The 56,132-nt window shown below is 71.8% G+C and carries 51 protein-coding genes (2 of these 51 running past the window's edge); 31 read left to right on the forward strand and 20 right to left on the reverse strand.

All coding sequences use genetic code 11. From position 1 onward, the window contains the following. Positions 1-620 carry the 3' portion of an FtsX-like permease family protein gene (locus tag ACIRB1_RS01520; protein WP_403464148.1) on the forward strand. Its footprint begins 691 nt before the window's first position, so only the last 620 of its 1,311 coding nucleotides appear in the window; its start codon lies off the left edge, out of view; the stop codon is at positions 618-620. Between the two features lie 139 nt (positions 621-759). On the opposite strand, the gene ACIRB1_RS01525 is transcribed toward ACIRB1_RS01520, so the two are convergent. After that, on the reverse strand, positions 760-1,329 hold the full coding sequence (locus tag ACIRB1_RS01525) for a TetR/AcrR family transcriptional regulator (protein ID WP_403464149.1): 570 nt from the start codon (positions 1,327-1,329) through the stop codon (positions 760-762). A gap of 148 nt (positions 1,330-1,477) precedes the next feature. On the opposite strand from ACIRB1_RS01525, the gene ACIRB1_RS01530 reads away from it, so the two are divergent. Together ACIRB1_RS01530 and ACIRB1_RS01535 are read left to right on the forward strand one after the other, a co-directional pair. After that, the gene (locus tag ACIRB1_RS01530) at positions 1,478-2,335 is read left to right on the forward strand and encodes an AAA family ATPase (protein ID WP_403464150.1); all 858 of its coding nucleotides are present in this window, start codon (positions 1,478-1,480) and stop codon (positions 2,333-2,335) included. Continuing rightward, positions 2,332-3,690: a VWA domain-containing protein gene (locus ACIRB1_RS01535; RefSeq protein WP_403464152.1), complete on the forward strand. Its 1,359-nt coding sequence runs from the start codon at positions 2,332-2,334 to the stop codon at positions 3,688-3,690. The genes ACIRB1_RS01530 and ACIRB1_RS01535 overlap by 4 nt, the downstream gene beginning before the upstream one ends. Positions 3,691-3,707: 17 nt before the next feature. Here ACIRB1_RS01535 and ACIRB1_RS01540 read toward each other — a convergent pair whose 3' ends face one another. Continuing rightward, a complete protein-coding gene (locus tag ACIRB1_RS01540; protein WP_352184659.1) occupies positions 3,708-4,409 on the reverse strand; it encodes an SDR family oxidoreductase in 702 nt (233 codons plus the stop codon). Between the two features lie 155 nt (positions 4,410-4,564). On the opposite strand from ACIRB1_RS01540, the gene ACIRB1_RS01545 reads away from it, so the two are divergent. Then, positions 4,565-5,548: a D-cysteine desulfhydrase family protein gene (locus ACIRB1_RS01545; RefSeq protein ID WP_403464876.1), complete on the forward strand. Its 984-nt coding sequence runs from the start codon at positions 4,565-4,567 to the stop codon at positions 5,546-5,548. 46 nt (positions 5,549-5,594) lie between these two features. On the opposite strand, the gene ACIRB1_RS01550 is transcribed toward ACIRB1_RS01545, so the two are convergent. The 3 genes from ACIRB1_RS01550 to ACIRB1_RS01560 all read right to left on the reverse strand — a co-directional run bounded on the left by ACIRB1_RS01550 (position 5,595) and on the right by ACIRB1_RS01560 (position 7,889). Next, on the reverse strand, positions 5,595-5,954 hold the full coding sequence (locus ACIRB1_RS01550) for a cupin domain-containing protein (RefSeq protein WP_352184658.1): 360 nt from the start codon (positions 5,952-5,954) through the stop codon (positions 5,595-5,597). 229 nt (positions 5,955-6,183) lie between these two features. After that, the gene (locus ACIRB1_RS01555) at positions 6,184-7,164 is read right to left on the reverse strand and encodes a pyridoxal-phosphate dependent enzyme (protein WP_403464154.1); all 981 of its coding nucleotides are present in this window, start codon (positions 7,162-7,164) and stop codon (positions 6,184-6,186) included. Then, a complete protein-coding gene (locus ACIRB1_RS01560; protein WP_403464155.1) occupies positions 7,161-7,889 on the reverse strand; it encodes a transcriptional regulator in 729 nt (242 codons plus the stop codon). The genes ACIRB1_RS01555 and ACIRB1_RS01560 overlap by 4 nt, the downstream gene beginning before the upstream one ends. Positions 7,890-7,986: 97 nt before the next feature. Between ACIRB1_RS01560 and ACIRB1_RS01565 the strand changes: the two genes are divergently transcribed. After that, complete coding sequence (locus ACIRB1_RS01565; RefSeq protein WP_403464157.1) at positions 7,987-9,969, forward strand: SMI1/KNR4 family protein; 1,983 nt, start codon at positions 7,987-7,989, stop codon at positions 9,967-9,969. 84 nt (positions 9,970-10,053) lie between these two features. Here the strand turns inward: ACIRB1_RS01565 and ACIRB1_RS01570 are convergent, their stop codons facing one another. After that, positions 10,054-11,019 (reverse strand): pirin family protein, encoded by a 966-nt coding sequence (locus ACIRB1_RS01570; RefSeq protein WP_403464159.1) that lies wholly within the window; start codon positions 11,017-11,019, stop codon positions 10,054-10,056. Positions 11,020-11,155: 136 nt separating this feature from the next. On the opposite strand from ACIRB1_RS01570, the gene ACIRB1_RS01575 reads away from it, so the two are divergent. The 3 genes from ACIRB1_RS01575 to ACIRB1_RS01585 all read left to right on the forward strand — a co-directional run bounded on the left by ACIRB1_RS01575 (position 11,156) and on the right by ACIRB1_RS01585 (position 12,497). Next, positions 11,156-11,638: a MarR family winged helix-turn-helix transcriptional regulator gene (locus ACIRB1_RS01575; protein ID WP_403464160.1), complete on the forward strand. Its 483-nt coding sequence runs from the start codon at positions 11,156-11,158 to the stop codon at positions 11,636-11,638. After that, a complete protein-coding gene (locus ACIRB1_RS01580) occupies positions 11,635-12,081 on the forward strand; it encodes a MarR family winged helix-turn-helix transcriptional regulator (RefSeq protein ID WP_403464161.1) in 447 nt (148 codons plus the stop codon). The genes ACIRB1_RS01575 and ACIRB1_RS01580 overlap by 4 nt, the downstream gene beginning before the upstream one ends. A gap of 68 nt (positions 12,082-12,149) precedes the next feature. Continuing rightward, complete coding sequence (locus tag ACIRB1_RS01585) at positions 12,150-12,497, forward strand: tetratricopeptide repeat protein (RefSeq protein WP_352181334.1); 348 nt, start codon at positions 12,150-12,152, stop codon at positions 12,495-12,497. Positions 12,498-12,563: 66 nt separating this feature from the next. On the opposite strand, the gene ACIRB1_RS01590 is transcribed toward ACIRB1_RS01585, so the two are convergent. Further along, entirely contained in the window at positions 12,564-13,955 is a 1,392-nt protein-coding gene (locus tag ACIRB1_RS01590) for a PepSY-associated TM helix domain-containing protein (protein WP_403464162.1), read from the reverse strand. Positions 13,956-14,119: 164 nt separating this feature from the next. Between ACIRB1_RS01590 and ACIRB1_RS01595 the strand changes: the two genes are divergently transcribed. Then, complete coding sequence (locus ACIRB1_RS01595; protein ID WP_403464164.1) at positions 14,120-14,764, forward strand: peptide deformylase; 645 nt, start codon at positions 14,120-14,122, stop codon at positions 14,762-14,764. 66 nt (positions 14,765-14,830) lie between these two features. On the opposite strand, the gene ACIRB1_RS01600 is transcribed toward ACIRB1_RS01595, so the two are convergent. After that, positions 14,831-16,261, reverse strand: a complete 1,431-nt coding sequence (locus ACIRB1_RS01600) for a dihydrolipoyl dehydrogenase family protein (RefSeq protein WP_403464165.1) — start codon at positions 16,259-16,261, stop codon at positions 14,831-14,833. A gap of 122 nt (positions 16,262-16,383) precedes the next feature. Here ACIRB1_RS01600 and trxA point away from each other — a divergent pair, with 122 nt between their 5' ends. After that, the gene (trxA, locus tag ACIRB1_RS01605; RefSeq protein ID WP_352181330.1) at positions 16,384-16,770 is read left to right on the forward strand and encodes a thioredoxin; all 387 of its coding nucleotides are present in this window, start codon (positions 16,384-16,386) and stop codon (positions 16,768-16,770) included. A gap of 39 nt (positions 16,771-16,809) precedes the next feature. Here trxA and ACIRB1_RS01610 read toward each other — a convergent pair whose 3' ends face one another. Both ACIRB1_RS01610 and ACIRB1_RS01615 read right to left on the reverse strand, forming a co-directional pair. After that, the gene (locus tag ACIRB1_RS01610; protein ID WP_403464167.1) at positions 16,810-18,246 is read right to left on the reverse strand and encodes a benzaldehyde dehydrogenase; all 1,437 of its coding nucleotides are present in this window, start codon (positions 18,244-18,246) and stop codon (positions 16,810-16,812) included. Between the two features lie 347 nt (positions 18,247-18,593). Continuing rightward, positions 18,594-19,640 (reverse strand): LacI family DNA-binding transcriptional regulator, encoded by a 1,047-nt coding sequence (locus ACIRB1_RS01615; RefSeq protein ID WP_403464877.1) that lies wholly within the window; start codon positions 19,638-19,640, stop codon positions 18,594-18,596. A gap of 128 nt (positions 19,641-19,768) precedes the next feature. Here ACIRB1_RS01615 and ACIRB1_RS01620 point away from each other — a divergent pair, with 128 nt between their 5' ends. Beyond that, positions 19,769-20,443 carry a TetR/AcrR family transcriptional regulator gene (locus ACIRB1_RS01620; protein ID WP_403464168.1) on the forward strand — a complete coding sequence of 225 codons (675 nt, stop codon included), beginning with the start codon at positions 19,769-19,771 and terminating at the stop codon, positions 20,441-20,443. Between the two features lie 46 nt (positions 20,444-20,489). Next, positions 20,490-21,647, forward strand: coding sequence for an FAD-dependent oxidoreductase (locus tag ACIRB1_RS01625; RefSeq protein WP_403464169.1), 1,158 nt, complete (start codon positions 20,490-20,492; stop codon positions 21,645-21,647). A 436-nt stretch (positions 21,648-22,083) separates the two neighbouring features. Here the strand turns inward: ACIRB1_RS01625 and ACIRB1_RS01630 are convergent, their stop codons facing one another. After that, on the reverse strand, positions 22,084-22,764 hold the full coding sequence (locus tag ACIRB1_RS01630; protein ID WP_403464170.1) for a TetR/AcrR family transcriptional regulator: 681 nt from the start codon (positions 22,762-22,764) through the stop codon (positions 22,084-22,086). Between the two features lie 103 nt (positions 22,765-22,867). On the opposite strand from ACIRB1_RS01630, the gene ACIRB1_RS01635 reads away from it, so the two are divergent. Further along, positions 22,868-23,431, forward strand: coding sequence for an NADPH-dependent FMN reductase (locus ACIRB1_RS01635; protein WP_329551484.1), 564 nt, complete (start codon positions 22,868-22,870; stop codon positions 23,429-23,431). A gap of 72 nt (positions 23,432-23,503) precedes the next feature. Here the strand turns inward: ACIRB1_RS01635 and ACIRB1_RS01640 are convergent, their stop codons facing one another. Together ACIRB1_RS01640 and ACIRB1_RS01645 are read right to left on the reverse strand one after the other, a co-directional pair. Then, positions 23,504-24,385 (reverse strand): LLM class F420-dependent oxidoreductase, encoded by an 882-nt coding sequence (locus ACIRB1_RS01640; RefSeq protein WP_352181325.1) that lies wholly within the window; start codon positions 24,383-24,385, stop codon positions 23,504-23,506. A 92-nt stretch (positions 24,386-24,477) separates the two neighbouring features. Continuing rightward, a complete protein-coding gene (locus tag ACIRB1_RS01645) occupies positions 24,478-25,449 on the reverse strand; it encodes a TerC family protein (RefSeq protein ID WP_352181324.1) in 972 nt (323 codons plus the stop codon). 243 nt (positions 25,450-25,692) lie between these two features. On the opposite strand from ACIRB1_RS01645, the gene ACIRB1_RS01650 reads away from it, so the two are divergent. The 3 genes from ACIRB1_RS01650 (at position 25,693) to ACIRB1_RS01660 (ending at position 29,587) form a co-directional block, all read left to right on the forward strand. Continuing rightward, the gene (locus ACIRB1_RS01650; RefSeq protein ID WP_403464171.1) at positions 25,693-26,676 is read left to right on the forward strand and encodes an alpha/beta hydrolase; all 984 of its coding nucleotides are present in this window, start codon (positions 25,693-25,695) and stop codon (positions 26,674-26,676) included. Between the two features lie 275 nt (positions 26,677-26,951). Continuing rightward, positions 26,952-28,043: a helix-turn-helix domain-containing protein gene (locus ACIRB1_RS01655; RefSeq protein WP_403464172.1), complete on the forward strand. Its 1,092-nt coding sequence runs from the start codon at positions 26,952-26,954 to the stop codon at positions 28,041-28,043. A gap of 203 nt (positions 28,044-28,246) precedes the next feature. Further along, positions 28,247-29,587 (forward strand): jacalin-like lectin, encoded by a 1,341-nt coding sequence (locus ACIRB1_RS01660; protein WP_403464173.1) that lies wholly within the window; start codon positions 28,247-28,249, stop codon positions 29,585-29,587. 90 nt (positions 29,588-29,677) lie between these two features. On the opposite strand, the gene ACIRB1_RS01665 is transcribed toward ACIRB1_RS01660, so the two are convergent. After that, entirely contained in the window at positions 29,678-30,673 is a 996-nt protein-coding gene (locus tag ACIRB1_RS01665; protein ID WP_403464174.1) for an Lrp/AsnC family transcriptional regulator, read from the reverse strand. Positions 30,674-30,821: 148 nt separating this feature from the next. Here ACIRB1_RS01665 and ACIRB1_RS01670 point away from each other — a divergent pair, with 148 nt between their 5' ends. From ACIRB1_RS01670 to ACIRB1_RS01680, 3 genes are all read left to right on the forward strand, one after another. Continuing rightward, positions 30,822-32,447 (forward strand): MFS transporter, encoded by a 1,626-nt coding sequence (locus ACIRB1_RS01670; RefSeq protein ID WP_403464175.1) that lies wholly within the window; start codon positions 30,822-30,824, stop codon positions 32,445-32,447. Between the two features lie 1,022 nt (positions 32,448-33,469). After that, positions 33,470-34,771, forward strand: a complete 1,302-nt coding sequence (locus tag ACIRB1_RS01675) for an MFS transporter (RefSeq protein ID WP_403464176.1) — start codon at positions 33,470-33,472, stop codon at positions 34,769-34,771. Positions 34,772-34,823: 52 nt separating this feature from the next. Then, positions 34,824-36,200, forward strand: coding sequence for a Fic family protein (locus ACIRB1_RS01680; protein ID WP_403464177.1), 1,377 nt, complete (start codon positions 34,824-34,826; stop codon positions 36,198-36,200). 35 nt (positions 36,201-36,235) lie between these two features. Here the strand turns inward: ACIRB1_RS01680 and ACIRB1_RS01685 are convergent, their stop codons facing one another. Beyond that, positions 36,236-37,624: a glycoside hydrolase family 43 protein gene (locus ACIRB1_RS01685; RefSeq protein WP_403464178.1), complete on the reverse strand. Its 1,389-nt coding sequence runs from the start codon at positions 37,622-37,624 to the stop codon at positions 36,236-36,238. Between the two features lie 241 nt (positions 37,625-37,865). On the opposite strand from ACIRB1_RS01685, the gene ACIRB1_RS01690 reads away from it, so the two are divergent. The 4 genes from ACIRB1_RS01690 (at position 37,866) to ACIRB1_RS01705 (ending at position 41,718) form a co-directional block, all read left to right on the forward strand. Then, entirely contained in the window at positions 37,866-39,311 is a 1,446-nt protein-coding gene (locus ACIRB1_RS01690; RefSeq protein ID WP_403464179.1) for an amidase, read from the forward strand. A 2-nt stretch (positions 39,312-39,313) separates the two neighbouring features. Next, the gene (locus ACIRB1_RS01695) at positions 39,314-39,532 is read left to right on the forward strand and encodes a hypothetical protein (protein ID WP_352181315.1); all 219 of its coding nucleotides are present in this window, start codon (positions 39,314-39,316) and stop codon (positions 39,530-39,532) included. Positions 39,533-39,675: 143 nt separating this feature from the next. Beyond that, the gene (locus ACIRB1_RS01700) at positions 39,676-41,172 is read left to right on the forward strand and encodes a flotillin family protein (protein ID WP_403464181.1); all 1,497 of its coding nucleotides are present in this window, start codon (positions 39,676-39,678) and stop codon (positions 41,170-41,172) included. Between the two features lie 99 nt (positions 41,173-41,271). Next, complete coding sequence (locus ACIRB1_RS01705; protein WP_352181313.1) at positions 41,272-41,718, forward strand: type II toxin-antitoxin system PemK/MazF family toxin; 447 nt, start codon at positions 41,272-41,274, stop codon at positions 41,716-41,718. An 18-nt stretch (positions 41,719-41,736) separates the two neighbouring features. Here the strand turns inward: ACIRB1_RS01705 and ACIRB1_RS01710 are convergent, their stop codons facing one another. After that, positions 41,737-42,561, reverse strand: coding sequence for a TIGR02452 family protein (locus tag ACIRB1_RS01710; RefSeq protein ID WP_403464182.1), 825 nt, complete (start codon positions 42,559-42,561; stop codon positions 41,737-41,739). Between the two features lie 280 nt (positions 42,562-42,841). On the opposite strand from ACIRB1_RS01710, the gene egtA reads away from it, so the two are divergent. The 5 genes from egtA (at position 42,842) to ACIRB1_RS01735 (ending at position 47,554) form a co-directional block, all read left to right on the forward strand. Continuing rightward, positions 42,842-44,152, forward strand: coding sequence for an ergothioneine biosynthesis glutamate--cysteine ligase EgtA (gene egtA, locus ACIRB1_RS01715; RefSeq protein ID WP_403464183.1), 1,311 nt, complete (start codon positions 42,842-42,844; stop codon positions 44,150-44,152). Next, on the forward strand, positions 44,149-45,513 hold the full coding sequence (gene egtB, locus ACIRB1_RS01720) for an ergothioneine biosynthesis protein EgtB (protein WP_403464185.1): 1,365 nt from the start codon (positions 44,149-44,151) through the stop codon (positions 45,511-45,513). The genes egtA and egtB overlap by 4 nt, the downstream gene beginning before the upstream one ends. Then, complete coding sequence (gene egtC / locus ACIRB1_RS01725; RefSeq protein WP_403464187.1) at positions 45,513-46,286, forward strand: ergothioneine biosynthesis protein EgtC; 774 nt, start codon at positions 45,513-45,515, stop codon at positions 46,284-46,286. The genes egtB and egtC overlap by 1 nt, the downstream gene beginning before the upstream one ends. Next, positions 46,283-47,245, forward strand: a complete 963-nt coding sequence (gene egtD / locus ACIRB1_RS01730; protein WP_403464188.1) for an L-histidine N(alpha)-methyltransferase — start codon at positions 46,283-46,285, stop codon at positions 47,243-47,245. Before egtC ends, egtD begins: the two co-directional genes overlap by 4 nt. A 93-nt stretch (positions 47,246-47,338) precedes the next feature. After that, positions 47,339-47,554, forward strand: a complete 216-nt coding sequence (locus ACIRB1_RS01735; protein WP_403464189.1) for a dodecin — start codon at positions 47,339-47,341, stop codon at positions 47,552-47,554. A gap of 74 nt (positions 47,555-47,628) precedes the next feature. Here ACIRB1_RS01735 and ACIRB1_RS01740 read toward each other — a convergent pair whose 3' ends face one another. Continuing rightward, positions 47,629-48,120 carry an HAD family acid phosphatase gene (locus tag ACIRB1_RS01740; protein WP_403464191.1) on the reverse strand — a complete coding sequence of 164 codons (492 nt, stop codon included), beginning with the start codon at positions 48,118-48,120 and terminating at the stop codon, positions 47,629-47,631. Positions 48,121-48,192: 72 nt separating this feature from the next. On the opposite strand from ACIRB1_RS01740, the gene ACIRB1_RS01745 reads away from it, so the two are divergent. Together ACIRB1_RS01745 and ACIRB1_RS01750 are read left to right on the forward strand one after the other, a co-directional pair. Next, positions 48,193-48,618 (forward strand): (2Fe-2S) ferredoxin domain-containing protein, encoded by a 426-nt coding sequence (locus ACIRB1_RS01745; protein WP_403464192.1) that lies wholly within the window; start codon positions 48,193-48,195, stop codon positions 48,616-48,618. A 128-nt stretch (positions 48,619-48,746) separates the two neighbouring features. After that, positions 48,747-49,742, forward strand: a complete 996-nt coding sequence (locus ACIRB1_RS01750) for an LLM class flavin-dependent oxidoreductase (RefSeq protein WP_403464194.1) — start codon at positions 48,747-48,749, stop codon at positions 49,740-49,742. Here ACIRB1_RS01750 and ACIRB1_RS01755 read toward each other — a convergent pair. Beyond that, a complete protein-coding gene (locus ACIRB1_RS01755; protein WP_403464196.1) occupies positions 49,732-50,754 on the reverse strand; it encodes an alcohol dehydrogenase in 1,023 nt (340 codons plus the stop codon). The genes ACIRB1_RS01750 and ACIRB1_RS01755 overlap by 11 nt on opposite strands. Positions 50,755-50,788: 34 nt before the next feature. Next, a complete protein-coding gene (locus ACIRB1_RS01760) occupies positions 50,789-53,260 on the reverse strand; it encodes an ATP-dependent Clp protease ATP-binding subunit (RefSeq protein ID WP_403464197.1) in 2,472 nt (823 codons plus the stop codon). Between the two features lie 134 nt (positions 53,261-53,394). Here ACIRB1_RS01760 and ACIRB1_RS01765 point away from each other — a divergent pair, with 134 nt between their 5' ends. After that, complete coding sequence (locus ACIRB1_RS01765; protein WP_403464198.1) at positions 53,395-55,725, forward strand: ATP-binding cassette domain-containing protein; 2,331 nt, start codon at positions 53,395-53,397, stop codon at positions 55,723-55,725. A gap of 66 nt (positions 55,726-55,791) precedes the next feature. On the opposite strand, the gene ACIRB1_RS01770 is transcribed toward ACIRB1_RS01765, so the two are convergent. Next, positions 55,792-56,132, reverse strand: partial view of an alanine--tRNA ligase-related protein gene (locus tag ACIRB1_RS01770; RefSeq protein WP_403464200.1) — the 3' end only. The gene runs 790 nt beyond the window's last position; the window shows 341 of its 1,131 coding nt (coding positions 791-1,131); its start codon lies beyond the right edge, outside the window; it ends in the stop codon at positions 55,792-55,794.

A 56,132-nucleotide genomic window follows, 5' to 3' on the forward strand; every position in this document is an offset into this window, starting at 1 on the left:
TCCTCGCACCACGTCTACTGAGGTCCCTGCTCGACCACCTTCAACTGACCGGCTCCAGCGGCTGGTTGGCCATCCGCAACCTCCGCGAGCGGACCGACGGGCTGGCCGGAATCCTGATGTCCCTGATCCTCTTCACGGCGGTGGCCACGGCGACGCTCTACATGCAGGCGGTGGAGAGCGACGCGGTGAAGGCCTCGGGCCTGGCGAAGTCGGTCGACTCCAAAAACCTGGAGACCCTCAACTTCACGGTGGTCGGCATCATCGTCGTCTTCGTCTGCGTGATGCTGGTCAACTCCCTCTACGCGGCGACGACTTACCGCGCCCGTGAGTTCGGCGGCCAACGCCTGGCGGGCGCGACACCGGGCCAGGTCCTGCGCACGGTGGGCACGGAGACGGCGATCCTCACGATCACCGGCATCCTGGCGGGCACGTTGGCGGCCCTGGCGGGAATCATCCCCTTCACGATGGTCCGCACGGACGGGGTGCTCCCCCACCAGGGTCTCGGAATCTGGCTGACGGTGACCGCGGTGGCGACGACGGTGACCCTGGGAACGAGCCTGCTGACAGCCCGCCGAGTCCTGCGCACCCCGGCGGTGGAGGCGGTGACCCTGGCCGCATGAGCCCGGCCGACCGTGGGGTGAGGGGCAGCCGCTACCCGGGCTGCCCCTCACCCCACGGTCCGCGTCCCCCTCAGGAGCGCGGGGAACCACGCGACCAGCCACCACGGCACCGCAGCCGAACAACGGCATGCCCCACCGCTCAGGCAACCCCCGCCGCGTCCAGCAACACCCGCACGGTCTCGACGGCCACCCCGTCCAACGTCTCCAGCCCCACCCCGGCCCGAGCACTCGCCCCGTCGAAGACAATCATCAACTGCCGGGCCAACGACTCCGGTTCACGCGCCCCGCCCAGCTCCGCCTGCACCCGGAACCCTTCCTTCATCCGCTCCTTGGCCGTCCGGGCCACCACACTCGCCGGATGCCCGGGGTCCTTCAGCTCGACCAGCGCGGCGAGATAGGGACAGCCCATGAAGTCCGGCGCGGCCGACGCCCGCTCCGCCTGCTCGAACACGTAGAGGATGCGCTCACGCGGCGTACCGGGGTCGTCCGGCCCGGCGAGCAGCCGCGCCGCGTAGCCAGGGGCCCTGCGCTCCAGACTCGCGGCAAGCACCTCGTCCTTGCTCTCGAAGAGCTGGTACATCGACCGCTTGGAGACCCCGGCAGACTTGCACAGCGCCTCCACGCCAATGGAAACGCCGTCGCGATAGAACAACTCGGTCGCGGCGTCGAGCAGCCGCTCGCGGGGGGACGCCTTGTCAGTCGTAGCCATACTGCGAGGCTACCGCGCCGGGGACCAAGAGGAAACCGATCGGTGTACACGCTTGCGCGGGTGCCCGATCCCGGGTGACAGTGAAGGTGAACAAGCGCTTGGAAAGTGCCGCGCACCGACGCACCACCCGCGATCCGCCGGAGGCCCCGTGTTCCGTTCCGTCGACGAAGTCGCCGACCGCCTCGCCGAGACCGGCTATCTGGCCTCGCCGGCGGTCGCCACGACCGTGTTCCTCGCCGACCGCCTCGGCAAGCCGCTCCTCGTCGAGGGCCCGGCGGGCGTCGGCAAGACGGAACTGGCCAAGGCCGTCGCCGAGGTCGCGGGCGCCCAGCTGGTCCGGCTTCAGTGCTACGAGGGCGTCGACGAGTCACGCGCGCTGTACGAGTGGAACCACGCCAAGCAGCTGCTCCGCATCAGCGCGGGCCGCGACGAGAGCTGGGACGAGACCCGCACCGACATCTTCAGCGAGGAGTTCCTGCTCCCCCGCCCGCTGCTCACGGCGATCCGCGGCGACGACCCCAAGGTCCTGCTGATCGACGAGACCGACAAGGCCGACGTCGAGGTGGAGGGCCTGCTGCTGGAGATCCTCAGCGACTTCCAGGTCACCGTCCCGGAACTGGGCACGATCACCGCGACCCGCCGCCCCTTCGTGGTCCTCACCTCGAACGCCAGCCGCGAACTCTCCGAGGCCCTGCGCCGCCGCTGCCTGTTCCTCCATATCGGCTTCCCGGACGAGGAGTTGGAGCGTCGGATCGTACGGCTGAAGGTGCCCGGCCTCGGAGCGGCGCTGGCCGAATCGGTGGTCCGGGTGGTCGGGGCGCTGCGCGAGATGGAGCTGCGCAAGGTGCCGTCGGTGGCCGAGACCATCGACTGGGCCCGCACCCTCCTCGCGCTCGGCGCCGACACCCTCGACGAGACGGTCGTACGGGACACCCTCGGCGTCCTCCTCAAGCATCAGGACGACATCCTGCGGGCCGCCGCGAAGCTCGACCTGGACGCCGTGTGAGTGCCGCCGGTGTCACCGAGCGGCTGACGAGCCTGGTCGGGGCGCTGCGCGCGCACGGTCTGCGCATCGGCACCGGCGAGACCGTGGACGCGGCGCTGGCCATGGAAGCCCTCGGATTCGGCGACCGCGAGCTGCTGCGCGAGGGGCTGGCCGCGACCCTGCTGCACGGCTCCGCCCAACGCCCGGTGTTCGACCCGGTCTTCGACCTCTACTTCCCGCACGGCGTCGGCGCACCGCAGGGCGGGCCCGCCGCCGACCGCGAGGATCTCCGCGACCGGCTCGCGGCAGCCCTCGCCGCCAACGACCAGGCGATGATGGGGCAGTTGGCGGCCGAGGCCGTCGACGGTTTCGGCGGCTACGGCAACTCGCCCTCGTCGGACGGCTGGTCGTCATACCAGACGCTGGACCGGCTGCGGCCGCAGACGCTGCTCGCACGGGTGCGGGCGAGCGTCCGGGAGCAGGGCGGCCGGTCCGGGTTCGCCGACCGGCTGCTCGACGACGAGATCCGGCAGCGTATCGAGGGGTTCCGGCGGCAGGTCGCCGTGGAGGCGCGGCGCCGGGTGGCCGAACGGCGCGGGCGGGACGAGATCGCCCGACGGGCCATCGCGCCCACGGCCGACCGCGTCGACTTCCTCTTCGCCGGCCGGGCCCAACTGGCCGAGTTGCGCAGGGCTGTTCAGCCGCTGGCCCGGAAGCTCGCCACCCGGCTCGCCGCGCGCCGCCGCCGCGCCTCCCGGGGCACGATCGACCTGCGCCGCACCCTGCGCGGCTCGCTGTCCACGGGCGGGGTGCCGATGCGGCCGGTACTGCGCAGGCGTCGCCCGGTCCGGCCCGAACTGGTGCTGCTGTGCGATGTGTCGGGCTCGGTGTCGGGCTTCTCCGACTTCACGATGCTGCTGGTGCAGGCGCTGCACGACCAGTTCAGCAAGGTGCGCGTGTTCGCCTTCGTCAACCGGCTCGACGAGGTGACACCGCTGCTCGCGCACGGCACGGCCGACCCCGGGGGACTCGGCACCCGCATCCGCGACGAGGCCACCCTGACCGGCTGGCACGGAAGCAGCGACTACGGCGTCGCCCTGGGCGAGTTCGCCGAGCGCTACGGCGACGCGGTGGGCCCGCGTACGACCGTGTTCGTCCTCGGTGACGCCCGTACCAACATGAGCGACCCGAATCTCCCGGCCGTCCGGGAGATCACCCAACGGGCCCGCCGGGTCTACTGGTTGAACCCCGAGCAGCGTTCCCAGTGGGGCACCGGCGACTCGGCCGCGCCGGAGTACGCGGAGCTGGTCGAGATGCACGAGTGCCGGAACGTGCAGCAACTGAGCGCGCTGGTCGGCAGGTTGCTGCCGATCTGAGCGGTGTCAGACAGGCTCTAGGCCGCCAACTGCGGGTACAGGGCGGCCCCTTCGGCGGAGAGCCCGGCCTTGACCTGGCGGGTCAGGTCGTCGGCGAGCACCTCGAAGGCGCCGGACTCGATGCCGTCGAGGGCCTGCGCGGCCACGCTCTCGGGACTGGTCTTGGGCCCGTCGACGTGTGCGGCCATGTCGGTGTCGACGTAGCCGACATGCAGTCCGGTGACGTCGATGCCGCGCGGCTTCAGGTCCAGGCGCAGGGAGTTGGTCTGCGACCAGAAAGCCGCCTTGGACGCGCTGTAGGAGCCCAGCAGGCCAACCCACGACAGCACCGAGTGGACGTTGAGGATGTGGCCGCCGCCGTTGCGCTCGATGATCGGCACGAAGGCGCGGGTGACGAGGAGGGGGCCGTAGAAGTTGGTCTCGAACTCGCGGCGGATGTCCTCGATGGGCGAGTCCAGGAAGTTCGCGTTCACGGACGCGCCCGCGTTGTTGATCACGATCGTGACGTCCTGCGCCTGCTCGGCCGCCGCCGCGACGGACGCCGGGTCACTGACCTCCAGCGCCAGCGGCACCGCGTCCGGGTGCGTGACGGTCTTCGGGTCGCGGGCGGTGGCGTACACCTTCTTGGCGCCGCGCTCGTACAGGGCCGAGACCAGCGCCCGGCCGATGCCGCGGCTGCCGCCGGTGACCAGGACTACGGCGCCTTCGATGTTCGTCATGGGGAACTCCCGAGGTGAGGCAGAGGGGCGGGAAACCAATCGGTTTCCGCATGTCGACCACAGTAAACCGATCGGTTTCCATCGGCAAGTCCGGGACCGGCCCGGAAAGGCCGCCGTACGTCGAGCGGGACGCGGGCCGGCCACCGAAGCGCGCGATGATGTACCTCATGAGCGACCCGCACAGCGACCCGCACGTGGCACTGGCCACCTTCCCCACCCCCGTCGAACCGGCGCCCGCACTCGCCACCGCGATCGGGCTCGGCGCGGACGACCTGTGGATCAAGCGCGACGACCTGACCGGCCTCGGAGGCGGCGGCAACAAGATCCGCAAGCTGGAGTGGACCGTGGGCGCGGCACTCGCCGAGGGCGCGGACACCCTGGTCACCACCGGCGCCCCGCAGAGCAACCACGCCCGTCTGACGGCGGCGGCCGGAGCGCGGCTGGGCCTGGACGTGGTGCTGGTGCTGCGCGGCTCGCCGGGCGCGTCGCGCTCCGGGAACCTCGCCCTCGACGGCCTGTTCGGCGCGCGGATCGCCTGGGCGGGCGAGGTCGACCAGGCCGGGCTGGACCGGGCCGCGGGTGAGGTGTGCGAGGAGCTGCGGGCGGTGGGCGCGCGGCCCGCGCTCATCCCGTTCGGCGGTTCCAGCACGCTCGGCGCACGCGGCTACGTCCGCTGCGGCGAGGAGTTGCGACGGCAGCTCCCCGATCTCCGTACCGCCGTCGTCGCGCTCGGCTCGGGCGGCACGATGGCCGGGCTGGTGGCCTCGCTCGGGCCGGACGCGGTCCTCGGGGTCGACGTGGGCGCACTGCCCGAACCGGCCCTGGCGGTAAGGGAGTTCGCGGGCCTGCCCTCATCGGAGGTACTGCGGGTCCGGCGCGACCAGGTCGGCGAGGGCTACGGCACCCTCACCGCCGCCACCGCCGAGGCCCTCACCCTCGCCGCCCGCACCGCCGGGCTCGTCCTCGACCCGACGTACACGGGACGCGCGATGGCGGGCCTGATCGCGGCCGTCCGGGACGGCGACATCCGGCCCGGCGAACGGACCGTGTTCGTGCACACGGGCGGGCTGCCCGGGTTGTTCGGTCACGTGGACGCGGTCGCGTACGCCGAGGGGCAGGTCGTCCCGTACGAGGCATGACCGGGCGCCCGGCGGGTGCGGTGCCGCCGGGCGCGTACGGGTCGGATCACTGGGACTTCGCGTAGTCCGTGGCCATGGCACCGGCGAAGTCGTACACGATAACCTGCTCGTCGCCGACAACCCACGCGTCGTGTCCGGGCGGGCACACGAAGACGTCGCCGGGGCCGACCTCGCCCTCGCCGCCGTCGTCCATGCGGAGATGCATGCGCCCCTGGACCACGTAACCGTTGTGATGGATCTGGCAACTCTCGGTGCCGGCGATAGGAGCCACCGACTCGGACCAACGCCAGCCCGGTTCGAAGGTGCCCACGGCGAAGTCGAGCCCGCTGAGGTGGACCGCTTCGAGGTGGCCGCGGGGGAAGTCCCGTCGCTCGTCCGGCTTGTCGACCGTCTTCACTTCCAGCATGACGGCTGCCTCCGTTCCTGCCGCGCACAGCACGGCCGGGGCCGGTCTCCGTCTCCCGGCGACCACGGGCGGCACCGATGCTCCGGCGGGGGCCGTGCCCCACCACTCCATCGTCGTCCTGTCCACCCGGGAGCGCCATTCGGGGGAACCCGTCAGATACGCGCCGTCCCCGGCGTTCGCGCACCGGCAGCACGGCTGCGCGGGGACGCGCACACCCCCTCGGGCACGTTCAGGACGGGCCGCCCGCGCACAGCGCGGCGAACCGCCCGCTGTCGATGTTGCCGCCCGAGACGATCATCCCCACCCGGGGTGGGAGTTGGCCCGCTCGCCCGGCGAGGAGCGCGGCCAGTGGGGTGGCGCCGCTGGGTTCGATGACGATCTTCAGCCGCTCGAAGGCGAACCGCATCGCGTCCTTGATCTCCTCGTCGCTGACCAACGCGATGTCGTCGACCAGCCGTTGGTTGACGGAGAAGGTCAACTCCCCCGGGATGTCGGCCGCTTGTCCGTCGGCGATGGTGCGCGGCACCGGGATGGACACGCGGTGGCCGGCCTCCAGGGACCGCTTGGTGTCGTCCCCGGCCTCAGGTTCGACGCCGAGCACGCGGGTGCGCGGGTGCAGTCCCTTGACGGCGGTGGCCGTGCCGGCGATCAGTCCGCCGCCACCCACGGGCACCAGGATGGCGTCCAACTCCCCCACTTCCTCGACGAGTTCGAGCGCGGCCGTGCCCTGCCCCGCCATGACGTGCGGGTGTTCGTAGGGCGGGATGAGGGCGAGCCCCCGCTCGGCGGCCAGGGCCTCGCCGATGGCGACCCGGTCGCCGTTGTAGCGGTCGTAGGTGACGACCTCGGCGCCGTATCCCTCGGTGGCGGCCCGCTTCGAGGCCGGGACGTCCTCCGGCATGAGGATCACCGCGGTGGTGCCGAGTTCGCGGGCGGCGAGGGCGACGGCCTGGGCGTGGTTGCCGGACGAGTAGGCGGCGATGCCGCGCGCGAGCTGCCCGGGGGTGAGCCGGGAGGCCGCGTTGTAGGCGCCGCGGAACTTGAAGGCGCCGATCCGCTGGAAGTTCTCGCACTTCAACAGCACCTCGGCGCCGACGAGTCGGTCCAGGGTGCGCGAGCGCAGCACCGGGGTGCGGTGGGCGACGCCCTTGATCTGCGCGGCGGCGTCGCGGACGTCGTCGAGGGTGAGGGGCGGGGTGCCGGTCGTCACGCGTGTCCTCCAGTGGAAGCGGATTCAGAAGCAGCGTCGGCTGCGGGTCCGGGGGATGCGCCCGTCGCCGCGCGGGCCTGCGAGAGGTAGCTGTAGGCGGAGGCCCGGGAGATCCCGAGCCGGGCGGCGACCTGTTCGATCGCCCGGCGCACGGCGAAGACCCCGTGCTCGTCGAGGCCGCGGAACAGCTCCAGCCGCTGCGCGCGGTCGAGTTGGACCCAGGTCAGACTCCGGTGCAGCAGATGGGCGTCGACGATGGCCTCGACGACGGAGTCGATGTCGTTGCCGAAGGTGGTGGTGGCGGCGGACGTCTGGGCCGCGGCGCTCCCGGCGATCCCGGCCAACAGGGCCTGCGCCTGGTGTACGGCGGTCACGTCGACGTTGACGCAGAGCGCGCCGAACACCGCGCCCGTGGAGTCCCGTAGGACCATCGTGGACGACTTGAGCTGCCGGCCGTTCCTGGTGCGGGTGAGGTAGTTCAGCTCGTCGGCGGCCTCGTCGCCGCGCGCCAGCATCCGTAGCCCGATCTCGCTCATCGCCCCGCCCACGGACCGCCCGGTGAGGGCTCCGGCGACGGCGACGACGGAGTGCTCCGGGCGCCGGTAGTCGTGCAGCACCACCTCGCACACCGGGCCGAAGGTCGCCGCGATCCCGTCGGCCACCGGCGTCAACGCACCGATGATCGCGTCCCGTTCGGCGTCCAGGGCAGGACTGCCGTCCGCCATTCCGCACCCCCAGCTTCAGACTGTACGTCCAAACACTATACATTCAGTCCAATCCTGCTCACGGGCGTTGTCAGTGGTGGGTGGCAGCATCGGGCGTATGACGGATTCCACGGCATTCGACTGGCGGTCCTTCCTGCTCAAGTGGAGCGGGGAGTGGGCGGATTCCCTGCCGGAGAGCGAGACGCGGGACGCGGACGACGAGGCCGCGCGCCAGGCACGCTGGCTCGGGTTCCCGCCCGCCTCGGAGGAGCGGATAGCGGCCATGGAGGAGCGCCTCGGACGTCAACTCCCTCCGTCGTACCGGGAGTTCCTCAAGGTCAGCGACGGATGGCGGAACGCGGGCGGGTTCGTGTGGCTGCTGGCGGGCACCGGGGACGCGCGCTGGCACAACAACGAGTCGGGGCTCGCTGACATGTACGCCGAGCACCTCGACGAGGACTCCGGTCCCGAGGAGCGGCGTGAGGCGGACCTGTGGCGGCGCGGGCTCCAGCTCGACGTCGAGTCCGATGTCACCTACGTCCTCATGGACCCCGAGGACGTGGACGACGACGGCGAGTGGGCCGTGTACACCTGGTCGAGCTGGCGGGCCGAGCCGCCCGAGCGGCACGCGAACTTCCTCGCGTTCATGCGGGACATGCACCGGGAGTTCCACAGCCTGGGCGCCCGACAGGGCGACACGGGGCCGGTGTTCGCCAACGACACGACCCGCGAGCTGGACGCCCGGGTGGAGGAGGCCCGGCTCGCGGCGCTGGGCGGCGGCTGGGAGCAGGCGGAGAAGGCGCTGGACGAGGCCAAGGGATACAGCAGACCACGAGCGGCCGGGCTGGGTGACCAGATACGCCGGCTGCTCGGGAAGACGTACATGGTCTACTTCGAGGATCTCGTGACGGACCCGCGGTACACGCCCGAGCTGCTGCCCCCGCTGGTCGCCGAGCACGCGCGGCACACGAACTGGGACGACGCGACCCTGAGGTTCCAGCTACGCGGAGCCGACGACGAGTTGATGTCCTTGGCCTTCGAGACGCTGGACCAGGTGCGGAACGGCACGTACCGGTACACGCCGGCCGGACCGTTCGGTGAAGCGGTCGACCGGGCACGGGAGTTGGCGCGGTGGGGCGGCTCCGACGCGGCATGGCGGACGCTGATGGACGCGCTGCCCCTGTGGGAGCCACTCGGTCCGGACCACCTGGCACCGCTGGCGTGGGTGGCCGACCCCGTGCTGGGTCAACTGCTGACCCCGGAGCGGGGCCGCGAGCTGCTCTCCACACCGAGGGCCGGCCGGACAGGCACCCCGCCGAGTCCGGCGGCCAACCTCGACCCGGGCGGCCTGGCATGGCTCGCGGAACCGGACCGGGGCAACAACCGCACGTCGTACCGGTTCGTCCTGGTGGAGGGCGTGCACCCGGAGGAGCTCCCCGGCCGCCTCACGGACGCGGGCGGGGACGGGGGCGGGGGCATGAACGGGGACGCTGATGTCCACGGGGCCGACACCGTGCTGAACGCCCCCATGACCCTCTGGGACGCACGGCACACGTCAACGGCCGACCAACGGGAGTTCTCGTCCTACGACGACAGGGCTCTCGTGGCCGTCGGCAGGGCCGGCACCGACTGGAGTTTCGCCTTCGACGACCGTCCCGCCCCCTTCCACCGACCACGCTTCGTCTCCCCGGCCGCGGCGGCCGGCGTCGGCACCCGCGCGATGGTGGTGTGGAGCGGCCTGAGGCCGGGGCACCGGAAGCCGTTCTTCCACCTCTCGATGGCCGAGGACGGCGCAGAGCGGTACGCGTTCACGTACGAGGGCGGAGAGATCCGGCGGAGCGGGGAGATACCGGAGGCCCTGGAACCCACCCGGTTCTTTGGTGACCTGGCGGAAGGAGCCGCCGCCGAAGCGGAACGACCGCTGCTGGAGGCGGTCACCAGGGAGTTCGGCGCGTCCCTGCCACGTCATGCCCTCACGAGCGGACGGCTGCACACCTTCACGACCCGCTCCTGGACGCGCCCGCCGGGGCAAGGCGAAACGTATACGGTGGTCCGCCGGGACCCGCCCCCCGCACAATGGACGACCGGCGGACATCCATGAGCCAGCGGCCTGGAGAGCAGCCAGGGACCGCCCCGCCCGTCGCGGAACGCCCATGGCCGCACTCCGCGGCGGCGGGCACGGAGGTCAGCGCACGCGCCCCCGCGGCTTCAGTCCGACCGGCGGAAGTTCCGGTGCCGGGAGCGGATCGCCGTCGTAGCCCTTCACCTCGCCGAAGCGGGTGCCGGTCATCCAGTCGGTGCGGGCCTGTTGGATCTCCTCCTGGGTGCGTCCGATCCAGTTCCAGAACATGATGAGTTCCTCGTCGAACGGCTCGCCGCCCAGCAGCATCAGACCCGCGTCCGACGTGGCGCGCAGCGGGAGTTCGGTGCGGCCGCAGCCGAGGTAGAGCATCGAGCCGGGAAGGACGGGGACGCCGTCGACGTGGGCTTCGCCGGACATGGCGAGGACGGCGTACTCGAAGTCCGGTTCCAGCGGCAGGCGTACGTCCGCTCCGGCGGCGAGGGCCAGGTCGGCGCCGACGATCGGGGTGTACGTCGTGCCGGGCGAGACCGCGCCGTCGACGTCGCCGAGGACGATCGTGGCCCGCAGGCCCGGTGCGGTGACGACCGGCAGTTCGGCATGGTGCTCGAAGTGCGGGTCGACGTGCCGGTCGCTGTCGGGGAGGGCGACCCACAGCTGCGCGCCGTGCAGGAAGCGGGCGTGGGTCTTCGGGCTCTGCTCGGAGTGGCTGATCGCGCGGCCTGAGGTCATCAGGCCCAGTTCGCGGGGGCGGATCGTGGCGACGCTGCCGGTCGAGTCGTGGTGCAGCACCTCGCCCTCGTGCAGCCAGCTCACCGTCTGGAGGCCCATGTGGGGGTGCGGGGGCACCTGCATGCCGGGCTCGTCGGCGATGTCGTCGGGGCCGTAGTGATCGACGAAGCACCAGGCGCCGACCATCCGGCGGCCCAGGTTGGGCAGCAGGCGGCGGACTTCGGTGGACTCGCCGAGCTGTACCCGGCGCGGGCTGAGGAGTTCACGGACGGGCTCCGCCACCACGAAACCGCGGCCGCCGCACAGGGCCGGAACCGCTTCGCGATCAAGATTGCTCATGGCGACAACCTAGTCCCGCCGAGGCCGTTCCGTCAGTCCGTGAGTCCTTCGCCGGCTGCCGTGCGCCGTGCTCGCACACACCTTCGGCCGGTCAAAATAGTAGCCACGGATATAGTAGCCATGTACTGTATCGAGCATGAGTACGACATCCGAGGGCGCGACGCCCGGCTTCCTGGTCTGGCGCCTTTCGATGAAGTGGCGCGTGGCGGTCGACCGCGCGGTGGCACCCCTGGGACTGACCCATGCGCAGTACTCCCTGGTGGCGTCGCTGTACGGCATGCAGCGCTCCGGACTGCGCCCCAGCCAGCGGCACCTCGCCGACCACACCGGCCTCGAAGCGCTCTACGTCTCGAAGCTGGCCCGCGCCCTGGAGACGGCCGGCCTCGTCGAGCGCGCCCGGGACCCCCGCGATCCCCGCGCGATCCAACTGGCCCTCACCGAGCAGGGCCGCGAGGTGACCCGGCGGGCGATCAAGGTCGTCCACGGACTCCTGGAGCAGTTGCTCGAACCGCTCGGCGGGCTCGGCAGCACACGGGCCCGGGAGTTCAGCCGGGACCTGACGACCCTGCTCGACACACCTCTTGACCACACGAGTGAGCACGAGAAGGAGCAGCCATGACCACAACCACCACGACCCCCGCGGACGCCCGCGCACTCGGTCTGGCCCACTACGCCGCCCGCGCCGTCCTGGAGAGCGTCCTCGCCCGCCACGGCCTCGGCTTCCAGCAGCAGATCGTGCTGCGGCCGGCCGTTCTCGCGGCCGGGCCCGTCGACCGCGCCCGGCTCGCCGCGGACACCGTCGCGGCCCTGAAGGTTGACGAGGACTCCGTGCAGGGCACCATCGACGAACTGATCGCGGACGGGCTCGTCGCGGCCGACGCGTCCGACGTGCGGGTCACGGACGCGGGCCGGGCCCTGTACGAACGGGTCACCCGGGAGACCAGCGGGGCGAGCGCCAGGATCTGGGGCGACATCCCCGAGGCGGACCTCCTCGCGGCCGGCCGCGTGCTGACCCTGGTCACCGAGCGGGCGAACGCTGAACTGGCCGCCGCCGCGGGATGATCCGGCGGCCTCACAGGTAGTGGAATATTCAACCAACCCGGTCCGTTGTGCAGGTCGAAGGAGGTCAAGTGGACATGACGTACTACGACCACGGAACACCGGCGGAGCGTTGGGAGCGTGCGCAGATGTTCTTCGACGCGAAGGACTACGCCGCGGCGGCGCGGGTGCTGGACGGGCTGGTCGAGGAGGTGCCCGAGCAGACCGGGCCGCGCCTGCTGCTGGCGCGTTCCTACTACCACTCGGCCCAACTGCGGCGCGCCGAGGCCGAGTTGCGCGTCCTCGTCGAGCGTGACCCGGTGGAGCACTACGCCCGGCTGATGCTCGGCCGCACACTGGAGCGGCAGGGACGGCACGACGAGGCGGGTTCGCATCTGCGGATCGCCTCGGCGCTCGCGGGTGACTTCGAGCAGGTCTGAGGCACCGCGGCACACAGCGGCAGGGGCCCGGTTCCGGTCAGGAACCGGGCCCCTTCACGTGCCCCGCTACGTCGCGTACGTCCGGCTCCCCCGGCGGTGCGCGATCTCGCCCAGCACCACGTCCACGGCGATGAACACGGCCAGCGGAATCCCCAACAGCGGTACGAAATAGCCGAGTACGGCGATCGCCGCCAGGCACGGGACGAGCAGCAGCGGAGACATCCGGGCCCACGCGCCGCGCGGTACCGGGCGGCCGAAGGACGCACCCCGGCCGCGCTGCCACCACATGCGGTAGCCCCACACGATCAGCAGGATCAGGGAACCGGCGAGCAGCATCAGGGCCAGCTGGTTGACGAGGCCGAAGAGGACACCGGTGTGCAGGTCGATGCCCCAGCGGGTCAGTTTGGCGAGCAACGGGTAGTCGGCGAAGCGGAGTTCGTCGGTGACCTTGCCGGTGGCGGGGTCGACGGCGACCGCGTCCTGCTTCTCCGGCCAGCTGCGCTGCACCTGCCGGACCACGTACGCGGAGTTCGCGTCGGCGGGCGGGACGATCTCGACGGGGTTGCCGAGCCCCTCGGCGCGCGCGGCGGCGAGGATCTTGTCGAGTCCTACGCCGTGCTGGGCGTCACCGGTCGCGGTGGAACCGCCGTGGCCCGCGTGCTCGCCGCCCGCCGCCGCCGACACCGAGGGGGTGGACTGGCCCAGGGAGGTGCGGAGTTGGTCGATGTTGGCGCCCGCGTAGGTCGACCAGGTCAGTCCGGTCGCCGACAGGAAGATGAAGCCCACGGCGGCCCAGACGCCCACCGTGCCGTGCAGGCCGAGGGTGCGGCGGCGGCCGCTCGTGCCGCGCACCGTGCGCAGGGCGCGGCGCCGGGAGAACCACAGCACCAGCCCGCCGCCCGCGATGACCCACAGCCAGCTCGCGGCCAACTCGCTGTAGAGACGGCCGGTTTGGCCGAGGTGGAGATCGCGGTGGAGTTCGTCGATCCAGGTGCGCAGCGGGAGCGCTCCGGTCGAGCCGTACTGTTCGAGCGCGCCGCGGACCGTGCCGGTGTACGGGTCGACGAACACCGCGAGGGTGTGGTCCGCGGCTGTGCCCTTGACGCCGGAGAGCAGCACGCGGGTGGTGGCACCGGCCTCGGGGGACGGCCGCACCGCCGAGACCGTGCCCTCGGGGTGCGCCGTGCGGGCGGCGGTGACCTGCTGCGAGATCGGCAGCTCGCGGTCGCCGACGGGAACGGTCAACTCATGGGCGTACACGAGCCGTTCGGCCTGGAAGGCACCGGCGTACAGGAAGCCGGTGGCCGCGGCGACGAGCAGGAAGGGCGCGACCAGAACTCCGGCGTAGAAGTGCAGCCGCAGGACCAGGGGGCGCAGCGGGGCCCAGCGGCTGGGGGACGGTGCCGGGGTGGGCTCTTGCGGGGCCTCGGCCGTGGTGGTCGAGGGAGCGGTGGACATGGGCAGGTTTCTCCGGGGGCGAGGAGGAGGGGACGGGAATCGGGCGGGTGACGTGTGGTGGCCGTAGTGGTCCAGTAGTCGGGGCGTGACGGCCGCGAGTTCCCGTGACATCGCGTGGCGTGGGTCACATCAGGGTGGGTCGGCGGCCATGGCATCCTGGCGCGATGGCATTCCCCAGTGATCGCGCACCCCTGGCCGAACGGGTCGAGGAACTCCTCGCCGCCGGCGGCCCGTTGCCCATCGTCTCGGCCGGAGATCCGGTGCTCAGGAGCGTCACCGAGCCGTTCGACGGCCAGTTGGAGCCGGCGCTGCTGGCCCGGTTCGTCGAGGCGCTGCGCGTGACCATGCATGCCGCGCCGGGGGTGGGCGTTGCGGCCCCGCAGGTCGGGGTGGGGCTGCGGATCGCGGTGATCGAGGACCCGGCGCCGGTGCCGGACGAGGTGCGGGTGGCGCGCGGGCGGGTGCCGCAGCCGTTCCGGGTGCTGGTCAATCCGAGGTACGAGGCCGTCGGTGAGGAACGGGCGGCGTTCTTCGAGGGGTGCCTGAGCGTCCCGGGCTGGCAGGCGGTGGTCGCACGGCACGCGTCGGTGCGGCTGACCGGGCTCGACGAGCACGGGCGGACGGTGGACGAGGTGTTCACCGGGTGGCCCGCGCGGATCGTCCAGCACGAGACGGACCACCTCGACGGGATGCTCTACCTGGACCGGGCCGAGCTGCGGTCGCTGTCCTCGAACGAGGCGATGGCGGAGCGCTGGGCGCAGCCGACACCGGATGCGGCGTCGGCCGCGCTCGGCTTCGAGCTGCCGTAGACAATCGGTCGGCTGTCGAGCGGCCCGGGGATCGGGCGTGTTCCGTCCCCGGGCGGCCGGGTGGGTTCAGCCCCGGTAGGCCTCCAGCAGGCGCAGCCACACCTCGCTGATCGTCGGGTAGGACGGGACCGCGTGCCACAGGCGGTTGACCGGGACCTGGCCGGCGACGGCGATCGTGGCCGAGTGGATCAGTTCGCCCACGCCGGGGCCCACGAAGGTGACGCCTCGGAGGATCTCCTCGTCCAGGTCGACGATCATGCGGGCGCGGCCTCGGTAGCCGTCGGCGTAGAGCCCTGCGCCCGCCACCGAGGAGAACTCGACGTCGACGGCGCGGACACGGTGGCCGGCCGCTTCCGCCTCGGCGAGGGAGAGGCCTACGGACGAGGCCTCCGGGTCGGTGAAGACGACCTGGGGTACCGCGTCGTGGTCGGCGGTGGCCGCGTGGGCGCCCCACGGGTCGGTCTCCAGGAGCGGGACGCCCTCGGCGCGGGCGGCGATCGCGGCGCCCGCGATACGGGCCTGGTACTTGCCCTGGTGGGTGAGGAGGGCGCGGTGGTTGACGTCGCCGACCGCGTACAGCCAGTCGCTGTCCTGGACGCGCAGGGTGTCGTCCACCGTGAGCCAGGAGCCCGGTGCCAGGCCGATCGTGTCGAGGCCGATGTCGTCGGTCTGCGGGGCGCGTCCGGTGGCGAAGAGGATCTCGTCGGCCTCGATGCGGTCGCCGCTGTCGGTGACGGCGACGACGGTGCCGTTCTCGCGGGTCACCGCGGTGACGGACGTGCCCGTGCGCAGGTCGACGCCGGCCTCGGTGAGCGCGTCGGCGACCAGTTCGCCGGCGAAGGGCTCCATGCGGGGCAGCAGGCCCTTGCCGCGGACGAGGAGGGTGACCTGGGAGCCCAGTGCCTGCCAGGCGGTGGCCATCTCCACGGCGACGACTCCGCCGCCGACCACGATCAGCCGGCCGGGCGCCGCCTTGGCGCTGGTGGCCTCGCGGCTGGTCCACGGCTTGACGTCGGCGAGTGCGGGCAGGTCGGGGAGGAGGGCGCGGGTGCCGGTGCAGACCGCGACGGCGTGCCGTGCGGTGAGGATGTGCCGTACGCCGTCGGGGCCCGTGACCGTGACCCTGCGGGGGCCGTCGAGGCGGCCGTGGCCGCGGTAGAGGTCGGCGCCGATGCCGTCGAGCCACTGGACCTGGCCGTCGTCCTTCCAGCCCGAGGTCTCGTAGTCGCGGTGGGCGAGGACCGCGGCGGTGTCGAGGGGTCCTTGGACGAGGTGGCCGAGGCCGGGTACGCGGCGGGCGTCGGCGCGGGCGATGACCGAGCGCAGCAGGGCCTTGCTGGGCATGCACGCCCAGTAGGAGCACTCGCCGCCGACCAGTTCGCTCTCCACGACCGCGGTGGAGAGGCCTGCCGCACGGGTGCGGTCGGCGACGTTCTCCCCCACGGGCCCGGCCCCGAGCACCACGACGTCGTACGCGATGGTTTCCGTTTCCGTCATGGGGTCAGTCTGCTGGGTGGTGTGCGCTGAGGCCACACGGGTAGGGGCGCGGAATACGGGACCGGACGACCGTGTTGTCCGGGACGGCTTCGCCCCCACATCGAGGAAGAGGGATTTACGTCATGAGCAGCACCGTGGAGCTCACCAAGGACAACTTCGATCAGACGGTCACGGACAACGACTTCGTCCTGATCGACTTCTGGGCGTCCTGGTGCGGGCCGTGCCGTCAGTTCGCCCCGGTCTACGAGAAGGCGGCCGAGGAGAACCCGGACCTCGTCTTCGGCAAGATCGACACGGAGGCCCAGCCCGAGCTGGCGCAGGCCTTCGGCATCCAGTCGATCCCGACCCTGATGATCGTCCGTGACCGCGTGGCCGTGTTCGCCCAGCCCGGCGCCCTGCCGGAGGCGGCCCTGACCGACGTCATCGGCCAGGCCCGCAAGCTCGACATGGACGAGGTGCACAAGTCGGTCGCCGAGCAGCAGGCGCAGGCCGAGCAGAACGGGCAGTAAGCCCCCGGGGATCTTCCCCTGGGTCTCAAACCCTCGTTCTCAGAACGGGTACGACGCCACGTCCCCGCGCACCGTCGTCCAGCGCACGTCGGTGAAGGCCTCCAGGTTGGCCTCACCGCCGAAGCGGGCGCCGGTGCCGGACGCGGCGACCCCGCCGAAGGGTGCCACGGCCTCGTCGTTCACGGTCTGGTCGTTGATGTGGACGATCCCGGTGGGGATGCGTTCCGCCAGGTCCAGGCCGCGGGCGCTGTCGCGCGTGACAATGCCGAGCGACAGTCCGTACGGTCCCGCCGCGGCCAGCGCCGCCGCCTCGTCGGCGGTCGCGAAGGACCGTACCGGCGCCACCGGGCCGAAGACCTCCTCCGTGTAGACGGGGGTGTCGTCGTCCACGCCCGCGAGGACGGTCGGCCGGTAGAAGAGGTCTTCGTGGGTACCACCGGCCGCGAGCCTGGCTCCCCCTGCCGTGCTGGCCTCGACGAGGCCGTGGATCTTGGTCAGCTGGGCGTCGTCGATGATCGGGCCGAGGTGGACCTGCGATCGGTGCGGGTCGCCGACGGCCAGGGAGTCGGCCTTGGCGGCGAGGCGTTCGACGTACTCCTCGTACAGGGACTCGTGGACGAGATGGCGGCCGGTCGTCATGCAGATCTGGCCCTGATGGAAGAACGAACCCCAGGCGGCCGTCGAGATCACCGCGTCCAGGTCCGCGTCCGCCAGCACGATCAGGGCCGAGTTCCCGCCCAACTCCAGGTGTGCGCGCTTGAGATGACGCCCCGCCGCCTCACCGACCGCGCGCCCGGCGGCAGTTGAGCCGGTGAAGGAGATCACGGGGACCTGCGGGTCGGCGACGAGGGCCGCGCCCACCTCAGCGCCACCGGGCAGGACCTGGAACAACTCCTCGGGCAGGCCCGCCTCCGCGAAGACCGCCGCGAGCGACAGTCCTCCGCAGACCGCCGTGCGCGGGTCCGGCTTGAGGACGACCCCGTTGCCGAGCGCGAGCGCCGGGGCGACCGAGCGGATGGAGAGGATCAGCGGGGCGTTGAAGGGCGCGATCACGCCGACGACCCCGACCGGGATGCGCCGGGTGTACGACAGCCGGGGCGCCTCCGTGGGCAGGACCTGGCCGGCGGGGCGGGAGGCCAGGGCGGCGGCCTCGTAGCACTCCTGCGCCGCCACGTGCAGTTCGAAGTCCGCCTTGCCGGGGATCGAGCCGGACTCCCGCACGATCCACTCGCGCAGTTCCTCGGCGTGCGCGGCGAAGAGGTCACCGGCCCTGCGCAGCACCCCGGCCCGGACGAAGTGCGGGACGCGCGCCCACTCGGCCTGGGCGGTGCGGGACGCCGCCACGGCGGGGCGTATGTCCTCGGCGGCGGCGAGCGTGACGGTACCGAGCGTGTCGCCGGTGGCGGGCTCGGTGACCGGGTACTCGGGGCCCGACAAGGGGCGGGACTGCCAGGTCTTGGGGTCGAGCAGCGTCATGGCGGTTCTCCGATCCGTCACTGGCGGGACCCACCCGGGCAGTGCAAGTCCCGTGTCCACGCGGCCAGTTGGGCGACCGCGCCCAGGGATACGCTGCTCCGGCACGGCAGCGAGAGCCGCGTCCGGTGCCGCACGCATCCCCGTCTGGTTGAGCGTGCAACATCCTAGTCGGGTACGGCCGATTCGCTCCGGGCGCGGTCGTCGCGGTCGGGGTGGGCGCGGCCGGGGTGGGCACGGCCGAGGTGGGCACGGCCGAGGTGGGCACGGCCACCGAACCCGGGACGGGCACAGCCGCCGGACCCCGGACGCGCGTGGCCCCACGACCCGGGACCGCTCACCGGCCCCGGTCAGCTGGACTCGCGGTGCACCACCGACGCGCCGAGCAGCTCATGCGTGCCCGGTGTCCCGCCCGGGTCGCGCACCGCGTTGTCGACGAGCTCGGCGAGGTCGCGGCCGGAGGGGAGCTGGAGGCGGACGGTGCTCAGGCGGGGGCGCAGCAGGCGGCCGATCATGAGGTCGTCGGCGCCGATCACTGCCGTCTCGTCGGGGATGCGGACGCCCTCGTCCTGGAGGGCGCGCATCAGGAGCATTCCGTACTCGTCGTTGTACGTGAACACCGCGTCGAGGCCGAGGTCGCGCCAGCGCAGGGCGATCCGGGCGGCGCTCTCCTCCTTGTAGGCGAGCGGGAGTTCGGTGGTCGTCGCGTCCGTGCCGAGCAGCGCGCGCCGCACCCCTTCGAGGCGCGGGCGGGAGAACACCTCCAGGCCGGGTTCCTCCGGGACGACCACGCCGATCCGGCGCCGGCCGCGGCCGTACAGGTGCACGCCCGCCTGGTGGCCGACGGCCTCGTGGTCGAGGAGGAGGGCATGGGCGCCCTCGACCTTCTCGGGGCCGAGGGTGAGGACGGCCCGCGCGCCGGCGCGCTTGAGGACGGCGACGCTCTCCGGGCCGAGACCGGCGCCGGGCACCAGGACGGCCACCGGGCGGAGTTCGGCCCAGGCGCGGGCGGCCTGGTCACCGTGCAGTCCGACCGAGCCGTGCTGGACGACCGTGTAGTCGAGGCGGCCGAGCGCCCACTGGAGTTCGCTGATGAACTGGCTGTAGAGCACACCCACCGGGACGGTCGGCGCCGGCATCAGCACCATGCGGCTGTGTCCCGCGCGCAGACTGCGGGCCGCCGCGTGCGGGACGTAGCCGAGTTCCTTGGCGGCCTCGCGGACACGGTGGCGGGTGGGTTCGCTGATCCGTACGGCGCTGGTGTTGTTGAGGACGTAGGAGACGGTCGCGCGTGAGACGCCGGCCAGGCGGGCCACATCGGCACTCGTGGGCACGGAGCGCGGTGCGGGCGACGGGGCTGCGGGCGTTTTCGGTATCTGCACCATGACGTACGGCATCTTGGCAGAAGTCGGGGCCCGGGAGTGCGGCGGGGGAACGGTCGTCACGAGGACAACATGGTCCGCGTTTTTACGAACATGTTCGTCACGAACTTGTTCGGAGCGAACATGTTCGTTACAGTCGAGGCATGACAGCTCGACCCGACACCCCGCGCAGCCGCCGTGAACGGCCGGCGAAACCCGCCCTGAGCAGGGAGGCCATCGTCACCGCCGCGGTGGCGGTGCTCCGCGCCGACGGTCTCCGGAAGGTGACCATGCGGCGCCTGGCCCAGGAGCTCGACACCGGTCCGGCCTCGTTGTACGTGTACGTCCGCAACACGGCGGAGCTGCACGCGGCGGTGCTGGACGAACTGCTCGGCACGATCGGGCCCGTCCCGGCGGAGGGTTCCTGGCGGGAGCGGCTGGAGCAGGTGCTCCTGGCGTACACCGGGATGCTGTTCGAGCACCCGAGCCTCGCCCGTTCGGCACTGACCTCCTGGCCCAGCGGCCCGCACTACCTGAACCTGATCGAGACCCTGCTGGCCCTGCTCGACGAGGGAGGCGTCCCGCCCGCGCAGGCCGCGTGGGGCGTGGACCTGCTGCTCCAGCAGGCCACGGCGACGGCCGCCGAGCACGCGGGCGAGGAACCGGCCCAGGACGACTGGGACGCCCTGACCGGCGCCCTGAACCGGGTGTCCGACCGGACCCACCCGCACATCGCCGCACTCGCCGGCGACCTGCTGTCCGGGGCGCACGAGGCCCGCCTCTCCTGGCGTATCCAGGCACTGATCACCGGCATCGAGCGGACCGCCGTACCGGACTGACATCCATCCTTCCCCTCAAGTCACGCCCCTCTCAAGGAGGTTCACCATGACTACCCCCCACCACCCCATCGCGATCGTCGGCGGCGGACTCGGCGGGCTCACGCTCGCCCGGGTCCTGCACGTCAACGGCATCGAGTCCGCCGTCTTCGAACGGGACGACTCCCCCGCCGTGCGCACCCAGGGCGGCATGCTCGACATCCACGAGGACTCGGGCCAGCTCGCGCTGCACGCCGCGGAACTGTACGAGGAGTTCCGCGCGCTGGTGCACCCGGGCGGCGAGGCCACGCGCGTCCTCGACCGGGCGGCCACGGTTCTGCTGGACAACCCCGACGACGGCACCGGCGGGCGCCCCGAGGTCGACCGCGGTCAGCTACGCGATCTGCTGCTCGGCGCGCTGCCCGAGAACACGGTCCGCTGGGGCGCGAAGGTCACCGGCGTCCGCCCGCTCGACGGCGGCCGGCACGAGGTGACGCTCTCCGACGGCGCCTCGTTCACGACCGGTCTGCTGATCGGCGCGGACGGCGCCTGGTCCAGGGTGCGGCCCCTGCTCTCGGACGCGAAGCCCGCGTACGTCGGCATCTCGTTCGTCGAGGTGGACCTGGCGGACGCCGACGTACGGCATCCCGTGAGCGCCGAGGTCGTCGGCGGCGGCATGATGATGGCCCTCGGCGCGGGCAAGGGCTTCCTCGCCCACCGGGAGACCGACGGGAGCCTGCACATCTACGTGGCGCTCGGCGTCCCCGAGGACGCGTTCGCCGGCGTCGACTTCACGGACACCGAGGCGGCCAAGGCGTACACCCTCGGGCACTTCTCCGACTGGGACAAGAGCCTGCGGGCGCTGCTCGCCGACGCCGAGGGCCCGCTGACCCCGCGCCAGATCCACGCCCTCCCGATCGGACACCGCTGGGAGCGACTGCCCGGCGTCACCCTGCTCGGCGACGCGGCCCATCTGATGTCACCGTTCGCGGGCGACGGCGCCAACCTCGCCATGCTCGACGGCGCCGAACTGGGCCAGTCCCTCGCCGCCCACCCCGACGACACCGAGGCAGCGCTGACCGCCTACGAGGCGAAGCTGTTCCCGCGCAGCGAGCAGTCGGCAGCGGGCTCCGCGGCGAACGGCACCCTGATGTTCCGCGAGGACGCCCCGCAGGGCATGCTCGACTTCTTCGCGAGCGTTGGCGCTGAGCGGGGTGTGACGGGTTGAGTCGGGCGGGGCGGTCGGGATTGCCGGGTTGTGCGCGGCGCGGCGGTTGAGCCGAGCGCAATACAACTGGGCGACTCAGCAGGGTGGTTGACCCGAGCGCAGCCCGACTAAGGCACTCAGCCGGGTGACGAGCCGAGCACCGCCCAACCGGCCAACTCAGCCAGGTGATTGGGCCGAGAGCACGGCGATTGAGCTGGGCGCGGCAGCCGACCCGGACACGGCCGTTGAGCCGGACGCACCCCAACAGGCGCACCCACACAGGCGGTTGAGCCGGAGGTGTCTCGATTGAGCCAATCCCGCCGGCCCATCCGGGCAGGTCCTCTTGAGCCCAACCAGCCGCATAAGCCGCATAAGCCCAGCCTGCTCAACGAGCCCAGCCAACTCAATCAGCCCACCCAGCCGGACGGTTGAGCCCGGCCCAGCCCAACCGACCTCCTCAGCCAGCCGCCTGAGTCCCCGTCACCCGGTCCACCAGGTCGATCCAGCCGACCTCCAGCCGCTCCATAGGCATCCCGCACTGCCGTGTCAGATGGTTGATCAGGGCAGGGTCCAGATACGCCATGAGCGTGTGGGACAGCAGCTCGCAGTCGGCGTCCGGGACGATCTGCCGGAGGAGCACCGTGACGTGTGTGCCCAGTGCGCGGAGCGCGGAGTGGGCGAACCGGCGGGTGGGTTCCGGCTGGGCGGCCAGTTGCAGGTCCAGCTGCTCGGCATGGCGGTACAGCACGGCAACCCCGAACGCCCGCAGCCGCTCGACCGGCGGCGCTCCGGGGCCCAGCGGGGGCGGGCCGCCGAGGAAGTCGGCCTGGAGGGTCTGCGCGGAGTGGTCGAGCAGCGCCATGAGCAGACCGGTGCGGTCGCCGAAGCGGCGGAACACCGTGCCCTTGCCGACCTCGGCGGCGGCGGCCACGGCCTCCATGGTCACGCCGGCCACCCCGTGCTCGGCGATCAGCCGGGCCGCCGCCTCCAGCAGCTTGGCGCGGTTGCGGGCCGCGTCGGCGCGCAGGCAGGGCTCGTCGGCGAAGGAGCGGACCTCCAGCAACTGGGGCTCGCTTATGGACTCCTCGGGCTTCGGGAAGGGCGGCAGGGCGCTGGACATGAAGACAGCGTAAAGCACTGGGAACAAAACTGGACCGCGGTCCGCTTAGCCTGATACAAATCTAAACGGACCTCGGTCCGGATCGTAACGGCAGTATTTCAGCCCCCCTCTTGGAGTCCCCATGTCTGTTCGTATCCTCGCGCTCGTCGGCAGCCTGCGCGCCGGCTCGCACAACCGCCAGCTCGCCGAGGCCGCGGTGAAGTTCGCGCCCGAGGGCGCCGACATCGAGATCTTCGAGGGTCTCGCCGACATCCCGTTCTACAACGAGGACATCGACGTCGAGGGCAACGTTCCGGCCGCCGCCGCCAAGCTGCGCGAGGCCGCGGGTGCCGCCGACGCGTTCCTCTTCTTCTCCCCCGAGTACAACGGCACCATCCCGGCCGTCCTGAAGAACGCCATCGACTGGCTGTCCCGCCCCTACGGCGCCAGCGGCTTCGGCGGCAAGCCGGTCGTCGTGGTCGGCACCGCGTACGGCCAGTTCGGCGGCGTGTGGGCGCAGGACGAGGCCCGCAAGGCTGTCGGCATCGCCGGCGGCAAGGTGATCGAGGAGATCAAGCTCTCGATCCCCGGTTCCGTGACCCGCTTCGCCGAGACCCACCCGTCCGAGGACGCCGAGGTCGTCGCCCAGCTGACCGAGGTCCTCGCCCAGCTCAAGGGCCACGCGGGCGAGGCCGTCGCCGCCTGATCCGCGCACCCCACCGCACGTCGAAGGGGCCGGAGTCCACCTGGACTCCGGCCCCTTTCCCGTCGGTCGGCGTCAGTCCAGTTCGGCCAGCCGCGGCACCGCGGGCGCCACGAACCGCTCGATCCACTCGGCCGGTTCGCCCGTGCGCGGGCCCAGGATCACCGTGTCGACGCCGAGCTTCGTGAAGCCGTCGATCTCCCGCAGGAACGCGTCCAGGTCACCCGTGGTCACCGACTCGCCCGTGTGGACGATCGTCTTGCGGATACGGTCGTAGTCGCGCCCCAGGCTGTCGCAGTGCCCGCGCAGCACGCCGAGCTTGTGGCGCAGCTCGTCCGGCGTGGACACGATCAGGTTGCAGGCGTCGGCGTACTGGGCGACCAGCCGCAGGGTCTTCTTCTCCCCGCCGCCGCCGATCATGATCTCGGGGTGCGGGCTGCTGACCGGCGCGGGCACGCAGAGGGTCTCGGCAAGGCGGTAGTGCTTGCCCTCGAAGGGGCCGTTCGCCTCCGGGTCCCACATCTGCAAACAGATCTGAAGGGTCTCCTCCAGCCGCTCGAAACGCTCCGCGAGCGGCGGGTAGTGCACGCCGAGTCCATGGTGCTCACGGTCGTACCAGGCCGCCCCGATGCCGAGCGTGGCCCGGCCGCCGGACAGCACGTCGAGCGTGGTGGCGATCTTCGCGAGGAGCCCCGGATTGCGGTACGTCACACCGGTCACCAGCGCGCCGAGGCGGACCGTGGAGGTGTTCCCGGCCAGGAAGCCGAGCGTCGTGTAGGCCTCCAGCATGGCGTCCTCGGCGCCGCCGTTGAACTCCATCTGGAAGTAGTGGTCCATCACCGAGAGCCAGCTGACGCCCGCCGCCTCCGCCGCGACCGCCGACGCGGCCAGCTCGGGCCCGATCGACGTCGGCCCTCCGGGATGGTTGAACCGGTTGATGTGTACGCCGACCCGCATGCCCGACTCCCTTTCACGTCCGCCGCGCGGTCCTCCCGGACCTTCACCGTCCCTCGTGACGGTAGGCCTTCGAGCGCTCTCGAAGTCAACCTCTACGGCTGTGACGTGACGGCGGGTTCCGTCTCCTGGTCCCTCGTGGCGCGCAGGCTGGTGAACGTCGTCACCGCGAGGACGAGCACGATGAAGCCGAGCGAGAAGGGGATCGAGATCTCCGGGACGTGCACGCCGGACTCGTGCAGGGCGTGCAGCACCAGCTTGACGCCGATGAAGCCCAGGATGATCGACAGGCCGTAGCTGAGGTGCACGAGTTTCTTGAGCAGGCCGCCGATGAGGAAGTACAGCTGGCGCAGGCCCATCAGGGCGAAGGCGTTGGCCGTGAAGACGATGTACGGGTCCTGGGTGAGGCCGTAGATCGCGGGGATGGAGTCGAGCGCGAAGAGCACGTCGGTGGAGCCGATGGCGAGCATCACGACCAGCATCGGGGTCATCACGCGCTTGCCGTTCTCCGTGATGAACAGCTTGGTGCCGTGGTAGCGGTCGGCGACACCGAAGCGGCGTTCGGCGATCTTGAGGAGCTTGTTCTCCTCGTACTCCTCGTTCTCGTGGCCCTTGCGGGCGTCCTGGACGAGCTTCCAGGCGGTCCAGATCAGGAACGCGCCGAAGAGGTAGAAGACCCAGGAGAAGGTGGAGATGATCGCGGCACCGGCCGCGATGAACCCGGCGCGCAGCACGAGGGCGACGAGCACGCCGACCATCAGCACCCGCTGCTGGTACTGCGAGGGCACCGCGAACTTGCCCATGATCAGGACGAAGACGAAGAGGTTGTCCACGCTCAGCGACTTCTCGGTGATGTACCCGGCGAAGAACTCCCCGGTGGGTCCGCTGCCGCCGTAGAGGAGCAGTCCCAGGCCGAACAGGCAGGCCAGGACGACCCAGACGACGGTCCAGATGCCGGCCTCCTTGACGGACACGTCGTGGGGGGTGCGGCCGATGAGGAAGTCGACGCCGACGAGGGCGCACAGGGCGGCGATCGTCAGCAGCCAGACGGTCAGGGAGATGTTCACGGGTGGTGCTCCTGATGCGGAAATGGCGTGTGGGGCGCCACGTGGTGTGGTCCGTGGGGGTCGGGACATCGTGGTGGGGCGTGGAGCATCCCTTCCACGCCCCGACGGTGAACATCAGGTCACATCACGACAAGGCACCCGCCGGACGGCGGGGAGGTTCCGCCGTCCGGCGGTGGGCGGACCGGGGGCGGGCGAGCGGACCATGGCTCTACGAGCCGCCGCGTCCAGCGTCAGGAGAAGCCCATGACTTCCGTCCCGCCCCCGCCCCCGTTCGACCCGGAACTCGCCGCGGCACTGGAACTGATCAAGGAGTTCATCTCGCCCGGGATGTCGCTGGAGGACATCGACGAGATCCGTCGCGGCCCGGCGATCACCCAGTCGCTGGAGCTGGACCTGACCCTGGACGGCGCCTTCGCCATCGAGGACCGGGAGGTGCCGGGCCCGGTCGGCGAACCGGCCGTCACCCTGCTGATCTGCCGCCCGACCGCGCCCTCCACGGCGGGCGCGCTGCCGGTCATCTACCACGTGCACGGCGGCGGGATGGTCCTCGGCGACCGGCGGGTCGGGGTGACCGGGGCGCTGGAGTACGCGCGGGAGCTGGACGCGGTGGTGGTGTCGGTGGAGTACCGGCTCGCGCCCGAGCACCCGCATCCGGCACCGATCGAGGACGTGTACGCCGGTCTGCTCTGGACGGCGGAGCACGCCAAGGAGATCGGCGGCGACCCCGAGCGGATCGTCGTCATGGGCGCGAGCGCGGGCGGCGGCCTGTCGGCGGCGCTGGCCCTGCTGACCCGGGACAGGGGCGGCCCGCGCCCGATCGGCCAGCTCCTCCTGTGCCCGATGCTCGACGACCGCAACGACACCCCCTCCACCTACCAGATGGCCGGCGTCGGCGTCTGGGACCGCACGGCCAACGAGACCGGCTGGACCGCCCTCCTCGGCGACCGCCGCGGCGGCCCCGACGTCTCCCCGTACGCGGCCCCGGCCCGGGCGGAGGACCTCACGAACCTCCCGCCGGCCTTCCTCGACGTCGGCTCGGCGGAAACCTTCCGTGACGAGGTCGTCGCCTACGCGTCCCGCCTCTGGCAAGCGGGCGGAGTGGCCGAACTCCACGTCTGGCCGGGCGGTTTCCACGGCTTCGACGGCTTCGCCCCGCAGGCGGCGGTCTCCCAGGCGGCGAAGGCGGCCCACGTGAGCTGGCTGCGGAGGCTGCTCGCCACGGCGTGAGAGGGGCGAGGCGGTGGGCTCGCTTCCGTGGGGCGCGGACGACGGCTCAGGTGGCACGTGCGGTGCCCGAGTGGGGGCGGCGGCCTGCGGGACGAGGCGCCAGGGAGATCGGCCCGCGGCGGCGTGCCCGCCGTAAGGCCTACGGCTGTGATCGCACCCCCGCGCCCCGCGCCGGCCGCACGCCGTGGAAGCTCGTCGCTCGCGCGGGCCGATTCGTTCGCGTTACCCCTGGCCCGTCCCTCCTCTCCGCCCCTTCCATGGCGCACCATGGACCTATGAAAGAGCTGGCCGGGCGCCTGACCGCGCTGGATCCGGACGCCGGTGCCGCCGTGCGGGTCATCGGGTACTTCGATCGGCTCGCCGAGTCGCGGGCCGGTCTTGAGGCGCTGGTGCGCGGGGCGGCGGTGCTCGCCGGGTGTGCCGCGCGGCTGGTGGACGCCGGGCGGCGGGTCCGGGTACGGGTCGAGGCGGACGGTACGCGCCGGGACAGCGCGGAACCCCCGGATCCCGCCTGGCCGTCCGCCACGCTGACGCCGGGCGGGGCTTCCGCGCTCTGGCTGGAGCGTACGGCGGGGTCGGCACCCAGTGTCGTCGACGCGATGATCCTTGAGCGGGCCGCCGGTGCCATGCGCGTGGTGCTGGACCGCACCCGGGGCCGGGTTCCGGCCGACGACCCGGAGTTGACCGAGACCCTGCTCGACGCCACCGCTCCCGAGGCGGCCCGGCTGCACGCGGCCCGCCGGCTCGGCCTCGACCCCGCCGACCCGGCGACCAGGGCGAGGGTCGTCGCCCCGCTCGACGGACCGCCCCGGGTGGTCGCCGCGCCCCGGGAGCCGACGGGTACGTCCGGGCCACGGCTCGTTCCGGACGCCGATCCGCAAGCGCTCTCCGTCGGCTCCGGCACCCAACCCCCGCACACGGACGCCGAGTTGCCCGCGGGCCGCCTGGGCATCGGCCCCGCCGTCCCCGTCCTGGACCTGCCCCACTCCTGGTCCGCCGCCCGTACCGCCCTGCGCTTCACCTCCGACGGCACCGCGCAGGACCCCGGCCAGCGCATCGTGCACGCCGACGAACTCGGCGGCATCGCCCTCCTCGCCGAACTGGTGGCACCGGGGGCCGAACCGCCGTCGGACGTCCAGGACCTGGAAGCCGCGGCGGCCAACGCCCCCTGGTTGCTGGCCACTCTGAACGCCGTCGCCACCACGTCCAGCCTCCGTGCGGCGGCCACCGGGATCAACGTCCACCACTCCACACTCCAGGACCGCCTGACCCACGCGGAGTCCTTGCTCGGCTGGCCGGTACGCACACCTCAGGGCCGACTGCGGCTCCAACTGGCGCTCACGATGCGGCACTTGGCGCGCCCCTAGCGCCCGGTGTCACCCGCCTGTGGGCCGTATCCACCCGCATCCCCAACAACCGGGCACACGGCGGGACTTGGCCATCTCCGCGCCACCCGGAATTCCTGATTCGGTAGGACCGAGGGGGAGTCATAGCAAGCGCTTGTCGCTACATTTTGACATGCTCGCCGCATCAACCTCCCCCTCTGTCACTCCGCAGGAGGCACTTCCCCATGCGCAGACTTCTCGCCTGTCTGGCGGCCGCTGCCGCGGCCCTGGGCGGGCTCACGGTGGCCGCCGCGACGCCGGCCGCCGCCGCCACGTCGGGCAGCTTCAACGTGCTCACCTACAACGTCGCCGGGCTCCCGGAGTCGTTGTCCAGCGCCTCGACGCCGCGCGACACGAGCACCACCGCGATTGGCACGCGCATCGCTCCGTACGACATCGTGAACGTGCAGGAAGACTTCAACTACCACGCCTACCTGTACTCCACCGACACCCACCCCTACCGCACCGCGACCAGCGGCGGGGCCGGCATCGGCAGCGGGCTCAACACCGTCTCCGACTATGCCTGGGACGGCGACGACTTCGAGCGCGTCCACTGGAACTCCTGCCAGATCGACTCGGGCGACTGCCTGACCCCCAAGGGCTTCAGCTTCATGCGCGAGCGGCTGTCGGAGGGTGTGTACGTCGACTTCTACAACCTGCACACCAACGCGGGTACGAACGACGGCGACGAGGCCTCCCGCGCGGACAACCTCAGCCAGCTGACCTCGTTCATCAGCACCCACTCCGCGGGCAACGCCGTCGTGGTGATGGGCGACACCAACACCCGCTACACCCGCTCCGCCGACACCATCGCCGAGTTCGCCGCGAACAACGGCCTCACCGACGCCTGGGTCAAGCTGATCCGCGGCGGCGTCGCACCCGCCAAGGGCAGCGACGCGCTGGTGTGCGACCAGACCGGCGCCACCGTGCCCAACACCTGCGAGGTCGTGGACAAGGTCCTCTACCGCAGCAGCAAACTGGTCACACTCAACGCGACCTCGTACAACAACGAGCACGCCAAGTTCCTGACCTCGGACGGGAAGATGCTCTCCGACCACGACCCGATCACGGTCGGCTTCACCTGGTCGCAGAACGCGGACTTCCAGCTCAGCGACCAGTTCGGCGGCCCGCACGGCGACTACTACCAGGACATCGACAGCGTCCCGGCCGCCGCCCGCGCCACCCAGATCTCGCTGCGCTCCGGCTCCCGCGTCGACCAGGTCGGCATCACCCTCGCGGGCGGCACCACGCTCACCCACGGCGGCACGGGCGGCACCGCGTCCTCGCTGAACCTGGGCAGCGGCGAGTACGTGACGTCGGCGTACCTCTGCGAGGGCAAGTACAGCAACACCACGCGGATCTTCTACGCCAAGTTCACCACCAACCTGGGCAACACCCTGGCCGGTGGCACCACCACCTCGGACTGCGTGACCCGCACCGCCCCGTCCGGCTGGGGGATCGCAGGCTTCCACGGCCGCTCCGGCGACGAGCTCGACAAGGTCGGCTTCATCTACACCAAGCGCTGACAGGCACCTGAACTCGCAGGCACCGTACAGCGGTTGGACGGCCGGACCATCCGTCATCGCGGGTGGTCCGGCTCGGTGCGCTGCGCCCCGCTACGCGAACGCCAGCGGCACCAGTCGCCCCCGCGAGATGAGCGAGGTGGCCTGCTTCAGGCGGTGCACGTGGATGCTCACGCCGTAGCCGTCGATCCCCGGCACGGCGGCGACCTTGGTGGTCAGGTAGCGGTACAGGTGTTCCGTGTCGCGGCAGATGACGACGACCATGATGTTGGAGTCACCGCTGATCGCGGCGGCGAAGGCGACCTCGTCGTGGGCCGCGAGTTCCTCGCCGACGCGTTCCAGGCGGGCCGGGGCGACGCGCAGCCAGAGGGTGGCGTTGAGCGCGAACCCCAGGCGCGCGGAGAGCAGTTCGACGTCGTAGGCGAGCGCTCCCGAACTCTCCAGGGCGTCCAGTCGGCGGGCGACGCGGGCCGTGGACCAGCCGGTGACGTCGGCGAGCTGCGTGTGCGTGGCGCGGCCGTCGTCCGCGAGCGCGTCGAGCAGCGGGGTGTCCTCGTCGGTGAGGCGCACGGGCGGGCCTGTCGGCATGTCGGTGCGGTCGCCTACGAGTTGACTGACCTGACGGGGCGTCAGATGACCGCCGTATCCCGTCCAGTCGCTCACTCCGGACGTGCCGAACGGATGGATCAGCAGGTCGATGCTGACGTCGAGGACCGAGGCGGACTTGGGGAGTTGGCGCAGCAGGACGTCGTCGCGCGGCACATGGACCGGTGCGCTGATCACGCAGATGATCTCCGAACCGCCGGACGCGAGGCCCGCGTAGGCGATGTCGGGTCGGCGGGCGAGCGCGTCGGCGAGCGGGCCGACCCGGTCGGGGCGGCAGCGGATGCGGGCGACCCAGCGGGCCTCGCCGTGGACGGAGGGGTCGATCAGGCCGACCACCCGCATGACCCCGGACCGGCGCAGGGCGTGGAAGCGGCGGGCGGCGGTCTGCTCGGAGACCCCGGCGACCTCGCCGATCACCCGGAACGAGGCGCGTGGCGCGCATTGCAGCGTGCGGAGGATTTTCCCGTCGACTTCGTCCGTCATGAGGGAAGTCTGACAGCACCTTGTCGCCGCATGGAGGTTCTGGGACGCTTCTCGGTCCCGCGTTGGTGATTGTGCATGGCGGAGCCGATCCTGGGGCGCGTGCCTGTTCGAGTTCGAGGGCACCGCGTTTCCAGAAGGAGAGTTCCCCGTGAACGTCACGACCCCGGCGAGCGGGCGGCCCGATCGACGGGCGGCCACCCTCGTGATGGCCTGCCTCGGCGTCTTCGTCGCCTACTTGCCGGTGACCACGGTCGCCGTGAGCCTGCCCGCCATCCAGTCGGCGCTGAGCGCGTCGACCGCCCAACTGTCCTGGGTCCAGGACGCGTTCGTCCTGCCCATGGCCGCGTTCATCCTCACCGCCGGAGTCTTCGGCGATGTGCACGGACGCAAGAAGGTGTTCCAGGCGGGCCTGCTGTTCTCCGCGATCGGTGCCGCCGTGGCACTGTCCGCGCAGTCGGTGCACGTGCTGTGGATCGGCCAGGCCTTCGCCGGTCTCGGCGCGGCGACCCTGCTGCCGACCACGCTGGCGCTGATCAGTCACGCGGTGCCCGACCACCGGGAGCGCGGCAAGTTCATCGGCCTGTGGGCTACCGCCCTCATGGCCGCGCTCGCGATCGGCCCGCTGATCGCCGGCGTCATCCTCGACCACACCTCCTGGCGCTGGATCTATCTCGTCTCCGTGCCGGTCCCGCTGATCGCGCTGGGCGTCGCCGCCCGTCTGCTCCCCGACTCCCGTGCCCCGTACGGCCGCAAGCTCGATTGGCCCGGCCAGCTCACCGCGACCCTCGCGATCACCGCGCTCGTCTACGGCGTGATCGAGGGCGGCGCCGGTTCGTTCACGGACGTCAAGGTCATGGTGGCCCTGTTCACCGCCGTCGTCGGCGGGGTCGCGTTCGTGCTCGCCGAGCGGCGCAGCGACAGCCCGATGCTGGATCTGACGCTGTTCCGCAGCCCTGCGTTCACCGCCACCACCCTGGTCGCGATGATCACCTTCCTGGCGCTGATCGGCTTCTTCTTCCTGCTCAGCCTGTACTTCGGCCTGGTGCAGCAGCTCGACACGCTCCAGGCGGCCTGGCGGCTGCTCATGGTCACCGCGGCGGCGATCGTGGTCGGCCAGCCGGTCGGCCGGCTCATGCACCGGGTCGCCCCGCGCGTCCTGATCACCGGAGGTCTGCTGGTGATCTCCGGCGCGCTGTTCGCGCTGACCGGCGTGGACGGCGGCACCGGATTCGGGTCGATCGCCTGGCGGCTGGCGCTGCTGGGCCTGGGCATCGGCACGGTCCTGACGCCGATGACCGCGACCGCCGTGGCCTCCGTGCCGCATCAGCAGGCGGGCATGGCCGCGGCCGGCAACAACGCGTTCCGCCAGGTCGGCGGCGCGCTCGGCCCGGCCGTCCTCGGCGCCATGCTCTCCACCAAGGCGCTCGACACGCTGCCCGGCCATCTCACCGACGCCGGGGTGACCGGCGCGACCCAGCGCGGCATCGTCTCCACCGCCGACTCGAGCGGTCTCGGCGCCATCGCCCACATGAACCTCGGCGCGGACACCGGCCGGGCCCTGGGCGCGCTGAGCGAGTCCTTCCTGGACGGCATGCGGCTGTGCCTGGTGGTCGCCGGATCACTGACGCTCCTCGCGGCCCTGGTGTGCGTGCTGCTGCTGCGCCGCCCGCGGCAGGACGCCGCTTCCACGTCGACTCCGGTGGCCGGTGGGAACACCGCGGGGTCCGGCACGCCGACGCCGGTCGCAACGGCGGCAGCCGATCCGACGCCGTAGCGCTGAGGCACGAAGTACCCACGGGCGGGGCCCTGTTGTACGTCGACAGGGCCCCGCCCGCTGTCACATCGGCGGCCTCAGCAACTGGTCCGATCACCGGTCCTGCGTGAGGAAATACGTTCCAAACCGCCGGTATGCCAGGCCCGCACCGCGGCCGAACGGTCACTGCCGTTCGTCCACGGCCATCACCTGGGCCGCTCCAAGTGCCGCCCGTCAGCAGATAGCCGCCGTCTCCCCGCACCAGCCGCCCTCCCGCGCCGACGCCGTCCAGGAACCGTCGTAGCGCCCAGACGTAGACCTGGACGTTCCTTCCGGGCCGTCCGGGGCGGGCCGTCCTCCCACAGGGTGTCCACCAGGACGTCGGCGGAGACGAGGGTGTTGGGGCGGCACAACAGGACGGCGAGCAGCATGCGTTGTTTGAGCGGGCCGAGCGGCGGCGCCTCACCCGCGGGACCCGCGACGGCCAATGGCCCCAGTACGGAATATCGAACGTCGCCGGGGCGCGGCCCGGCCGTCCCTTCATTCATCCGTTCCCGCCGTGTCGGACCCACCGGTGAATTCGGCACCCGGTCACGACCACCGTGATCCCCCGGCCCGCGCCTGTCGCGTCCGGTTCCGCTGAACGGAACCGGGACGGCCGGTCGGCGGGGCGGGCCGAGACCCTGGTCACGGGCGTGCCGCGCGCAGCCGGGTCGTTCTCACCTCGGCCGATATCGGGCGCACGGAGGATGTGAGGGGACATGCCGTGAATGCCTCTCTCCGCTCCGTGTGCCCATGTGCGACAAAGTGGCTTTCTTTCGCCTTCTGCCGTCATGGCGTGGGGAGTTGTGGCGCTCCCCGTGCGGAGATGTGGACACGGGATATGCCGTGCCTCATTTGTCTGCGCTATATTTCACGCCTCAACTCCCTTTGCGCTGACGCGTTTTCCGCTCTCCTCTCCCGCCTCCCGTGAATTCTTTTCGCCCCGGGCCGTTACCCCCGTTCCCCCTCCGTGATATGCCTCACTGAAAGCCCCCCACTCCGTGGCCATCACTCTGCACGAGGACCGGCCGCCGGCCGGCCGCCATGCGGCCGCTCCGTCCGGCAGCCTGTTTCGACGGATCTACGCACCCCGCACCAGTGACGCCCTGGCGTTCTCCATGGCGACGTACGCCATGCCGTTGCTGGTCCTGACGATCACCCGCTCGTCGTCGCTGACGGGCTTGGCGTTCGCGCTCGAGTGGACGCCTCGGATCGCCGCGTTCGTGCTGGCCGGCAACGTGGTGGACCGGCGCGGCGCCGCCATCGTGTGTTTCCTCGCCTCGCTGCTGCGGGCCGTGGTGCTGGCGGGGGCGGCCGTGGCGCTGGTGATGCTGCCGCCCGGCACCGAGGAGACGGCGTGCGTGCTGGTGCTGGCCGCGGTCACCGGCACCCTCACGCAGTTCAGCTTCGTCGCGAACGAGGCCGTGGGCGCGATCGTCACCCGGCGGGCGGAGCACCGGCCGCACGGGGTGCAGTCGGTGCTGATCGGCATCGACCAGACCGCCATGCTGGTCGGTCCCCTGCTCGCGGGCTTCCTGCTGCTGGTCGGGCCCGGCTGGATGCTCGGCTGTCTGGCCGGGCTGTCCCTGCTGGCGGCCGTGCTGGGACTCCAGACCCCGCCCACCCCGCTGCGCGCCGGCCGGCCGGTCGGCGAACGCACGCCGGGCAGTCTGCGGACCGGGCTGCGCATGCTGCGCCGGCTGCCCGCCCTGCGCTGGCTGGTGGCGGGCCTCGCCTGCTCCAACCTCGCGCTCGGCCTGCTCCAGTCGGCCAGCCCCGTCATCGTGGTCGAGAACTTCGGCCGCTCCTCGGCGGACGTGGGCACCCTCTGGTCGGTCGCCGCCGCCACCACCCTGCTCGCGATCACCTGCTGCCGGCTCGCCCTGAGCCGCGTCGACCTGTGGGGCGTGGGCGTGGTCTGCGCGACCTTCGCCTCGGCGGCCTGCCTCGCGCTGCCCCAAGCCCCGTCCTACGCCGCCTACATGGTGCTCATCGCGCTGTTCATGGCGGGCGACGGCGGCCTCACCGTCGTGCTGCGGACCCTGCGTTCGCTGGTCATCCCGGCCTCGGCGTTCGGCACCACGCTCTCCCTGACCATGCTGCTCCTGCTGCTGCCCTTCCCGGTGGCCGGCATCCTCGTCGCCGTCACCCCGCCGACCCGTCTGGACACGGTCGTCCTGTGCTGCGCCGCCGTCCAGGCCGTCGCCCTGGCCATCACCTTCGCCCGGCTCCGCCACGAGCCGACGCTGCGCGCGTCGGCCCACGCCATGCTCCCCGACGAGCCGTCGGCGACGCCGAGTTGACCTCGCCGTAATTCAGTTGTCCGCGCGCCTGACGGATGGGCAGGCTTGCGCGGTGCAGAACGAACTGAACCCGGGCTGTCTGGACTGGGACGAGGTCGACCCCGCGCGTCATCCCTTCGACCCCGAGTCGGCCGCGGAGACGGTGCGTTCACTCGGCCCGGCACACCGGATGCCGGCCCGCCCCGACGTCCCCTTCGGCAACCCCTCTCTGCACAGATGGAGTTGGGACCTGGCCAGGCCCTGGACCGACGCCATGTCGTACGCCCTCGCCGAGCACTACGGCGTCTGGGCCACGGGCTGGTGCTGGGCGCACGACGAGGGGGACTACGACGGCGGGCCGGTCGGCAGCTGGTGCTGTGCGCTGCACTCGCTCACCACCCCGGAGGAGACCCTCGACCGGGTCGCCGACGGCCTGTGCGAGTGGCGCGACTGGCTGGAACGGCTCGCGGAGCTGTTCGAGGCGTATCCGCTGGACCTGGCCGACGTGGCGGACCAGCGCATCCTGTGGGAGTGCGCCGCCCGCAACCTCATTCTCCAGGCCTGCGACCGCACCGGTTCCGGCAGCGGCTGGTACGGACACTGCCGTCAGGTCCTCACCTGGTTCCTCAGTCGCTGGCACGTGGACCCCGATGTGGCACAGGAGTTGGTCGACGAGGCGATCGACGGCCGGTTCAAGAGCTGGACCGGCCCAGGCCGGGTCCTGGTCGACGACATCGCGGAACGCCTCGCCCTGTCCCTGCGACCGGACGACGCGGTACGAGCACCCGCCCCCGGCCCCGCGCCGGACCACCTGCGGAGCTGGCTCGCGGTCCGCGCGACCACGCCGTGGGAGGACGCGCCGGACGGCGGCGGCTACGGGCCGGTGACTCCGGCGCGGGACGGCGCGGCGGAGTACATACGCGCCTTCGACCGCACCGTCTCCACCGAGCGCGGCGAGGGCCTGCTCACCGCCCTGGAGCTGGTCCGGGCCGACGCGGCACGCGGCGCCGCCCTCGACTTCGAGCTGCTGCGCGGCTGGCAGCAGCATGTCCTGGGCACACCCGGACCACCGTCGTTCCGCACCCTCCCTGCCTTCGCCAAGAAGGGCAGGGAGCGCTACGGCATCGGCCCCGACACGCGTGAACGCCTCGACGCCTGCCTGGCCGAGAGCACGCTGAACGCCGACCGCCCCCTCCCGCTCACCGCCCGCGCCGCCCGTGTCTTTCTCGACGTGTGCTTCTTCCATCCCTTCGACGACGGAAACGCCCGCGCCGCCTTCCTCGCCCTCGTCTTCGTGCTGGCCCGCGAGAACGTGGCCCTGGACGCGGTCACCCTGCTCCGCCGTATCAGCCACGCGGCCGACAACCCGCAGAGCGGCGTGATCCTGGCCCGGTACGTCGACGTCCACCTCGCGGAGACCCGCCGCCACGCCGCCTCAACCGCCGCCTAGAGAGGGCGAGTTCACCAGCGCAGTCGTGTCGTGTCTCAGGCCCACGCCGTCACGGGCACGAACGAACTGTCCGTCCGGAACAGGTCCGTGCCGTCCGTCGGGTCCACCCGCAGCTGGTAGTCGTAGTGGCGCAGGTAGCGGCCGGGGTAGTTGTACGACTCGAAGCGCAGCGCGCCTGAGGTCGCGCCCGTCCGGGCGTAGAACGTGGCGTCCTGCGCGAAGGTCGCCGTACCGTCGTCGGCGTCGAAGCGGCCCCGGAAGCCGTAGTGGCGCAGGTAGTTGCCCGCCGTGTCCCGGAAGGAGAAGCCGGTCGCGTCGGCGAGGCCGGCGACGACGGTGAACGTGGAGGCCTGCTTCAGGGCGGTGGTGCTGGAGCCGGTCACGACCGGCAGGTTGAGCAGCGCGGACTGCTCCTGCCAGTAGCGGGTCGGGTAGTTGGCGGATTGGAAGGAGCGGGCGGTGCCGGTCGCGAGGCTCGGGCCGCCGGACACCGTCTCCTTGATGACCGTGAAGTGGCGTGCCGTGCCGGAGAGGGTGGTCAGCGCGGTCGGCGCGGACCAGGTGGCGAAGGTGTCGTGGCTGTCGCTGAAGTAGTAGTTCCCGTCGCCGTAGCCGTCGAAGAAGATCCGCCAGCCGCCGTTGTCGAGCTGCACCACCGAGGGGCCCTCGCGGTAGCTGCCCCAGCCGGCCCAGTCGCCGGTCCTCGTGAGCGCGTAGGGGCCGGTGAGGCTGGGGGCGGTGCCGTACTCGATGTATTTCGCCGTCTCGTTCTTGGTGAAGGCGTGGTAGGTCGAGCCGATGCGCACGATGTACGTGTCGATGTGGTTGGAGCCGATGCCCGCGAGGACGACCGGTGAACTCCACGCCGTCAAAGCGGAGTTGGTCGCCTTCAGCCGGTACGGGGTGAAGATCCACTCGTCGTCGGCGGTGGAGCAGGACACGATGACGTTGACACTGCCGTCGGCGTCGACGAACCACTCCGGCGCCCACGCGCGCGACAGGTTGGCGATCGGGACCGTGTAGTCGTAGAGGAACGTCCAGCCGACCAGGTCGGCGCTGCGCGCGAAGCCGATGGTGGTGCTGACGTCCTCCCAGGTGTGGGTGGTGTAAGTCAGGTAGTAGTAGCCGTCGGTGTGCCGGAACACGGACGCGTCGCGGATGCGGTTGCTCGGCGGGGTGTACGCGGAGGCCTGGACGAGGCGGAAGTCGGTGGCGTCGTCGGACTGGTAGACGTTGACGGTGCCGTCGTCGCTGTTGAGGAACGGGACGATGGTGTAGCGGGTGGCGTAGCCGCTCGCCGGTGCGGCGGCCAGGGCGGTGCCGAGCAGTCCGGGGGCCTCGCCCAGGACGAGCGCCGAGGCGGGCAGGACGGCCAGCGCGCGCAGCAGGGTGCGGCGGGACGGCGTGGGGGGACGTGTGGTCACGGGCGGCTCTCCCGGAGACTCGGACGTTCGTCATCTCGAACGCGGTTCGTGAATTCGATCAGAAGGTAGGGGTGGGGCAGGGGCACGTCAATGGTTTGCGCAGTGCCTGGTGATCTCTGTGGGACAGCTGCCCCACAGGTCGAACCACCCGTGCGCCAAGGGAAGTTGCCGCATTCGCGGCACGCCGGGCCGCCGGACGTTACCGTTCGGTAGACCCCACGCGCTCCCGGAGGTGCCCGCCATGACGCCCGACCGCTCCGCAGGCCTGGCCGAGTCCGCCCGCGCCCTGGCCGCCGGCGAGGTGACCGCACGCGCCCTGACCGAACAGGCCCTGGCGCGGATCGAGTCGACTCAGGGCTCCCTCAACGCCTTTCGGATCGTACGGAGGGAGGCGGCCCTCGCCGAGGCCGACGCGGCGGACGAGCAACTCGCCGCGGGAGTACGGAAACCGCTCCTCGGCGTACCGGTCGCCGTCAAGGACGACATGGACGTGGCCGGCGAACCGACCGCGTTCGGCTGCCGGGGCGAGTTCCCGCCGGCGGCCGAGGACGGTGAGGCGGTACGGCGGCTGCGGGCGGCCGGGGCGGTCGTCGTCGGAAAGACCAACACCTGCGAGTTCGGGCAGTGGCCGTTCACCGAGGGACCCGCGTTCGGCGCGACCCGCAATCCCTGGAACTCCCATTACACGCCCGGGGGTTCGTCCGGCGGCTCGGCGGCCGCGGTGGCCGCGGGGCTGGTCCCGGCGGCGCTCGGCTCGGACGGCGCCGGTTCGGTGCGCATCCCCGCCTCCTGGACCCACCTTGTCGGCGTCAAGCCGCAGCGCGGCCGCATCTCGACCTGGCCGCGCGGCGAGTCCTTCCACGGCATCACGGTCAACGGCACCCTCACCCGCACGGTCGCCGACGCGGCCCTGCTCCTGGACGCGGCGAGCGGCAACCACGCCGGGGACCCGTACCGCCCGCCCGCGCTCACCCTGGCGGAGGCGGTGGGCCGCGACCCCGGCCGGCTGCGCATCGCCCTCTCCCTGAAGCCGCCGTTCACCGCACTGCCCGCCCGGCTGCGACCGGACGTACGCGCCCGCGTCCTCGAACTCGCCGACACGCTGGTCCGGTTGGGCCACACGGTGGTGGAGGACGATCCGCCGTACGGCCGGATCGGGCTGGGCTTCCTCCCCCGCGCCACCGCCGGTATCGCCGAGCGGGTCCGCGAGGCACCGCACCCCGCACTCCTCGACCGCCGCACCCTGGAGGCCGCCCGCCTCGGCCGGCTGCTCGGCGGGGCACCCCTGCGGGCGGCCCGGCGCGCGGAGGCCGTCCTGCACGACCGGATCGGCGCGTTCTTCGGGATGTACGACGTGGTCCTCGCCCCGACAACCGCCGCTCCCCCGCCCCTCGTCGGCGCGCTGCACGACCTGAGCGGCCTCGCCACCGACCGTGCGATGGTCACCGCGTGCCCCTACGCCTGGCCGTGGAACGTCCTCGGCTGGCCCGGCGTCAGCATCCCCGCCGGGTTCGTGGCCGACGGACTCCCGGTCGGCGCCCAGCTGTTGGGCCCGTCGAACAGTGAGCCGCTGCTGCTGTCGCTCGCCGCGCAGGTGGAGGCGGAGCTGCGCTGGCACGAGCGGTGGCCGGAGCCCGCCGCGGCGGATTCCCCGGCGGCACAAGCGGGTTCGACCCGTACCCTGTGACCATGCAGGATGCGTCGATGGTCGGGCTGATGGGGCGGGTCACCGGGACGATCGGGCCCGGGCTCGTCGGTGAGGTGATCGTCCGGGTGCGCGGCGGCGCCGAGCACTTCCTCGCGTACGCCGCCACGGGCACGGACCGGATCGAGTCGGGGACGGTGGTGATGGTGGTGGATTACCTGCCGCCGAGGACGGTCTACGTCACCCAGGCATACGACAGTTGAGCCGACTCCCTCGCAGGTGAGAGCCGCCCGGGGGCGCATGCGTCAAGATTGCAACAAGGATCCGTCAGCGTCTGTACCCCGCTCCCGCGCGGGAGCACACTCCCTTCGTTCGGTGCCGAAAGGGCACCATCACAAGGGGGCGAATGCCGATGGTCATCGGCGTCGTAGCGGGGGCGGCGGTTGTCGCCGTGCTCGTACTGATCGGTCTGTTCAAGGCGATGTGGCGGGTCGCCGAGCCCAACGAGGCACTCATCATCTCGGGCTCCAAGCACCGCACCGAAGGCCTTGAGGAAGGCATGGGGTTCCGCATCGTCACGGGGCGCGGCACGCTCGTGATGCCCGGAGTGCAGGCGGTGCGCAAGATCTCGCTGGACCTCAACGAGACCGAACTGCACGTGGATTGCGTGACCACCCAGGGCATTCCGCTCAAGGTGCGGGGCGTGGTCATCTTCAAGGTGGGCGACGACTTCGTGTCGATCGCCAACGCGGGACGGCGCTTCCTCGATCAGCAGAAGATGATGTCGGAGCGGGTCCACAACGTGTTCGCCGGTCATCTCCGTTCCATCGTGGGCGGGTTGACGGTCGAGGACATGATCCGCGACCGGGAGAAGCTGACGGGGCAGACCCGGGCCGCGTGCGGTACGGAGATGGAGAAACTGGGTCTGATCGTGGACTCGCTTCAGATCCACGAGATCGAGGACCCCACGGGGTACATCAAGAACCTCGCGATGCCGCACGCGGCGGCCGTGCAGCGGGACGCGCGGATCGCGCAGGCCGAGGCCAACCGGCTGGCCACCGAGGCCGAACAGAAGGCCGCGGCACGGATGTCGGAGGCCACCCGGGACAGCGAGATCCTCCAGGCCGGCTACCAGGCCGAGCGCGACAAGGCGGCGGCGAAGGCCCGCCAGGCCGGTCCGCTCGCCGACGCGGCCGCCCGGCAGGACGTCGTCGTGCAGGAGACCCGGATCGCCGAACTCGACGCGCTGCGCCGGGAACAGCAGCTCCAGGCGGACGTCCGCAAGCCCGCGGACGCCCAGGCGTACGAGACCCGGGCCCGCGCCGAGGCCGAGCGCGACGCGCGGATCTCGGCGGCTCAGGCCAAGGCGCAGGAGACCGAGTTGGCGGCGGCGGCCGAGGCGAATCGCGTCAAGGCGGCGGCGATCGCCGAGGCCGAGGCGACCAAGGCACGCGGTGCCGCCGCGGCCACGGCGACCAGGGCCACCGGTGAGGCCGAGGCAGCCGCCGCGCAGGCGAAGGGTCTTGCGGCGGCCGAGGCGACCAGGGCCCAGGGTCTCGCCGAGGCGGAGGCCATCAAGGCGCGGGCCGCGGCCCTCGCCGAGAACCAGGAGGCCGTGGTCGCGCAGCAACTCGCCGAGAACTGGCCGGAGATCGTGCGGGCAGGCGCGTCCGCCTTCGGCAGCGTCGACAACATGGTGGTCCTCAACGGGGCCGACGGCATGGCGGACATGCTCGCCAAGGCGCTCACCATGGGCGGCACGGGCCTCGGTCTGGCCCGCCAGCTGCTCGCCTCGATGAACCAGACCGAGCACACCCCGAACGGGCAGCCCCTGAGCGGGACTTCGGGCCTCAACGGGGTCACGGCACCGCCGTCGCAGACGGTGCCGGTGGACAAGGAGTAGAAGGAGCAGAAGGAGTATTAGGAGTAGGACGCAGCACGGGTGATCGTCTGACGGGCGCCCGGCGTCCGGGGTCACGGAGGCACGCTCTAAGGTGCCTCCGTGACCGCCTTTACCGATGAGAACGTTCCGGGCCGCTTCGGCCCCACCGCCACCACCGAGGCCGACCCGCGCGAGGTCGGCAGGGTCCGTACCGAGTACTCCCCCGCGCACGACGGTGACCCGGACCCCGGCGAGATCGTCTGGACCTGGGTGCCGTTCGAGGAGAACGACGGCCGGGGCAAGGACCGCCCGGTGCTCGTCGTGGCCCGTGAGCCCGGCGGGACCCTGCTCGCCGTCCAGCTGTCCAGCAAGCGCCACGACGGCGACCGCGAGTGGGTGGCGATCGGCAGCGGCCCCTGGGACAAGTCCGGGCGTGACTCCTGGGTCGACGTGGACCGCGTCCTGCGTCTGCACGAGGACGGCATGCGCCGCGAGGCCTGCGCGATCGACCAGATGCGCTTCAACCTCGTGCGGCACCGGCTGCACGAGCGCTACGGCTGGACCTGAGCGGCCGAACCCCGCGCGCTAGCTCTGGAACTGACGCTCCGGAAACGTCCGTAGGAACGCGTCCCGGACCGTGGCACCCGGTGTGCGGTCCAGGACGCCGAACACCACCTGCTCGAAGGCCGCGGCGAACCGTCCGCCCGGCCCGAGCAGCGTGTGGAAGGCGCCCGCGACCTGGGCCGGGTCGTTCCGGAACACCCCGCAGCCCCAGGCGCCCAGGACCAGCCGCCGGTAACCGTGCAGGACGGCCGTCTCCAGCACCCGCTCCGCCCGGACGGCGAGCGCCCGCGGCAGCCCGGCCGCGCGCTCCGGTGCCGTGCGCAGCACCACTCCCGCGTTCGGCGCGGCGGCGGTGAGGAATCCGGCCGTGTACGGCTCGTCCAGGAGGCGGCCCTTGTCGTCGCGGAAGACGGGGACGGCCGGTGTGTGGATGACCCGGTCCGTGTAGAACGGATCGCGGTGGGCGCGGTGGTGGTCGTAGAAACCGCGGGCTTCGAGCAGGCAGGTGTACAGCGCGGAGGCGCGGCACAGGGCCTCTTCCTGGGCCTGCGCGCCGTTCAGGAAACCGCCGCCCGGGTTGCGGGCCGAGGCGAAGTTCAGGACGGCGACCGGGCCGGTGAGGCGGCGGGCGGCCTCCAGGCTGCTCTCGCCGGTGACCTCGACGCGTGTCTCCACGGGGGAGAACGGCGGTATCCGGACCGGTTCCGGGCCGTAGAGGCGTGTGCCCGCGCGGGCCGCCTCGGTCTGGGCGGCGATGGACACCTCACGTCCGTCCGCGGTGCGATAGGCCCCGGCCGCGACGATCTGCTCGGTCTGCTGTGCGATGCCGCGCAGGCGCGCGCTCATGGCATAACCCCCGTGTACGCCATGAGCGCGTGCCCCGCGATCTCCCCCGTGATCTCCCCCGTCGTGCTCATACGTTCATCGTGAGCGATGCTGGTCGTGCGGTGCAACGGAGTTTCCGGGCTCCGCGAACGGCCGGCGAACCGGAGATTACCGATTCCGAACGTGGCAATACGCACTCTTGTGCGACCAGCCGCGAGGGTCTTGGGTGGGACGAGTGTGCCGCCCCGGGCCCAACAGAAACCGGGCCGGTGGCATGGTGGAATCTCAGGAGGATCCCGACATGTCCGATACGGCAAGTGACTGTAGCGACTGTACGGAGCCCCGTACCGCGGTCACCGAACCCGAGGTGGAGGCCCTGGTCAGGGGCATCTGCTTCAAGACCGGTCCGCCCCGCACGCTCGGGGTCGAAGTGGAATGGCTCGTCCACGAGCTGCGCATGCCGCAGCTCCCCGTGACACCCGAACGGCTCGAAGCGGCCTACGCCGCCTTGAGGACCGTGCCTCTGAGGTCGGCGCTCACCGTCGAGCCCGGCGGCCAGCTGGAACTCAGCTCGTCGCCCGCCGCCTCCCTGATGGAGTGCATCGGTTCCGTCTCCGAGGACCTGGACGCCGTCCGCGCCGTCCTGCGCCGCGACAACCTGGGGCTGGTCGGTGTCGGCCACGATCCCTGGCATCCCCCGCGCCGGTTCCTGCACGAGCCGCGCTACGACGCCATGGAGCGCTGCCTCGACCGCACCGGCCCCGCGGGCCGGCGCATGATGTGCACCTCGGCGTCCGTGCAGGTGTGTCTGGACGCCGGGTACGAGGAGCCGGGCCCGCTCGGTCTCGGGCGGCGCTGGTGGCTGGCGCATCAGCTGGGCGCGGTCCTGGTGGCCGCGTTCGCCAACTCCCCGCTGGTCGGCCGCAGCCCCACCGGCTGGCGCTCCACCCGGCAGCTCATCTGGATGGAGATCGGTCCCGGCCGCGCGGGCGGTCCGAACCTGGACGAGGCACCGCGCGACGCCTGGACCGACCTGGTCCTGGACTCGCCGGTGATGTGCATACGGCGGGACAGCGGCCCGTGGGACGTCCCGGAGAAGCTGACGTTCCGGGAGTGGATCAGATCGGGCTCGCCGAGACCGCCGACCCGGGAGGATCTGGACTACCACGTCTCGACGCTGTTCCCGCCGGTCAGACCACGCGGCCATCTCGAACTGCGCATGATCGACGCGCAGCCCGGGGACGACGGATGGATCGTGCCGCTGGCCGTGACGACGGCGCTCTTCGACGACCCGGAGGCGGCCGAGACCGCGTACCGGGCCGTGAAGCCGCTGGCCGAACGGACCCAGGGGCTGCCCGCGCCGCACAATCCGCTGTGGATCGACGCGGCCCGCTACGGGCTGTCCGACCCGGAGCTGCACGAGTCCGCGCTCGTCTGCTTCGCCGCGGCGCTGGAGGCCCTGCCCCGGCTGGGCGCCACCGCCGGGGTCATGGACGCCGTCCGCGCGTTCTTCGACCGCTATGTCGTCCGGGGCCGCTGCCCCGCCGACGATCTGCTCGACCGCGTGCGCGGTACGGACAGCCGCCCGCACGGGAAGGACATCCGCACATGACCGACGCCGACATCGCCACCGACACGTCCGCGGGCCCCCCTGCCGACACCTCGGCCGACATCGACATCGAGGCGCTCAGGCAACGGGCGTTGACCACCCTCACCACGGCCCGGGACCGCACCACGCTCCTCACGAGCTGTGTGGACGAGCCCGAACTCACCGCCCAGCACTCGCCGTTGATGTCCCCGCTGGTCTGGGACCTCGCGCACATCGGCAACCAGGAGGAGCTGTGGCTGCTGCGCGCCGTCGGCGGCCGGGACCCGATGCGGCCCGACATCGACGGCCTCTACGACGCGTTCGAGCACCCGCGTTCCGAACGCCCCTCGCTGCCGCTGCTGCCGCCCGAGGAGGCACGGCAGTACGCGGCCGAGGTGCGCGGCCGGGTGACGGACGTACTGGAGAGCCACGCCTTCCGCGGGACGCGGCTCACCGACATGGGCTTCGCCTTCGGGATGGTCGCCCAGCACGAACAGCAGCACGACGAAACGATGCTGATCACCCATCAGCTCCGCAGCGGTCCGCAGGCGTTGACCGCCCCGGACCCGGAGCCGGTCCCGCTGTTCACCGGCCCATCCGAAGTCCTCGTCCCCGGTGGGCCGTTCACGATGGGCACCTCCACCGAGCCCTGGGCGCTGGACAACGAACGGCCCGCGCACCGACGGGAGGTGGCCTCCTTCCACATCGACACGACCCCGGTGACGAACGGCGCGTATCTGGCGTTCATCGAGGACGGCGGGTACGACGACCCGCGCTGGTGGACGAAGGAGGGCTGGGCGCACATCCGCCGCAACTCCGTCACCGCGCCCGGGTTCTGGCGCCGGGAGGCGGGCCAGTGGCTGCGGCGCCGGTTCGGTGTCACGGAGGCCGTACCGCTGGACGAGCCGGTGGTGCACGTCTGCTGGTACGAGGCGGACGCCTACGCCCGCTGGGCCGGACGGCGGCTGCCGACCGAGGCCGAGTGGGAGAAGGCGGCCCGCCACGATCCGACGGCCGACCGCTCGATGCGCTACCCGTGGGGCGACGCCGACCCGGCACCCGAGCACGCCAACCTCGGGCAGCGTCACCTTCGCCCGGCCCCCGCCGGAAGCTACCCGGCGGGTGAGTCACCGCTGGGGGTGAGGCAGTTGATCGGCGACGTGTGGGAGTGGACGTCGAGCGACTTCCTGCCGTACCCGGGGTTCAGGGCGTTCCCGTACAAGGAGTACTCGGAGGTGTTCTTCGGCCCCGAGTACAAGGTGCTGCGGGGCGGTTCGTTCGCCGTGGACGAGGTGGCCTGCCGGGGCACGTTCCGCAACTGGGACTATCCGATCCGGCGGCAGATCTTCTCCGGCTTCCGCACGGCCCGCTCGGGGGCCGTCTGATGTGCCGCCACCTGGCGTATCTGGGTCCCGAGGAGCCGCTCGGCCGGCTCCTCGTGGACCCGGAGCACAGCCTGTTCCGGCAGTCCTGGGAGCCCCGCCGTCAGCGGCACGGGACGGTCAACGCCGATGGTTTCGGGGTGGGTTGGTACGCAGAGGGCGACCCGGTGCCGGGCCGCTACCGGCGGGCCGTGCCCATCTGGGGCGACCAGTCCTTCGCCGACCTGGCCCGCGTGGTCCGCTCGGAGGCGCTGCTGGCCGCCGTCAGGGACGCGACGTTCGCGGGTGCGGACGGGGAGGCCGCGGCGGCGCCGTTCGCCGCGGGCCCCTGGCTGTTCAGCCACAACGGCGCGGTCACCGGCTGGCCGCAGACCCTGGCGGCGCTGGCCCAACGCATGCCGCCGGTCGACCTGTTGTCCATGGAGGCACGCTGCGACTCGGCGTTCGTCTGGGCGCTGGTCCTCAGCCGGCTCCGGGCGGGCGACGAGGTGGGCCAGGCGCTGGCCGACACGGTGACGGAGGTCGCCCACGCGGCCCCCGGCTCCCGCCTCAACCTCCTCCTCACCGACGGCGAGACCATCGCCGCCACCGCCTGGGGCGACAGCCTCTGGTACCTCTCGGAGCCCGGCCGCCGCACGGTGGTGGCCTCCGAGCCCTACGACGACGACCCGCACTGGCAGGAGGCCCCCGACCGCACTCTGCTCACCGCGACCCGCACCGAGGTCCTCCTCACCCCCCTGAAAGACCTCGCACCACCGAAGGAGCCCCGTACGTGAGCCCGTTCCTTCTCACCCGCACCCTGCCCGAGGACGCCACCGACGCGGCACTGCGCGCCGACGTCCTGGAGGGCCTCACCAGCACCCCGAAGACCCTCCCGCCGAAGTGGTTCTACGACGCCCACGGCAGCGAACTCTTCGAGCAGATCACCGAGTTGCCCGAGTACTACCCCACGCGCGCCGAACGGGAGATCCTCGTCGACCGCGCGGCCGAGATCGCCGCGGCGACCGGCGCCCGCACGCTCGTCGAGCTGGGCTCCGGCTCCTCGGACAAGACCCGCCATCTGCTGGACGCGTTCACCGGCCTGGCCGTGTACGTCCCGGTCGACGTCAGCGAGAGCGCGCTCACGCAGGCCGGGCACGCCCTCGTCGAGGAACGCCCGGGCCTGGACGTGCACGCGCTGATCGCCGACTTCACCGGCGACCTCACCCTGCCGGAGACCCCGGGCCCGCGCCTGCTGGTGTTCCTGGGCGGCACGATCGGCAACCTGCTCCCGGCGGAACGCGCCACGTTCTTCGCCGGGCTCCGCTCGCTCCTCTCCCCGGGCGACGCGCTGCTCCTCGGCACCGACCTGGTCAAGGACGAGGATGTCCTGGTCAGGGCGTACGACGACGCGGCCGGGGTGACGGCCGCGTTCAACAAGAACGTCCTGACCGTCGTCGACCGCGAGCTAGGCGCCGACTTCGACGCCGACGCCTTCGACCACGTCGCCCTGTGGGACAGCGAAAACGAGTGGATCGAGATGCGGCTGCGGTCCCGCACGGACCAGACCGTGAAGATCCCCGCGCTCGATCTCGCCGTCGACTTCACGGCCGGCGAGGAACTCCGCACCGAGATCTCCGCGAAGTTCCGCAAGGAGGGCGTACGGTCCGAACTGGCCGCCACCGGGCTGGAGTTGACCCACTGGTGGACCGACCGTGAGGAGCGCTTCGCGCTGTCACTGAGCGTGGTGCGCTGACGTCGGGTGACGGGCCGTCTCGCGCACGGCCGCGCCGTGGGGCACGGTGGAGTGACGCGTGACGCGCCCGTCACGGCCGAGAGGAGCACCCGCATGTCCAACCACACGTACCGGGTCACCGAGATCGTCGGGACCTCTCACGAGGGCATCGACCAGGCCATCCGCAACGGCGTCGCCCGCGCCGCGCAGACCCTCCGCGGCCTGGACTGGTTCGAGGTGACCCAGGTCAGGGGCCAGATCGAGAACGGCCAGATCGAGCACTTCCAGGTCGGCCTGAAGGTCGGCTTCCGCATCGAGGACGAGGCCTGACCGTCGCGGGCGAGGCCTGACGGCCGCAGTGCGAGGACCGGCAGCCGTAGCGGCGATGGCTCCGGCTACGGCTCTCAGGTCCGGCCCTCCCCCTCCTGTGCCGCCTCCAGCGCGGCGGAGGGGGAGGTCCAGCGGGCCCGTACGACACGGAACCCGGCCCGTTCGGCGTCGTCGCAGACCAGCTCGTCGTCGTCCACGAGGACCCGGATCTCGCGGTCGCGGGCGAGCCGCCTGAGTTTCTCCAGCTTGGTGCGCCTGGCGGGCCTGCGGTCGTCGTTGCGGCGCATGAGGACCCGGCCCTCGGGCAGGCCCTGCGCGGCGAGCCAGGCGAGGGTGTCGCGGCGGCAGCGTTCGGGGCGCCCGGTGAGGTAGACGACCTCGCACTCCTCGGCCTGCTCCAGCGCGAGCGCGACGCCCTCGGCGAGCGGCGGGTCCTGCGGCGCGGCACCGAAGAAGGCGTCCCAGTCGCGCGGCCTCCGCTCCAGGAAGCGTTGCCGGTGCGCCGTGTCGGCAAGGGTGTTGTCGAGGTCGAACACGGCCAGCGGGCGCTTGTCGTCGGCGGTCACCCGCCCACCCTAGACATCCGGACCCGGCACCCCGGCAGCGGCCCGCGGGCGGCCCGGCCTCATGCTTCTCGCATGTCTGCCGCGATTCCCGCCCCCCGTACGTTCCTGATCGGCGCCGCCCTCCCCCATCGGCCCTGCACCCTGGTCGTGTGCCGGGGCTGCTGCTGCGGCGACCCGCGCAAACTCCCCGACACCGACCACGCCCGGCAGCTGGAACGGCTGCGGACCGGCGCCGCCGAGCACGGTTTCGCGGTCCGTACGACGGACTGTCTGGGCCCCTGCGACCAGGCCAACGTGATCGTCGTCCAGCCGTCGGCGGCGGGACGCCGGGCGGGCGGACGGCCGACCTGGATCGGGTTCGCGATGGACGACGACTGCACGGAGGAGGTGCTGGAGTGGGCCGCCGCGGGCGGGCCGGGAATCGCCGCGCCGCCCGCCACGCTGGAGTTGCAGTTCATCGACCCGCCTCGGGAGGGACGGGTCCGGTCGCGGCGGTGAGGGATCGGTCCGGCAGCTTCCATTCCTAACGGTATCCATTTTCATATAGCGTCCTCGGCGCGCGGGCTGCTGCGCCCCGAGATCTGACCCCGCGGGAATGCCGAGGTCTCCCGGGCGTTGACACTGAGGTGAGTTCAGTGATCGCCTCGACCCCCTTCTCCGTCCTCGACCGCTCCCGCACCCGCGAGGGGCACCCGCCCGCCGAGGCGCTGCGTGACACCGTGCGGTTCGCGCGGGAGATCGAGGAGCTGGGGTATCACCGGTTCTGGGTGTCGGAGCACCACGGCGTGCCCGGGGTCGCGGGCTCCGCGCCGACCGTCCTGGCCGCCGCCGTCGCCTCGGCCACCCGGAGCATCCGGGTCGGCACGGGCGGGGTGATGCTGCCCAATCACCAACCCCTGGTCGTGGCCGAGCAGTTCGGGGTGCTGGAGTCGCTGTTCCCCGGCCGGATCGACATGGGGCTCGGGCGCTCGGTCGGCTTCACCACCGGCGTGCGCAAGGCGCTGGGCCGCGACAAGGACGACGCCGACGACTTCGCCGGACAGCTCGACGAACTCCTCGGCTGGTTCCGCGGCACGTCACCCACCGGCGCCCACGCACGCCCCTCCGAGGGCCTGAGCGTCCCGCCGTTCGTGCTCGCGATGGGCGAGGGCGCCGACATCGCGGCCCGCGCCGGTCTCCCGATGGTCATCGGCGACCTCCGCGGCCGGGAGAAGATGCGGCGCGGCATCGACCACTACCGCGCCCGCTTCCGCCCGTCCCCCTGGGCCTCAGAACCGTACGTCGTCATCTCGGGGACCATTGCCGTGGCCGCCACCCCCGAAGCGGCACGGCAGTTGCTCGTCCCGGAGGCGTGGTCGATGGCGTACTCGCGCACGCACGGCACCTTCCCGCCGCTGCCGCCCGCCGAGCGCGTGGAGCAACGGCCCATGACCGACAAGGAGTTCGGCTTCTACGAGGCCGGGCTCAGCGGCCAGCTCGCGGGCACCGAGGAACAGGTGGCCCACGAGTTGGAGACGGTGCTGAAGGAGACGGCGGCCGACGAGGTCCTCGTCACCACCAGCACCTACGACCGCGAAGCCCTGCTGGACTCCTACCGGCGGCTCGCCGCGCTCAGGGCGTGAGCACCATCCGGAAGCGCGCGGCACCGGACAGCATCCGCTCGTAGGCCTCGCCCGCCTGGTCCAGGGGGACGGTCTCCACCATCGGACTGATGGCGTGCAGGGCGCTGAAGGCCAGCGTGTCCTGCACGTCCTGCGAGGTGCCCGACGGGTGACCCCGAACCAGCTTGGCGCTCATGAGCAGTTGGAGCGGGCTGATCCCCAACGGCGCGGTGTCCGCCCCGACGACGACCAGCTCGCCACGAGGCCGCAGCCCCTCCACGGTCGCCGCGGCGGCATCCGAGTTGCCCGCCGTGGCCAGCACGACCTTGGCGCCGCCGAGGGCCTGGAGCGCCTCCGAGACCTCGGTGCCGGCGGTGCTGTCGACGTAGTGGTGGGCGCCCAACTGCTTGGCGAAGTCGGCCTTTTCGGGGCCGCGCGCGATCGCCACGGTCTCGAATCCCATCGCGGCCGCGTACTGCACGCCCAGGTGGCCGAGGCCGCCCAGTCCGAGGATCGCCACGAGGTCGCCCGGTTTGGCGGAGCTGCGGCGCAGGCCGTTGAAGGTGGTTACGCCCGCGCAGCCCATGGGTGCGGCGGCGCTCGCCGACAGGCCGTCGGGGATGCGGGCAAGCGCGTCGACCGGTGCCACGGTCAGCTCCGCGAAGCCGCCGTCGTAGGCCCAGCCGGGCACCTTGAGGTTCTCGCAGACGATGAAGTCGCCCTGTCTGCATGGGGTGCAGTGGCCGCAGCTGCCGCCGAACCAGCCGACGGACACCCGGTCGCCGATCCGCCAGCCGTCGTCCGAGGCGCCCTCGCCGAGCGCGTCGATGTGCCCGGCGATCTCGTGCCCGGTGACGAGGGGGAAGCGCACGCCGGGTACTCCGGCGTTCACGAAGAAGGTGTCGCTGTGGCAGATCCCGCAGGCCTCCACGGCGATCCGCACATGGCCGGGTGCCGGCTGCGGCACATCTCGCTCGACGATCGCGAACTCGCCGCCGGCCGCGGCCACTTGCGCGGCTCGATACCTGCTCATAGCTGTCTCCCGATGGGGTGGGAACGCGGTCCGGCTAGTGCTCGGCCGCCTGGCGTGCCCTGATCTGGATCGTGCCGTCGGCCGCGTCGACCTGGGCCTGGTCGCCCGCGTTCAGCTCGCCGGCGAGCAGCATGTCGGCGAGCCGGTCGTCGACCTCGCGCTGGATGGTGCGGCGCAACGGCCGGGCGCCGAAGTCGGGTTGGTGGCCGAGGTCGGCGAGGAGGTCCGCCGCCGCGTCGGTGACGTCCAGGGTGACGTCCTGGGCGTGCAGCCTGCGCCGGGTGTGGTCCAGCAACAGGTCGACGATCTCCCGCAGTTGGGTCCGCTCCAGGCCCCGGAAGACGATGATCTCGTCGATGCGGTTGAGGAACTCGGGGCGGAAGTGCTGGTTCAGGACCGGCATCACCGACTCGCGGACCTTGGCGTAGTCGTCGACGCCCGCCGCGAGGATGCGGTCGGCGCCGATGTTCGACGTCATGATCACGACGGTGTTCTTGAAGTCGACGGTGCGGCCCTGCGAGTCGGTGAGCCGTCCGTCGTCGAGGAGTTGGAGCAGCGTGTTGAAGACGTCGGGGTGCGCCTTCTCGACCTCGTCGAGCAGCAGCACGGCGTACGGCTGCCTGCGGACGGCCTCGGTGAGCTGGCCGGCCTCCTCGTGGCCGACGTATCCGGGAGGCGCTCCGACCAGGCGGGAGACGGTGTGGCGCTCCTGGAACTCGCTCATGTCGAGGCGGATCATGCGGCCCTCGTCGCCGAAGAGGGCCGCGGCGAGGGCGCGGGCCAGTTCCGTCTTGCCGACGCCGGTGGGGCCGAGGAAGAGGAGGCTGCCGATGGGCCGGTTCGGGTCGCTCATGCCGGCGCGGGCACGCCGTACGGCACGGGCGACGGCGGTGATGGCCTCGTCCTGGCCGACGACCCGCTCGTGGAGGTGCTCCTCCAGCTTCATCAGCCGGGCGCGTTCCTCCTCGGTGAGCTGGGAGACGGGGATGCCGGTGGTGCGCGAGACGACCTCGGCGATGTCCTCGGCGGTGACCTTGGGCGCCTGTTCCTCGGCGGAGCCGCCCGCCTTCAGCTCGGCCTCGGTGTCCTTGATCCGGTCCCGGATCTCCTTGGCCCGCTCGTACTCCTCGTCGGCGACGGCCTGGTCCTTCTCGCGGTTCAGGGCGGCGAGCCGGTCCTCGACGTCGCGGGTGTCGGAGAGCGGGGTCCTGGCCCGCAGCCGTACCCGGGCGGCGGCCTGGTCCATCAGGTCGATGGCCTTGTCGGGCAGGAAGCGGGCGGTGATGTACCGGTCGGAGAGTTCGGCCGCCGCGACGACCGCCTCGTCGGTGATCCGGACCTGGTGGTGGGCCTCGTAGCGGTCGCGCAGGCCGCGCAGGATCTCGATGGTGTCGTCGACGGTCGGCTCGCCGATCAGGATGGGTGCGAAGCGGCGCTCCAGCGCGGAGTCCTTCTCGATGTACCTGCGGTACTCGTCGACGGTGGTGGCGCCGATGAGGTGCAACTGGCCGCGCGCCAGGGCGGGTTTGAGCATGTTGCCCGCGTCCATGGCGCCGTCACCGCCGCCGCCCGCGCCGACGACGGTGTGCAACTCGTCGAGGAACAGCACCAGTTCGTCGCTGTGCTCGCCGACCTCGTCCAGGAGTTTCTTCAGCCGTTCCTCGAACTCGCCCCGGTACTTGGTGCCCGCGACCATCCCGGCCAGGTCCAGCGAGACGAGCCGCTTGCCCGCCAGGGTCTTCGGCACGTCGCCGGCGATGATCCGCTGGGCGATGCCCTCCACGACGGCGGTCTTGCCGACGCCGGGGTCGCCGATGAGGACGGGGTTGTTCTTGCTGCGCCGGGACAGCACCTCGATGGTCTGCTCGACCTCCTCGTCCCGGCCGATCACCGGGTCGAGCCGCCCGGCCCGCGCGTCCTCGGTGAGGTCGCGCCCGTACTCGTCGACGGTCGGCGTGCTGCTGGGCCTCTTCCGCTCGGGCTCGCCGGCGCTGGGCATCCCCTCGCCGTCCCAGCCGCTGCCCGCGAGGGCCTGTCCCGCGGCCGACTCGGGGTTGGCGGCAAGGGCCCGCAGCAGGTGCTCGGGGCCGATGTACGAGGAGTCCCCGGCGCGGGAGATCTGGTACGCGTCGAGGAGGGCCCGCTTGGCGGCCGGGGTGAGCGTGGTGGGTTCGGTCTTCGGGCCGCCCTCGGCCCCGGCGGAGAGTCGCTCGCGGATCCGGTCGGGGTCGGCTCCCGCCTCGGCCAGCAGGCGCCGGGTCGATTCCTGCTCGGTGGCGGCGGCCAGCAGATGCCGGGCGTCGAGCTGCTCGCTGCCCTCGGCGGCGGCGATGTCCCGCGCCTGGGCCACCAGCTCACGGGCCCGCTCCGAGAGCAGGCTGCCGATGTCCACGCGCTGGGCCCTGCGCGTCGGTGACGCCGCCCCCGAACCGCCGAAATACCGGGACATCAGCTCGTCGAATTCCTCGAAGGGGCTGCGTCCGAAACCGAATCCGGGAGTGCTCATGACCACGGACCTTCCGTGCGGAGATGGCGCGGCGACTGGCATCCGCGTCCTCCAACGTGGCACAGCGCGGACGCCCTCGCACCCCCGCGGCCCGCCGGGCGCCGCCCGTCGGGGTCCCATAGACTCGACGGGCCATGGACAACCCCCGCGATCCCTACGTCCGCGTCCGCGGCGCCCGTGAGCACAACCTCCGGGGCGTCGACGTCGACATCCCGCGGGACGTGTTGGCCGTGTTCACCGGCGTATCCGGCTCCGGAAAGTCGTCCCTCGCCTTCGGCACGATCTACGCGGAGGCCCAGCGCCGCTACTTCGAGTCGGTCGCGCCGTACGCCCGCCGCCTGATCCACCAGGTGGGCGCCCCGAAGGTCGGCGAGATCACCGGCCTGCCTCCGGCGGTCTCCCTCCAGCAACGCCGCTCGACCCCCACCTCCCGCTCCTCGGTGGGCACGGTCACCAGCCTCTCGAACTCGCTGAGGATGCTGTTCTCCCGCGCGGGCGACTACCCGCCCGGTGCGCGACGCCTCGACTCGGACGCCTTCTCCCCCAACACGGCGGCGGGCGCGTGCCCGGAGTGCCACGGCCTCGGCCGGGTCCACCGCACCACCGAGGAGTCCCTCGTCCCCGACCCCTCCCTGTCGATCCGCGAGGGCGCGATCGCCGCGTGGCCGGGCGCCTGGCAGGGCAAGAACCTCCGCGACATCCTCGACACCCTCGGCCACGACGTGGACGTGCCGTGGCGCGAACTCCCCGCCGACGAGCGGAAGTGGATCCTCTTCACCGACGAACAGCCGGTGGTCACGGTCCACCCGGTCCGGGACGCGGACCGCATCCAACGCCCGTACCAGGGCACGTACATGAGCGCCCACCGCTACGTCATGAAGACCTTCGCGGACACGAAGAGCCCGACCCTGCGGGCCAAGGCGGAGCGCTTCCTGACCAGCACCCCCTGCCCCCTGTGCGGAGGCAGCAGACTCCGCGCCGAGTCCCTGGCGGTGACGGTCGCGGGCCGCACGATCGCCGACCTGGCGGCCCTCCCCCTGGCGGAACTGGCAGGCACCCTGACCGCCACATCGGAGGCGGCCCGCGTCCTGACCGAGGACCTCACCTCCCGCATCGCCCCGATCCTCGAACTGGGCCTCGGCTACCTGAGCCTGGACCGCGCGACCCCCACCCTCTCCGCGGGCGAACTCCAACGCCTGCGCCTGGCAACCCAGTTGAGATCCGGCCTCTTCGGGGTCGTCTACGTCCTGGACGAACCGTCCGCGGGACTGCACCCGGCGGACACGGAGGCCCTGCTCACGGTCCTGGACCGCCTGAAGGCCGCCGGCAACTCGGTGTTCGTGGTGGAGCACCACCTGGACGTGATGCGCGGCGCCGACTGGCTGGTGGACGTGGGCCCGCAGGCGGGCGAGCACGGCGGACGGGTGCTGTACAGCGGCCCGGTGGAAGGCCTGGCGGCGGTGGAGGAATCGGCGACGGCCCGCTACCTCTTCGACCGCTCCCCCACCCCGCCCCGCGCAGTCCGCGCACCGCGGGGCGAGGTGAAGGTGGGCCCGTTCACGCGCCACAACCTGCGCGATGTGACGGCCGAGTTCCCCCTCGGCGTGTTCACGGCGGTCACCGGCGTCTCGGGCTCAGGCAAGTCCACGCTGATCGGCGAGATCACCGAGGAACCGGCAGCCGTAGGACGCCTGGTGTCGGTCGACCAGAAACCGATCGGCCGCACGCCCCGCTCGAACCTGGCGACGTACACCGGCCTCTTCGACGTCGTCCGCAAGGTCTTCGCGTCAACCGACGAGGCACGCCGACGGGGTTACGGCGTGGGCCGGTTCTCCTTCAACGTGGCGGGAGGCCGGTGCGAGACCTGCCAGGGCGAGGGCTTCGTCAGTGTGGAACTGCTCTTCCTGCCCAGCACCTACGCCCCCTGCCCGGACTGCGGCGGGGCCCGCTACAACCCCGAGACGCTCCAAGTGACGTACCGGGGACGGAGCATCGCGGACGTCCTCGATCTGACGGTGGAGAGCGCGGCGGACTTCTTCGCGGACACCCCGGATGTGGCCCGCAGCCTGACCACACTCCTGGACGTGGGCCTCGGCTACCTCCATCTCGGCCAGCCCGCCACCGAGTTGTCCGGCGGCGAGGCCCAGCGCATCAAACTCGCCACCGAGTTGCAGCGCGCCCACCGCACCCACACCCTCTACCTCCTCGACGAACCCACCACCGGCCTCCACCCCGCCGACGTGGAACTCCTCCTCCGCCAACTCCACGGCCTCGTCGACGCGGGCCACACCGTGGTCGTCGTCGAACACGACATGTCAGTGGTGGCGGGCGCGGACTGGGTGATCGACATGGGCCCCGGCGGAGGAGAGCAGGGGGGACGCGTCGTGGCGGCAGGCACGCCGACAGAGGTGGCGGAGACCAAGGGAAGCACCACAGCCCCCTACCTGAAAAACGCGCTGGGTTAGACGCCCCTTGCTTTCAGGGGCGCGGGGAACTGCGCGACCAGCCCCCACGCACCCGCACCCAACCGTCTACCTCAAAAGCCCCACAACCAACTCCCGGGGCAACCCATAGGTGTCGTGAAGGAGGCGATACGCCTCATCACCCAACACCCCCCGGAACTCGGGCCGGGACAACACCCGCCGCCCCCGATCGAGCACCTGGGAGAACCGCCGCTCCTCCTCCAGCACAACCCCCCGCACCGTGCTCCCGCCGACAAGCTCCCCCGGCAGATCGCCCACCGTACGGGAGTCGTCATCCCGCCGCAGAACGGTGAGCATCCGGCGAATCAACCGGCGCACCACATACCCCCGCCCGGTGTTGGACGGCCGCACCCCTTCCCCGATGACGACGGCGCTCGACCGCAGATGAT

Source organism: Streptomyces sp. NPDC096013 (assembly GCF_044763565.1).
Lineage (GTDB): Bacteria > Actinomycetota > Actinomycetes > Streptomycetales > Streptomycetaceae > Streptomyces.

Excerpts from the sequence above, each read along its gene's own strand:
- ACIRB1_RS01765 (WP_403464198.1), top strand. The coding sequence starts at position 53,395 with ATGGACAACCCCCGCGATCCCTACGTCCGCGTCCGCGGCGCCCGTGAG.
- ACIRB1_RS01635 (WP_329551484.1), top strand. The coding sequence starts at position 22,868 with ATGTCTGTTCGTATCCTCGCGCTCGTCGGCAGCCTGCGCGCCGGCTCG.
- ACIRB1_RS01540 (WP_352184659.1), bottom strand. The coding sequence starts at position 4,409 with ATGACGAACATCGAAGGCGCCGTAGTCCTGGTCACCGGCGGCAGCCGC.
- ACIRB1_RS01600 (WP_403464165.1), bottom strand. The coding sequence starts at position 16,261 with ATGACGGAAACGGAAACCATCGCGTACGACGTCGTGGTGCTCGGGGCC.
- egtA (WP_403464183.1), top strand. The coding sequence starts at position 42,842 with ATGTCCGATACGGCAAGTGACTGTAGCGACTGTACGGAGCCCCGTACC.
- ACIRB1_RS01695 (WP_352181315.1), top strand. The coding sequence starts at position 39,314 with ATGCAGGATGCGTCGATGGTCGGGCTGATGGGGCGGGTCACCGGGACG.
- ACIRB1_RS01735 (WP_403464189.1), top strand. The coding sequence starts at position 47,339 with ATGTCCAACCACACGTACCGGGTCACCGAGATCGTCGGGACCTCTCAC.
- ACIRB1_RS01710 (WP_403464182.1), bottom strand. The coding sequence starts at position 42,561 with ATGAGCGCGCGCCTGCGCGGCATCGCACAGCAGACCGAGCAGATCGTC.
- ACIRB1_RS01550 (WP_352184658.1), bottom strand. The coding sequence starts at position 5,954 with ATGCTGGAAGTGAAGACGGTCGACAAGCCGGACGAGCGACGGGACTTC.
- ACIRB1_RS01760 (WP_403464197.1), bottom strand. The coding sequence starts at position 53,260 with ATGAGCACTCCCGGATTCGGTTTCGGACGCAGCCCCTTCGAGGAATTC.
- ACIRB1_RS01580 (WP_403464161.1), top strand. The coding sequence starts at position 11,635 with ATGACCACAACCACCACGACCCCCGCGGACGCCCGCGCACTCGGTCTG.
- ACIRB1_RS01545 (WP_403464876.1), top strand. The coding sequence starts at position 4,565 with ATGATGTACCTCATGAGCGACCCGCACAGCGACCCGCACGTGGCACTG.
- ACIRB1_RS01565 (WP_403464157.1), top strand. The coding sequence starts at position 7,987 with ATGACGGATTCCACGGCATTCGACTGGCGGTCCTTCCTGCTCAAGTGG.
- ACIRB1_RS01755 (WP_403464196.1), bottom strand. The coding sequence starts at position 50,754 with ATGAGCAGGTATCGAGCCGCGCAAGTGGCCGCGGCCGGCGGCGAGTTC.
- ACIRB1_RS01640 (WP_352181325.1), bottom strand. The coding sequence starts at position 24,385 with ATGCGGGTCGGCGTACACATCAACCGGTTCAACCATCCCGGAGGGCCG.
- trxA (WP_352181330.1), top strand. The coding sequence starts at position 16,384 with ATGAGCAGCACCGTGGAGCTCACCAAGGACAACTTCGATCAGACGGTC.
- ACIRB1_RS01625 (WP_403464169.1), top strand. The coding sequence starts at position 20,490 with ATGACTACCCCCCACCACCCCATCGCGATCGTCGGCGGCGGACTCGGC.
- ACIRB1_RS01620 (WP_403464168.1), top strand. The coding sequence starts at position 19,769 with ATGACAGCTCGACCCGACACCCCGCGCAGCCGCCGTGAACGGCCGGCG.
- ACIRB1_RS01590 (WP_403464162.1), bottom strand. The coding sequence starts at position 13,955 with ATGTCCACCGCTCCCTCGACCACCACGGCCGAGGCCCCGCAAGAGCCC.
- ACIRB1_RS01650 (WP_403464171.1), top strand. The coding sequence starts at position 25,693 with ATGACTTCCGTCCCGCCCCCGCCCCCGTTCGACCCGGAACTCGCCGCG.
- egtC (WP_403464187.1), top strand. The coding sequence starts at position 45,513 with ATGTGCCGCCACCTGGCGTATCTGGGTCCCGAGGAGCCGCTCGGCCGG.
- ACIRB1_RS01665 (WP_403464174.1), bottom strand. The coding sequence starts at position 30,673 with ATGACGGACGAAGTCGACGGGAAAATCCTCCGCACGCTGCAATGCGCG.
- ACIRB1_RS01525 (WP_403464149.1), bottom strand. The coding sequence starts at position 1,329 with ATGGCTACGACTGACAAGGCGTCCCCCCGCGAGCGGCTGCTCGACGCC.
- ACIRB1_RS01570 (WP_403464159.1), bottom strand. The coding sequence starts at position 11,019 with ATGAGCAATCTTGATCGCGAAGCGGTTCCGGCCCTGTGCGGCGGCCGC.
- egtB (WP_403464185.1), top strand. The coding sequence starts at position 44,149 with ATGACCGACGCCGACATCGCCACCGACACGTCCGCGGGCCCCCCTGCC.
- ACIRB1_RS01595 (WP_403464164.1), top strand. The coding sequence starts at position 14,120 with ATGGCATTCCCCAGTGATCGCGCACCCCTGGCCGAACGGGTCGAGGAA.
- ACIRB1_RS01700 (WP_403464181.1), top strand. The coding sequence starts at position 39,676 with ATGCCGATGGTCATCGGCGTCGTAGCGGGGGCGGCGGTTGTCGCCGTG.
- ACIRB1_RS01690 (WP_403464179.1), top strand. The coding sequence starts at position 37,866 with ATGACGCCCGACCGCTCCGCAGGCCTGGCCGAGTCCGCCCGCGCCCTG.
- ACIRB1_RS01660 (WP_403464173.1), top strand. The coding sequence starts at position 28,247 with ATGCGCAGACTTCTCGCCTGTCTGGCGGCCGCTGCCGCGGCCCTGGGC.
- ACIRB1_RS01655 (WP_403464172.1), top strand. The coding sequence starts at position 26,952 with ATGAAAGAGCTGGCCGGGCGCCTGACCGCGCTGGATCCGGACGCCGGT.
- ACIRB1_RS01615 (WP_403464877.1), bottom strand. The coding sequence starts at position 19,640 with ATGCCGTACGTCATGGTGCAGATACCGAAAACGCCCGCAGCCCCGTCG.
- ACIRB1_RS01745 (WP_403464192.1), top strand. The coding sequence starts at position 48,193 with ATGTCTGCCGCGATTCCCGCCCCCCGTACGTTCCTGATCGGCGCCGCC.
- ACIRB1_RS01610 (WP_403464167.1), bottom strand. The coding sequence starts at position 18,246 with ATGACGCTGCTCGACCCCAAGACCTGGCAGTCCCGCCCCTTGTCGGGC.
- ACIRB1_RS01575 (WP_403464160.1), top strand. The coding sequence starts at position 11,156 with ATGAGTACGACATCCGAGGGCGCGACGCCCGGCTTCCTGGTCTGGCGC.
- ACIRB1_RS01560 (WP_403464155.1), bottom strand. The coding sequence starts at position 7,889 with ATGGCGGACGGCAGTCCTGCCCTGGACGCCGAACGGGACGCGATCATC.